Raw genomic sequence first — 57,024 nt, 5'->3', positions numbered from 1 at the left:
TGGAACCCGGCGAGGACGGGGTTGCGGATCGACCGGGTAGCGGTCGCCACGTTAGCGATGTCGGTCGACACGAGCACTCCTCTGGACGGCTGTCTGAAACTTCCGGAAAATCGCACTCCGGATCGCTGGAAGCTCTGCTTACGCTAGCCGGTCTTTTCGCAATAGGACAGAGGTCTTGACCGCTGGGACAACAGCTCGTAGCGTGCCGGCCATCGATCGACATTACCGGCGAAGCAATGAAAGTTTCGGAGATCCATAGCTCCCCGCCCCGCCCGTTCAGCCGGATGACGACGCGCCACCGCGAGCAGACCTGAAGTTTCCAGCAGGACGCAGGGGGGACCGTGGGCACTGAGAACGGCCGAAACGTCACCATTGCCATGATCGCGCGGTTGGCCGGAGTCTCCGTGCCCACCGTCTCCCGGGTCATCAACGGCCGTTCTGACGTCGCCCCCGACACCCGGGAGCGCGTCGAGGAGCTTCTCAACCGGCACGGTTACCGCCGCCGCTCACCGTCCCGGCGTACCGACGCCGCCCTCATCGACCTGGTCTTCAACGACCTGGACAGCCCGTGGGCCGTGGAGATCATCCGTGGGGTGGAGGACGTCGGCCAGACCAACGGCGTCGGCACCGTCGTGTCGGCCATCCACTGGCGCATCTCCTCGGCCAAGCAGTGGCTCGACAACATGCGTACACGCTCCACTGAGGGAATCATCTTCGTGACCTCGATGGTGAACCCACCGTTGCAGGCCGAGTTGCGCCGGCTCCACCTGCCGGTCGTCATCATCGACCCGGCCGGGGTCGACCCGCAGGAGTCACCCACCATCGGCGCCACCAACTGGGCGGGCAGCCTCAGCGCCAACCAGTACCTGATCAGCCTCGGCCACCGCCGCATCGGCTTCATCGCCGGCCCGCCGCACCTGATGTGCAGCCGGGCCCGGATGGACGGCTACCGGGCCGCCCTCGGCGCCGCCGGCATCCCCGTCGACGACGCCCTGATCCGCCCTGGCAACTTCTACCACGAGGCCGGCTTCACAGCCGGTACGCAGCTGCTGGCCCTGCCCGACCCGCCCACCGCCATCTGCGCCTCCAGCGATCAGATGGCCCTCGGCGTGTACGAGGCGGTCCGCAAACGGGGTCTGCGGGTGCCCGACGACGTCAGCGTGGTCGGCTTCGACGATCTACCGGAGGTGCGATGGTGCTCGCCACCGCTGACCACCGTCCGGCAACCCCTGGCCGAAATGGGCATGCTGGCCGCGCGGACCGTGCTGCGCCTCGCCGGTGGCGAGAGGACCGAGAGTCCTCGGGTCGAACTCGCCACGGAACTCATCGTCCGCGACAGCGCCGGTCCGCCCCGCTGAGCGGCGCGAACGCGTTCGGTGCTGACGTCAGGCGTCCCGCAGAGCGTCGTCGATGCCGGTCTCCCGCCGGCCGAGGTGTGCCGGGTCCCGACCGGAAAGCAGTTCCAGCGCGGCCTTCAGGCACGCGCCGTTCTCCCGGGACGAACTGAACCACCACGTCTGGGCGTACCGCTTCGCGCTGTCGTCGCCCACGCCGTTGGCGTCGATGCCGAGGCGCCGGCACAGCGCCACGGCACGCGGAAGGTGGAAGGTCTGGGTCACCACTGTGGCCTGCCGTACGCCGAAGATCCGCTCAGCGCGCGCACACGAGTCGTACGTGTCGAAGCCGGCGTAGTCCGGCACCACCTTGTGCGCTGGTACACCCCGCTGCACCAGCCAGTTCCGCATGGCGGCGGGCTCGTTGTAGTCGGCGTTCATGTTGTCGCCCGACACCAGGATCGCCCGCACCTTGCCGGCGTCGAACAGCCGCCGCGCGATCTCCAACCGGGCGGTGAGCACGGGTGAGGGCGTGCCGTCGGCGTCCACCTTGGTGCCCAGGACCAGGGCGACGGGGGCGTCCGGCACCTCGGCCTCGCCGTAGAGGTGGCCCTCGGCAATGTCGCGGATCCACGTCACGCTGGCCACAGTGCCGCCGGTCAGCACCACGACTCCCACCGCCACTGTGAGGACCGTACTGCGGACGAACCGCCGGTGCTCCCCGTACCACCGTCTGGCCGCGCCGAATCGTCCCCGCATGCCGCAAGGCTATTCCGGCCGCGCTCACGACTGTCGTCGGCGTACCCGCTGACCATCCCGACCAGCAAACAAAGGCAGTTGTCTATGGACAATCGCTCACTGTTAGCGTTAACGTGACGGACAGTCGTCGATCCTCGACCGACTTCGAGCCGCTGTGGCGGAGCTGTCGCCATTGGCCCGAGGCGGTTGAACGACGATCGTGGCGTGGGGCGGGTGGCACGTTGGCCGGCGCGAGACGGCCCGAGACCACCCCGGGCGACCCGCGCGCCACGCGGCCGAGGCTTGAACGGCCACCGGGATTCCAGGGCACCGCAGCAGCCGGACAGTCGTGCGACGACAGCCGGTCCGCTCACCTGCCCAGCGGGCGCCGATGGGCTGGAGCCCGCACCTGGGCCGCCCTGATGGCGACCGTCGGCCCCAGCCCGGGCCGCCGGGTCGCGTCCCGCTGTTCGGAGTCCGGGCCCGAGCAGCGGGACGCACACCCGCACGAGCAACCGACGGGGTACGCCGTCGTCGGTCACCGCGTCAGCTTCGGGTCCACCGCTGGCTGTTCGTGCCGTTGCAGCTCGACAGGACCGCGGGGGTGCCGTTGGCGGTTCCGGCGGCGTTGGGCGTCAGGCAGAGGCCGGACTGCACCCCGGTCACAGTGCCATCGGTGTTGACGTTCCACTGCTGGTTGGTGCCGCCATTGCAGTCCCAGATGATCACACGGGTACCCGGCGATGTCCCGGCGCCCTCGGCGTCCAGGCACTTGGTGCCGTACACCTGGAGTTGCTTCGCGGCGGTCGACGTCCACTGCTGGTTGGTGCCCCCGTTGCAGTCCCACAGCGCCAGCTGCGTGCCGTTGGTCTGCGACCGCGACGGGACGTCCAGGCAGCGGTTGGCGCCGGCGTTGCGCAGCGGCGCCGACGTGCCGCCGGGTGGTGGGGTGGTGGGGCTCGTGCTGTCGAAGCCGAGGAACCGGATGGCCTGCGCGGCGTCGAACGGGATGGAGTGGCCGTACCCCTGGAAGCTGATCGCTTCGACGGGCGCCGTGCCGCCGGTGCCTCCGTAGCGGGTACGGGTGGCGCTGGTCTGCGGGGAGTCGGTGAAGCTGGGGGTCTGCGACACGCCCTGCACGTTGGTCCACTGCTTGATCTGCTCGCCGAAGTTGACGTAGCTCAGCGTGGTGTCAGTGGTGCCGTGCCAGATCTGGAACCGGGGACGCTTGCCGGAGTAGCCGGGGTAGGCGTTGCGAACCAGGTCACCCCACTGCTGCGCGGTCCTGACGATCCGTCCGCCGGAGCACTCGCTGTTCCACTCCGCGCCGTTCGTGGTGGCGAAGCACCCGAACGGAACCCCGGAGGAGCTGAACCCGGCGTGGAACAGGTCCGGGTAGAGGCCGACCATGACGTTGGTCATCATGGCGCCGGAGGAGAACCCACCAACGCCGATCCGGTTGGCGTCGACCGGGTAGCGGTTCCGGACGTAGTCGACCATGGACTTGAGGCCGACCGGATCGCTGCCGCCGTCGCGCCGCAGGGCCTGCGGTGACGAGACGTCCCAACACTTGCTGCTGCGGGTCACCGACGGGTAGATCACGATGAAGCCGTAGCGGTCGGCGAGGGTGCTGAGCCCGAAGCCGCTGTGCACCGCCGGACCACTGCCGGTGCAGTAGTGCAGGGCGAGGAGCAGGGCCGGCTGGGCCGCGACCCGATCCGGCACGTACAGGTGCATCTGGAGGTTCGTCGGGTTGGTGCCGAAGTTGGTCACCTGGGTGAGCGTCGCGGCCGACGCCGGGGTGGCGACAGTGACCACGGCTGTCATCGTCGCCAGGGCCGTCGCCAGCGCGGCGGCCAGCAGTGCGATCCTTGATCTCATCGGCGTTTCCTCTTGTCGTGAGTCGGGGACCCGGCGGCAGTACGGCGGTCCGGTGCGGGCGGTCGACGGCGGCGCCTGGGCGGTCCGGGGCGCGCGACGTCCGCCGCGCGTCGCCGGCGGCTGCGGACAGATCCTGATGGGACGTTCACCTGCCCAGGGACGTCCTGACCACTGAGGTCGGACCAGCGAAGGGCCTCCCGGTGAGCCACGGACGCTGATCGCCCCGCATCGACTGTGAGCGATAACATGCCGTTCGTCAACCCGTAACGTATGACGTCTGTCGATCTCATGCTGCGGAGACACGCCTGACGCGTCTTGAGATTTTCGAACAGACAGTGCCATTGTGGTACGTCGATGAAGAGCCGCGCGCGGGGCTGACGTCCGTCCACTGGGCAGCCGGGATCCAGATGTGATCTCCGGGGGACGGTGACACGAGCGACGGACCGATCAGGGTCTGCCGTCCACGAGATCGCCCGTCACCGCGTCGCACCTCGACCGGTAGGGCGGCTCATCTGCGCGAAGGAACCCCGCCCATGCGTAAACCGAAGACCCGAACAGCACTCCTGTCGGGCCTGCTGCTCGTCGCGAGCGTGCTCGCGGGCGTCAACCCGTCGACCGCCAGCGCGGCGGCCGACCCGGTCACCGTGACAGTCAACACCCGCGCGGGACTGGCGACCGTGCCGGACACCGCTCTCGGCGTCAACCACGCCATCTGGGACTCGAACCTCGGCACCGCCGAGACGTCGGACCTGCTCAGAGATGCCGGCGTGCAGATGATGCGCTACCCCGGCGGCTCGTACGCCGACATCTACCACTGGAAGGACCACACGGCGCCCGGCGGTTACGTCGCGCCGGGGACCGACTTCGACACCTTCATGGCGGCGGTCCGGCGTGTGGGCGCGCAGCCGATGATCATCGCGAACTACGGCACCGGCACGCCGGCCGAGGCCGCCGACTGGGTGCGGTACGCCAACGTGACAAAGGGCTACGACGCGCGTTACTGGACCATTGGCAACGAGAACTACGGCAACGGCCACTACGGGTCCGCGTGGGAGGCCGACGACCACCCCGACAAGAGCGCGACACAGTACGCCAGGCTGGTCGTCGAGTACGCCGACGCGATGAAGGCTGTCGACCCGAGCATCAAGGTCGGAGCGGTGCTGACCATGCCGGGCAACTGGCCGGACGGAATCACCGCCGGCAGCGATCCGGGCCCGTGGAACCAGACAGTGCTCTCCATCGCCGGCCCGAAGATCGACTTCGTGGACGTGCACTGGTACCCGGGCGGCACCGCCGCCGAGTCGCTGGCCCGCGTCAACCACCTTCCCGACGCCACCTACCTGCTGCGGCAGCAGCTCGCCCGGTACGCCGGTCCGAACGCCGACCGCATCGGCATCAGCTTCACCGAGCTGAACGTCGACGCCGGCCGCAACACCCAACCGGCCGCGCTGTTCCTGGCCGACGTCTACAGCGGTCTGCTGGAGAACGGCGTCTTCACCGCCCACTGGTGGAACGTGCACAACGGCATGGGCACCGTGACGCAGGTGGCCGGACAGACCGACTACGGCGACTTCGGGATGCTCTCCAGCGGGGCCTGCACCGAGGACGGCTCGGTCTGCCAACCGCCACTGAACACACCGTTCGCGCCGTACCACGGGCTGAGCATGATGAAGCTCTTCGCGAAGACCGGCGACCAGTTCGTCCGCGCCGGCACCGACGAGCCCCTGGTCACCGCCCACGCCGTCCGCCGGGGCAACGGCGACCTCGCCGTGCTGCTGGTGAACAAGGACCCGGACAACGACCACCCGGTCGCCATCGACTACGCCGGGTTCACCCCGTCGGCCGTCGCGCCGACGGTGTCCACCCTCACCAACGGCGCCACCGGCATCGTCACCAGCCAGTCCGGCTCGGCGACCAGCCGGACGCTGCCGGCGTACTCGTTGACCACGCTCGTGCTGCGCCCGGCCGGCGCGACCGCCGGCCGGCCGGCCGCACCCGGCCAGCCGACCGCGAGCGGTGTCACCGACCGCACCGCCACGATCACCTGGCCGGCGTCCACCCCGGGCGCCAGCCCGATCGCCAAGTACGAGGTGCACCGGCAGAACGGCGCGGTCAGCGAGCAGCTCGGCGAGACGGCGTCCACCTCGTTCACTGTCGACAACCTCGTGCCGGGCAGCCGGTACACGGTCAACGTGCTGGCCCGCGACACCGCCGGACGGGTCTCCTGGGCCTCACCGCCGCTCACCTTCGCCACCGGTAGCCCCGCCGCCAGTACGTGCACCGTCCGTTTCAGCGCCAACAACGACTGGGGCAACGGTTACATCGGCGGCGTCGAGATCGTCAACAACGGGTCCAGCCCGATCAACGGCTGGACGCTCACCTGGACCTGGCCCACCGGTTGGCAGCAGGTGAGCAGTGGTTGGAGCGCCACCTGGGAGCAGGTCGGCACCGCGGTGCGGGTCACGCCCACCGCCGACAACCGGCAGATCGCCGCCGGCGGCAGCGTGAGCGCCGGCTTCGTCGGCGCGTACGGCGGGCCGAACGTGCTGCCCACGGCGTTCACCCTCAACGGCACCATCTGCGCCACCGGCTGACCGCTTGGCTAGGGGCGCCGATGGTCAGGGCGGCTCGGGTTGGCCCCTCACGCCATCCCCGACGTGTGTGATGCCTGTGGGGCATCAAGATGACTCACAGGCATCACGCTCGTCCGGGAAGGGCCGGTCCCCACAGCAGCCGCAGTCAGCGCCCCTGGCGCATGACGACCGTGGCCGAGCCGGTGTCGTCCGCCCACGGGTCGAGAACGAGGGTGTACGTGCCGCCCTTCGGCAGCGGACCCGTCTCGAACCGCCCCGTCCCGCCGATGACGCAGCCGCTTCCCACCGCGTCGCCGGCCGGGCTGTTCAGGAGCAGGATCCCGCACCGGTCGGGCAGGCTGGCGGCGGTCACCTCGACGGTGATGCGACGACCGGCGTCGACGGGGAACCGCAGCCGACTCACCGCGCCGGGCCGGCTGACGGTCACGGTGGCGGACCGACCGTCGGCGACGGTGTCGGCCTGCTCGTCACTGGCGTCGCGCAACCGCACGTCCGCCGCACCGGTGTCGGTGGAGGTCCCGTCGACCTCCAGCACGTACCGGCCGGTCGCCGGAAGGACGAACCCGTCGACATGCCCCTGGCCGCCGATCACGCAGCCGCTGGCCACCTGTTCACCGGCCGGGTCGCGCAGGCGCAGCAGGTTGCACCGGTCCGGCACTGTGGCGTCGGTGACCTGGAGGAAGACCTTCTGACCGGCGCGGCCGTCGAAGGACAGGCGGCTGACCGTGCCCGGTTGGGCGAGCGTCGCCCGGACCGGGGGCCCGTCCAGCGTGAGCGTCTTCTCCTCGTCGGTGACCGCAACGATCCGTACCGTCGCTCGGCCGAGGTCGGCATCCCACGGGTCTAGCACCACCTGATGGTCGCCGGTGGCGGTCAACGTGGTCGTGTCGATGAAGCCGATGCCGGAGATGACGCAGCCGGTCGCCAGCTGACGGCCCTGCGGGTCGAGCAGCAGCAACACCCCGCAGCGATCCGGCACGGTGGCGGCGGGCACCTCCACGAAGATCTTCTGACCGGCCCGGCCCGGCACCTTCATCGCCGCCGTGGCGCCGGCCCGGGTCACTGCCAGGTCGACGTCACCGACAGCGGGCGCGTCGCGCTGCGCGCGGGCGGCGTCCTCGGCGAACGCCACCTGCCCGGTGAGACCGACGTCGAGCACACAGTCGGCGAAGATCTGCGGATCGGTGACACCGGCCCGCCGGCAGACAAGCTCGGCGGTGGCCCGGTTGGGCAGGTCGCCGACGGTAACCTGCCGTTGCGGAAAGCGCCGGTCGGTGAACGTGCCGGTGTTCTGCCCCGGCTCGTAGTCGAACAGCGACCGTTGCGCCTCGACACGCCAACTGTCGGCGAACCCGGGGTACAACGCCTCGAACGTGGGCGGCTGCGCCACCCGCTTTCCGTCGCGCACCGTCAGGTCGTCGCCGGGGTCACCGTCGTGGTCGCCGAGCAGGCCCTCCAGCGTCCCGGCCCGGGCGGTGGGCGCGCTGACGCTCACGCTCAGCCCCCACACCCCGATCGGCTGCGCCGTCAGCCGAGTGCCGCCCGGCCACTCCACCGTCACAGTGCCGTCTCCCCACGAGGTGACGGAGCCACCGCGCGGCAGGTTCACCCCGTCGGGCGCCGACACCGGCGCGGCGCCGTTCACCCGGACCGCCGGGCCGTCCGGTGTGACGTAGACACCGACCCGGTCGCCGGCCACCCGAACCGCGACGGCCGAGTTCACGGCCACCACCGAGCTGGCCGGGAACATCGTCTGTCGTACCTGGACCTCGAAGTCGTCGGTCCTCGAACGGGTCAGCACGAACTCGCCGGCGGCCTGGAAGTCGTACCGCAGACCGTCGTAGGTGAGCAGGTGCGGGTCGCCGTTGCTGTTCGCGCACCGGTAACCCTTGCCGATCACCGAGATCGAACAGCCACCACCACCGGGTGGTCGGGGCTTGGGCCGGTCGCAGTCCTTGCCGTTCGACGGCAGCTTCTGACGGCTGTACGCCGTGCGCAGCGGCACCCCCACGGCCTTGCGGTACGCGTTCTCCGCCAACACCGCGTGCACCTCGGCGGGATCCACGGTGCTCGCCTGTTGACCGCCCTGCGTGCAGAACTGGCCCCGGTCGGTGTCGTTCACCTCGTCGAGGGCGTGGTTCATCTCGTGGATGAGGGTGGCGCACTGGTCCTCGGTGAAGCCGGGACCCTCGTCGTCCAGCTTCCGCCCGTCGTTCTCCGGCACCCAGTTGATCTGCACGTCACTACCCGGGACGTACGTCGTGGTGCTGCTCTCCGAGCCGAAGACGGGCCTACGGACCTTGATCGTCTTTCCGGAGCGTTCCAGTTCCTCCAGCACCTTGCCGTTGCCGGAGCTGCGAATCTGGCCGACACAACCGGCGTACTCCGTCTGGAGATCGCTGCTGACGCTGACCACGGCGGACGCCGCTGATGGGGCGACGAGCACCAGCACGCCCGCCAACACGAGACCGAGCCGCGTTCGGCGTCGCATCGCGATCACCCGCCCTTCACCTCGAAAGCGACAGAGCCCTGCTCGGCCGTCGCGGCGCAGGCATCCGACGGCACACCGCGCAGCGGCGCTCGCAGGTAGCCCAGCACCAGCCGGTACGCCCCCGGTTGGTCGACCGGCCACCAGGTGACGGTGGCCCCACCCCGCCCGTCCGGCGCGGAGGTGGTCAGCGCCGGGCCGACCGGGCTCTGCGGGTCGCTGCCCAGCGTCAGCTCCACCGACCCACGCGGCGGCACCCGTACCAGGTTCTCGACCAGGTACGCGGTGAAGTCCCGGTAGTAGGCGGCACCGCCGACAGCGGGTGCCACAGCCGTGCCGTCGCGGGTCAACGACATGACAGTCACCGCCCCGTCCGGCACCCGACTGAGGTGGCACTCGGCGTCACGGTTGTTGACCAGCTTCAGCCGAAGACTGATCTGCTCACCCACCCGGTACGACGGTTGGCCGGCGCTGACGGTCAGGCCGACCGTCGCCGTGCCGCCGCTCGGGGCCGCCGACGGGCGCGACCGTCTGCACCCGACCGTGGTGGCCATCAGCAGTAGGGCGAGACCACCGGCGAGCGCCGCCGTCCCTGCGCGGGGTGCACCCATGGGCCGTGCGCCTCCTCCGGGTGCCGCCGGTCGGCACAGATCCCGGCCAGCCTGCCCGCGCGGTGCCGGGAGCGCTGTCGTGATCCGGCCCGGTGGATGTCCGTTAGCCGACCCGCGGGGCCAGAAATCGATCATCGCGGGCGTTATGCTGCGGGATCGGACAGGCGGGGGAGAGGTGGGCGATCATGACGCAGTCGCAACCGGAGGTCGCCCTGCAACCGGACAGGCCGAACGCGGCGCGGATGTTCGACTACTACCTCGGCGGCAAGGACAACTTCGCCGCCGACCGGGCCGCCGCCGAGATGGTGTTGCAGGTGGCGCCGTGGATGCCCGAAGCTGCCCGGCAGGGCCGTGACCTGATCGCCCGGACGGTCCGGCACCTCGTGCAGGAGCGGGGCATCCGACAGATCATCGACCTCGGGTCCGGGCTGCCCACCCGCGACAACGTCCACGAGATCGCGCACCGCATCGACCCGGCCGTGCGGGTCGTCTATGTCGACAATGATCCGGTGGTCTGCGCGCACGGCCGCGCCCTGCTCGCCGACTCGCCGTCGGTGTCGGTGGTGCGGGCCGACCTGCGCGACCCCGCGCAGGTGCTCGGCCACACGGACATCAGCGACGCGATCGACGTCGGGCGCCCGGTCGCTGTGTTGATGATGTTCGTACTGCATCTGGTGCCCGACGAGCAGGATCCGCAGCGGATCGTCGCCACCTACCGCGACGCTCTCGCCCCCGGCAGCTACCTGGCGCTGTCGCACGCCAGCACCGACGTGCACCCCGACCTGATGGCCCGGATCTCCGCGATCTACGCCCGGGCGAACAGCCCCTTCGTGCCGCGTGGCCACGCCGACGTCTCCCGGTTCTTCGGTGACTTCGTCCTGGAGCCGCCCGGGCTGGTCAACATGTGGCCGTACGCCGAGCCGCCGGCCACCGACGACCCGCAGGTCGCCCGCACCGGCTACAGCGGCGTCGCCCGCAAGCCCTAGGCCGGCCCGCTGTCGCTCGGACAAAGGGGCGGGCACTGCCACATCCGGCGCCCGCCGTATCACCACCAGATCTTGGACAGTTTCCGTTACGACGTAACGGAAACTGTCCAAGATCTGCACAGGCCCCGGCGTGAAGGTTGTGGTGCGGGCTCCGTCAGCCGACCACTGACCGCAGCGGCACCTTCGCGTCGCGCAACGCGCGCACCAGATCGCTCGCGAACGGGTGTTCGTCCACCTGGAGCCCGTGCGGGTTCGGGATCACGACGTACGCCGAGCCGTTCTTCTCGGACGCCTGCGCGTCGCCTGTGAAACGTTCGACGATCGCCCGGGTGCGGGGCAGGTCGCCAGCCGCCACCTGGATGGTGATCGGCCGCCACCCGCCACCCAGGTCCGGCGGCACCGGCGCGGCGGCGGCGTTGGCGCGCGCCGCGTCGACGCCGGCTGGGCGCCGGGCGTCGGGCGCGGCGGTCGCCGGGTAGAGCAGCGCGTTGGCGACCAGGTGCAGGCCATTTTCGTTGTACGCGCGGAAGAGCGGATTGAACGCGAAGAGCACCGCTCGACCGGCGCCGGTCGGCTCGTCGACGACGGCTGCGGTGCCCTTCAGCGTCTCCGCCCCGACGGTGTAACCGTTGGCCCAGAAGGTGTCACCCGTCGGGTACGTGAGCACGTTCGTCCCGGTGGTGCTCGGGGTGAGGATCGGGTCGCTGTTGTTAAACTCGAAGTCCTCAGCCGGGCGACCCAGCGCCACCGGGCTGTCCCGGTCGACGTCGACGCGCAGGTGCGAGCCGATCACCAGGTAGTCCGCCGGCTTGGTCTTCTCAGTGGTCGAGGTGAGCCCGGCGGCCCGGGCCACCCGGGTGCCCTCGTTGCGCAGCCCGAGGTAGGTGTGGCCCTGGCCGATCCAGTCGCGCAGGTTGGCCTGCCCGGTGGCGGTCAGACCGCCGGTGGCGCTGCTGCCGTCCGGCACCAGCAGCACTGTCCGCCCGGTGAACGCCTCGGTGTTGTCGTTGATGTCGGCAGTGGTGACCGGCTTCAGGTCGAGGCCCCACCGCTTGCCGAGCACGTAGCGGGCCTCGCCGTGCGAGCCGGAGGTGGTGGAGATGCCGGTGCCCTGGAACAGCCCCACGTCGGGCAGGTCGAGGCGGGTGCCGGAGGGCCGACCGCCCGGGGTGAGGCTGACCCCGAGGGATTCGGCCAGCTCGTCCACGCTCCGGTTCACAGTGGCGGCCGGGATGGCGACCCGGCTGGTGGTGAGGTCACGGACCAGGGGTACGCCACGGCCGAGGAGGGTGAAGGTGAACTCCGCGGCGGCAGCCGAGTCGAGCGGGTACGTGTACGAGCCCCAGGGCCACGCGGCACCGGTGCGCCCGCCGGAGACCTTGCGGACCAGTTCGGCCCTCGGCCGGACGGTGTCTCCGGTGTAGATGGTGTTGATGCCCATCAGCAGTGGGTTGCTCCAGGACGACACGTCGTAGAAGTACGGGAACGGGACGTACGGGTCCTCGCCCATGATGGCCTGGATCCAGTGCTTCTGCGGCTGGTCCATCGGGATCCAGTACGCGCCAGCGGGCACTGTCACGTTGGTGGCGCTGCGCCCGCCGAAGACCCGCGCGGTGGGCACCCGGGTCGCCTTCTGCACCTCGTACACCTCGACGTCCATCCGGCGCAGCCGCTCGACGAGTTGGCGGACGTCGGCGAGCTGCCGGTCGGGCAGCAGGAAGTACGAGCGGATGGTGAGGTCCGGCACCGGGAACTGCACCTCGTTGGTGGGCTGCACCACCTCGTTCGGCTCCAGTGCGCCCGCCCTGCCCTGGGCGAGCGCCTCGGTCCAGATGTCGAAGTAGCCGTCCAGGACCTCGCGCTTGTTCGCGGCGGCCCAGCCGAGCGTCGACCACTGGGTGTGGAACTGCTGCTGGACCCGGTCGGCCACGGCCGACGCGCTGCCCTTCTCGTAGGTCATGCCGGCCGCGCCGAACCCGGTGGTCGGCACCGTGTCGCCGTAGCCCATGAAGAACATGTCGTACGTGTCGTAGTTGAAGTAGCACTCGGTGGTGACGGTCTCGTCGCAGGCCCCGTTGAAGCCGAAGCCGGCCTTGTTGGCCTCGCCGATACGGTTGATCCAGTCCACCGCCTCACCGGCGATCTCGTGGTGGATCGGGTCGGCGTTGGGTGGGAAGAAGTACTGCCGGCCGCCCATCTCGTGTGCGTCGATGAACACCTGCGGCGGGTAGCGGCGCAGCAGTTCGAGCTTGCCGTCGGTCTCCTGCTGGGTGCGGGCGAACCAGTCCCGGTTCAGGTCGAAGCCGAACTCGTTCTGCCGGCGGGTCGCGTCGCGGCCGTCCGGGTTCTGGGTGGGGACGATGATGGTGACCAGGTTGTCGTTGCGCTGGGCGACCGCGCAGGACAATCCCGCCGCCAACTCGTACAGCGTCTTGAGCGCCGCGTCGGCGCCGCTCTTCTCGCCGCCGTGCACGTTCGCGGTGACCCAGACGATGGCCGGGCTGTCCTTCGCCGTCCGGGCGGCCGCTCGCGCGCTGGTCCGGCGCGGGTCGCGCAGGTCCCGGATGTCGTCGGCGATCTCCCGCAGCGCGGCGGGCCGCACGTGGCGCTCGTTGGACACCACCGCGTACGGCAACGTCTGGCCGAGCACACTGGTGGTCATCACGCCGGTGACGACCCGGTTCGAGGCGCGATCGACGGCACCGAGGTAGGTCCGGACCTCGTCGTTGGTGACGACCCGCTCCTGCCCGACGCCGAGCGGGAAGCCGAGGACGTGCTCCGGAGTGGGCACAGTGCCCAACCGGGCGGTCGGGTCGTCGCTGCATCGGGAGGACGGGGCGGCGCTCGCGGCCGGTGTGCCGCCGAGCAGGGGAACCATGCCGAGCAGGAGCGCGATAGTGGCGGCACCTGCCAGCCGCCTGGCGGGGACCATCCGGAACGGACGTGTCGATGGGGCCATGAGTCGTGTTTCCCTTCTCGGGAACAACAGCGCAGTGGCCGGAGCCTATGAACCACCGATACGGCGGTCAAGGGTTCATCGATACTGCTGACTACTCGGCGTGCCGGTTCCGACGCGGACTGGCAGGATGGCGGCGTGGGCTTGTCGTCGTCTGGGAGGAGGAGACGTGCCAGAGATGATCACTCTCTCGGTACATCCGGATCTTCCGTCCGCCGATGCTCGGCGTTCGCTGGCGTCCTGGCTGCGCGCTGAGGATCGGCTGCGGGAGGGGGTTACCACGACGTCCCCCGACGGGATGTCGGCGGACCGCACTGACGTCCTGCGGGTGGCGGCCAGCGATGCCGGCACCGCAATGGTGCTGGTGCAGGCGATCGCCGGCTGGCTGACCCACCGCCGCGACGATGTGACTGTGAAACTCACCAGGCCCGACGGATGGTCGGCCGAGGTGGACGTCCACCGGGCTCGGGACATGGACCAGGTGACGGCGCTCATCGAGGCCGCGGTGCGCGCTGTGACACCCGCGTAGCGGTAAACCGGCCCGCCGACGGCCGAGAGATCGGCCGGCGGCGGGCCGGGTGGCGCACGTGCGCGGCTACCAGGTGGTCAGGCCGAGGCCGATCGTCTTGGTCAGCGTGGCGTTGTCGTCGTCGCCGTCGAGCGACCAGATCATGGCGCCGGCCAGACCGGCCCGTCGGATGTAGAGCGTCTTCTGCAACACGACCGCCGGATCGTCGTACGTCCACAACGTCGTACCGTCGAACAACCAGGCGTGTCCGGCGCGCAGGTCGCGGTGCACCGTGTAGCCGTTACCGGCCAGGGTCTTGAGCTTCTTGTAGTCCTCGTACCCGGCCTCGAAGGTGGCCGGCGCGGGCCCGGTGGCCGGCTGGAACAGGCCGTTGCCGCCGCCGGTGACGCCGGTCCAGCCGCGACCGTAGTAGGGGATGCCGAGCACGAGCTTGTTCCGTGGCGCGCCACGGGCGATCCACCCGTCGATGGCCACCTCGACGGAGAAGTCCGGGTTGTCCGGGGCGCCCGCCGGGACGCGTAGCGCCGACTGCTGGTTGGCCCGCGCATCCCAGCCGCCGTGGAAGTCGTACCCCTGCACCGTGGCGAAGTCCAGGTACTTGAAGATCTTGCGACCCTCGTAGCCGGCGTCCATGGTGGCCGGGCTGGCCGGCAGGAACGCGGTCAGCGGGTGATGCGCGCGTGTCGTGCGCCCGTACGCGTCGAGCTGCCGGCGGAATTCGGCGAGCAGTTTGGTGAAGTTCTCCCGGTCCTCCGGGCGGATGACGTTGCCGGGCTCACCCTCCCAGTTGGGCCACTCCCAGTCGAGGTCGATGCCGTCGAAGACGCCAGCCCCGGCGCCCGGGGTAGTGCCCGGCAGGTTCCCCTTGAGGTAGAGGTCGATGCAGGACGTGACGAACGTCTTGCGGGAGGCGTCGGTGCGGGCCGCGTTCGAGAAGTACGTCGACCAGCTCCAACCGCCCAGCGAGATCAGCACCTTCAGTTCGGGGTGCTTGGCCTTGAGCTTGGCGAGCTGGCCGAAGTTGCCGTTGAGCGCCTGGCCCGGTGCGTCCGCGACGCCGTCGACGCTCTCCTCGGCCGGGACGGGGCGCTGGTAGTCGGCCCAGGCGTCGCCCTCGCCCGGCCCACCGTCCACGTAGCACCGACCGTCCTCGCTGACGTTGCCAAAGGCGTAGTTGAGGTGGGTGAGGCGGCCCGCCGCCCCGGAGGTTTCGAGCTTCTTGACCGGGAAGGCCCGGCCGTAGATGCCCCACTGGGTGAAGTAGCCGACCCGGTGGTAACCGGTGCGGCGCTGCTGGTTGTCGCCCGCGCTGGCGGCGCTGGGCGGGGCGGCGGTGAACAGCAGGGCCGCCAGGGTGACCACGGCGGTGAGACGGCGGTGGCGGAATGGTCGCATCGGCACACTCCCACGAGGCATCAAGCAGAATTAGTAAAGACACTTATCTGATTGATGAAGTTAAGCCGATCACCGTCCGGGGTCAAGAGCGTCCAGCCGCATGGGGGATTGTTGCGGCGTTACCGGGTGGTAACGATGTTGTGCCATGGACTCCGCCGTGACTCTGATCGGACTACCCGTCGCCCTCGGCATCATCATGCTCGGTCTGGGTCTCGGACTGACAATTGCGGACTTCCGTCGGGTGGCCCACCATCCACGAGCCGCCGTCATCGCCCTGGTCTGCCAGGTGCTGGTGCTGCCGGCGCTCTGCTTCTGCCTCGTCCTCGCGTTCGACCTGGCACCCGAGCTGGCCGTCGGCATGATGCTGCTGGCCGCGTCACCGGGCGGCACCACTGCGAACCTCTACAGCCACCTGTTCGGCGGGCACGTGGCCCTGAACATCACCCTGACCGCCATCAACTCGGTGCTCGCCGTGGTCACCCTGCCGATCCTGGTCAACCTGTCGGCGGCGTACTTCCTGCCCGACGGGAAAAGCATCGGCCTGCAGTTCGACAAGGTGCTCCAGGTCTTCGCCATCGTGCTCGTCCCGGTCGCGATCGGAATGCTCATCCGGGCACGCATGCCGCAGGTGGCCGAGCGGTTGAACCGCCCGGTCCGGATCCTCTCCGTCGTCGTCCTCGTCGCGGTGATCGCCGGCGCGGTGCTCGGCGAGCGGGAGAACATCGCCGACTACTTCGTCTCGGTCGGCCTGGCGGTGCTCGCCTTCAACCTGCTCAGCCTCGCCATCGGGTACGGGGTGCCGCGCCTCGCCGGTGTCGACCGGAGCGCCGCGACGGCGGCTGGCTTCGAGATCGGCATCCACAACAGCACCCTGGCCATCACCATCGCGCTCAGCCCGGCGCTGCTCAACAGCACCCAGATGGCGATCCCGGGCGCCGTCTACGGCATCGTCATGTTCTTCACCGCGGCGGCCTTCGGCGTCCTGGTGACCCGCGTCGGCGCCCGGTCCGCCACCGCCCTGACGCCCTGACGGCTGACGACGCCCTGGCACCGTCGAGGGTGCCAGGGCGCGGCAACGGTCAGCCGACCTGGTTGTTGTCCTTCTGCGCGCCCCAACCGTGCCAGCGGTCGATCTCGATCAGAGCGCTGACCCGGGCACGTTCCCGGCGTGGGTACGCGTTGCCCGTGTAGTGCTTGGACAACCGGTCGATGTCCGCCAGGCCCTCGTCGGGGCGCAGCTCGGCGACGTGCCCGATGATGCTGACGTGGGTGTACCAGCCAGCCTCGTCGAGCACTGTCAGGGACACCCGGGGGTCGTTGCGGACATGCTCCAGCCGGCGGCGGCTCTCGTCCATGTTCACCAGGATCCGGCCGTCCTCCCACAGGTACCAGGTGGCGGCGGACACCGGCTGGCCACCGTTGCGCAGGGTGGTCATGACGGCGGGGTTCGGCTTCTGGAGCATGGCGACCGCGGCCTCGGGAAGCGGTGGCTTGGACATGAAGTCTCCTCGTCGCGACAACGTTTACCCCTGCACGTTACGCACCCGCCCGCCCGGATCATGGTGCTACAGGTACATCGCGCGTTCAGCCGAGCCAGCGGCCGTCCCGCATGAGGACGCGTCCCTTCAGCTCGTTCGCCTCCCGCCAGGCCTGGATACGCTGCGGTCGGATCAGAAAGTACTGGTAGGGCTCGTCGAGACCGCTCGGGTCGAAGCCCGTCTTCGTCGCGAACGCAGCACCCGTCTGCGGGCCGAGGTCGGCGATGTCCACCGGCTCGGCGGTGCCGTCGACGATGACGACGTCGCGCGTCGGCCCGAGGCTGAGGCGTACCCGGCCATCAGCCACCAGGTTGCGGCCGGTGATCGAGTCGCGCGGCGTTGAGACGAGGAACGCGGCACCGTCCCAGAGGAACGACAGTGGGATGAGGTGTACGCCCCCGGGGGAACCCGCCGTCGCGACCCAGAGGTCGATGTCGTTCTCCAGTCTGGCGCTAGTGTCCCGAAGCCTCTGCTCAAGCCCACGCGGCGGAACTTCCGTCATGCTTCCTCCAGTTACTTCGCGGTGGCCAGCGATGAGGCTTCCCAGACGAACCCGTCCGGGTCGGTGAAATGCCCGCCGTTGTCCAGACCGAAGGCGGCGGTGTGGAAGCGCTGGGTGGCCACGGGGTCGGCCACGTCGAGGGTGACGGATGCGATCGATGTCATGGCGATGACGCTATTTGCGGTCGGGTGACCGGTGCTTCTTGATTTCTGACCGGTCTCGTCAGCTCTCGCGAACGGCGCAGATCGAGGACCGGGCGGCTCAGCGAAGCTCTTGGATACGGACCAGGTTGCCGGCGGGATCGCGGAAGGCGCAGTCGCGGATGCCGTACGGCTGCTCGGTCGGCTCCTGGACGACCTCGGCGTCGCCGGCCTGCACCTTCTCAAAGGTGGTGTCGAGGTCCCGCGTGGCCAGCAGGATCCAGCCGTAGGTGCCCTTGGCCATCATCTCGGTGATGGTGCGGCGCTCGTCCTCGGTCGCCCCGGGGTCAGCGGCCGGCGGCGCCAGGAGGATGGACGTGCCGGGCTGGTCGGCGGGGCCGACCGTGATCCAACGCATCGCGCCCTGACCGACGTCGCTACGGACCTCGAAGCCGAGGGCGTCGCGGTAGAAGGCCAGGGAGGCGTCCGGGTCGGTGTGCGGCAGGGAGCAGGTGTGAATCGTGATATCCATGTCGATCATGCTAGGGGTAACGCCGTACCCGCGTGTGCGTCCCCGTTGGCCCCCGGCGAAGATGTGGTCATGAGCGAATCCGCACTGCCCAGGCGTGTCGTCGTCACCGGTGCCACCGGCAAGCTCGGCCGGGCCGTGGTCGGCCACCTGCGCGCCGTGGGCGTCGACGTGCTGGCGGTGGACCGTGCCGGTGGCCGCGACCCGCGCGACGTCAACGGCGAGTTCCTGCTGGTCGACCTGACCGACTACGGGCAGGTGGTGGAGGCGTTCACCGGGGGCGCCGACGAGCACGCGGGCGGCGTCGACGCGGTAGTGCACCTCGCGGCGGTCCCGGCCCCGGGGCTGATGTCGAACGCGACCACCTTCGCGAACAACTCCGCCGCCACGTACAACGTGTTCGCCGCGGCCCGGGCGGCCGGGATCAAGCGGGTCGTCTGGGCGTCGAGCGAGACGGTGCTCGGGCTGCCGTTCGACACCCCGCCGCCGTACGCGCCGGTCGACGAGGAGTACGCGCCCCGACCCGAGTCGACGTACTCGCTGAACAAGGCCCTGGAGGAGGAGATGGCCCGGCACTTCTGCCGGTGGGACCCGGAGCTGGTCATGGTGGGGCTGCGCTTCTCCAACGTGATGGACGTCGAGGACTACGCGCCGTTCCCCTCGTTCGACGCCGACCCGCAGTTGCGCCGGTGGAACCTGTGGGGCTACATCGACGCCCGCGACGGGGCCCAGGCGGTCGAGCGCGCCCTCGCCCACGACCAGCCCGGTGCCGACGTCTTCGTCATCGCCAACGCCGACACCGTCATGAGCAGGTCCAGCGCCAGCCTGATGGCCGAGGTCTACCCGGGTGTCGAGATCCGCAAGGAGCTGGGTGAGCACGAGACGCTGCTCAGCATCGACAAGGCCCGCCGGGTGCTGGGGTACGAGCCGCAGCACTCCTGGCGGGACCACGTCGACGTGCTGTAGGTCAGCGCGCCGCCTGGTAGGCGCGGCCGACGGTGGTGGCGGTGCTGCCGGTGCGGAACAGCCCGGTCTGGTCCTTGTCGGTGGCGGGCAGGCCGAACCACGCGTACCGGTGTAGCCAGGACAGCCCACCCAGCATCCGGGTCGCCGCGGTGAGGAAGGCGGCCTGCTGTGCCTGGGTGGGGAAGCGGACGCCGTTGGAGAAGTCGATCAGGGCGAACTCGGTGAGCCAGATCGGCAGTTGGTACCTGTCGTGCACGGCCTGCAGGTACGACCTGAGCTGGTTGACCGCGTTGGCGGTGGTGAAGTCGCCGCCGTACCAGTGCAGGGCGATGAAGTCGACGCGGTAGCCGCGCTGTTTCGCCCCGGCCATGAACCGGTCCAGCCATTCGCCCGGCCGGTCGCCGCCCCAGGCCACCGCCGGGCTGCCCAGCGGAAGACCGGTGGCCTGCAGCTGCGGCCACAGCTCCAACGCCTGCTCGACTGTCATCTCCGCCTGACCCTTCAGGTCCGGCTCGTTGAACCCGAGCAGGTGGCGGCCGTTCTTCCTGGCCTGTTGCAGGTTGGTGGCGGTGACGCTCTTCGCCCCCCAGATCATCGGGACGAACTCGGCGCCCTTCGGGCTGTTGATGCCCGAATGGGCCACGTCCCAGGTGTAGTACCAACTCGCCCCGGAGTTGGCCAGCGCCTGACTGACGCCGTCGAAGGTCCACACCCCGACGCCCTTGCGCTTCGAGGTCACCGCCGGGGCGACCGGACGCGCCGTCGTCGGCTTCGCGGTAGGCGTCGGCGTCGGGGTCGCTCCCGCCGGGCTCGTGGTGGGGGCGGGCGTGGTCGCGGCGGGTGTGCCCGGCAGTGGGCTCGCAGGCGGGGGCGCGTCGAGCGCCTGCGTCGCCGCCGGGGTGGGCGTCGGCCCGGTCGGCTGCACCACGACGACCACACCGGTCACCAGTACGGCGACCGCGGCGGCCACGACGAGCGGCCACAGCAGTCGCCGCGCACCGATCGGGAGGCGGCCGAGCATCCCGCGTCGGGGTTCCGCGTGGACGCCTCGGTTGCCCCTTGCGGCGTCCGCTTCACCCTGGCCGGTTGCGCGCATCGTCTCGACTCCCTCACCTGGTCGTACCTACCTGATGCAGGCGATGACGGAAGATCGCCATCTGCCTCCCCTCAGGAGACTGGCCGACCGGACCGGGATAACGATTTCCGGAGCTGATGTTGGCCGTCGGTCACCACCTGGTTCTCCGACGGCGCCAACCGGCGCTGCTGGTTGTCACCAGCCGGCCTGTGCGGTCAGGGTCTGTCGCAGGTACGTCTTCGGCCTGGACCCCACCGTCGAGCCGACCACCTCGCCCTGACGGAACACCAGCAGCGTCGGCAGGGACATCACGCGGTAGCTACGGGTCGCTCTCGGGTTCTCGTCGGAGTTGAGCTTCGCCACGACCATCCGGTCACCGAACTCCTGGGCCAGTTCGGCAAGGCTCTTCTCGATGGCCTTGCAGGGCGGGCACCAGTCCGCCCAGAAATCGACGACCACGGGCCGGTCGCTGGCCAGCACCAGCTCCGTGAACGTGTCGTCGGTGACAGTGACCAGCGAGCCTACTTCTGCCTTCGGAGGCATGTTTTCTCCCGATGTGCGATCGCGTGGGTGAGTTGACTGTGCAGTTGCTCCCGCACCGCGCCGAGCCGGTCGATGACGACGTCGACCTCGGCGATCTTGCGCCGCAGCACCACCACCGAGTCCGGGCAGACGTCGCCGGAGGTGTTGCCGGCCCGCAGGCAGGCGACGAACGGGCGGACATCGTCGAGGCCGAAACCGACGTCGAGCAGAGCCCGGATCTCCCGCACGACGCGTAGCTCCGTCTCGTCATAGACGCGGTAGCCGTTGGCGGAGCGCTGCGCCCGTACCAATCCGTGCGCCTCGTAGTAGCGCAGCGTGCGAGGGCTCGTGCCGGCCCGTTCAGCCAGCTCGCCAATGAGCATCCGACCTCCTCCATCGGCCCGTCGCGACAACGCTAAACCTTGTCGTCAGCGTCAAGGCAAGGACCGGGCGAGGCGCGGCAGCTGGCAGAAGTCAGCGGCGCAGGGTCGTCGACGGCGACTCGCCGAACCGGCTCCGATACTCGGTCGCGAACCGGCCGAGGTGCACGAAGCCGTGTCGCAGGGCGACCGTCGTCACGGACACCCCCGGCGCGGCCGAGCGAAGCGTGCGGTGCGCCGCGTCGAGCCGGCAGGCCCGCAGGTACGCGGTAGGGGTGGTCTGCAACTCGCGGCGGAAACAGTCCTGCAGCGTTCGTACGCTCACCCGTAGCGCCTCGGCGACGTCACCGACGGTCAGCGCCTCGCCGTGGTGTTCGGAGATCAGGGCGCAGGCCCGCCGGACGAGACGCCCGGGGTGGGCGTGCCGGCCCGGCTCGGTCAGGAGGTGGGAGTGGCTGTGCCGATGGGCCAGCAACAGCTTGCCGATCAGTGCCTGTTCGAAACGGGCGGCCACCTGCGGGTGGTCGAAGAGGGACGCGTCCGCCGGTTGGGACAGCTCGTCGGCGAGGAACGCCACCCCGCGCGCCCACGCCTGCGCGGTCGGCGTGGTCATGAGCATGCCGACGTCGAGGCGGACCGGGTCGTCCACCGGGTGGCCCAGCAGGCGGGCGAGTTCCCGGTCGACGGCGCGCCGGTCGGCGTAGAAGATCCGGTGGGGTGATCCCTCGGACCACCGCATGTCCGAGGAGTCGTACGGGGACAGCACCGAGGCGACGTCCGGGGTCGAGGTCACCGTCTGACCGGCGTGCCGGACCATCGTGCTGCCGGCGCTGGGGATCTGAACGAGGTAGAAGGTCTCCAGCGCGGGCGGTTGGATGCGCACCGCCTGCCCGTAGTCCAGGTCGATGACGCCCACCCCGCCCGCCCGACGAGCCGCCATCCGCAGTCGCACGGCGTGCACGCCCGCCTGCGGGGTGAGCCGGTGTGGACAGAAGACCCGACCCACCTCGGCGCGAGCCCGGTCGACGTCGTCCGTCCGGACCGTCACCGCATCCATCCGACACCTCCCGGGCGTCCCGTCGCGCTGACCGTAAGGCGGGACCGGCCCGGACCAGACCCGAAAGCCGCCGACCCGACAGGAAATGGGTCCGGCCGCGTACTGCGGACAGCGCCCGCGTCGCACGGATAGCGACCTTCCCGGTCTGCTCGCTAGCGTGCGACCACCGCGGGCGGTCAGCGCCGGCACGGTTCGTACGTCCTTCGGAGGAGATCATGAGGATTGCCGTCGTCGGTGCCGGATTCGCCGGTGTGAGCGCAGCGAAGGTGCTGCGGCAGAGCGGATTCGACGTCACAGTGTTCGAACGCGCGCCAGACGTCGGTGGGGTGTGGAGTCGTACCCGCCGATACCCCGGCCTGCACACCCAGAACGACAAGGGCACCTACCACCTCTCCGACCTGCCGATGCCCGCCGACTACCCGCAGTGGCCGTCGGGAGAGCAGGTCCAGCGGTACCTGGAGAGCTACGTGGAGAAGTTCGACCTGGCCGGCGCGCTGCGCCTGTCCACGGAGGTCGCCTCGGCCGAGCTTGTCAACGACGAGACCGGGTGGCTGGTCACCTCGCGGCCGGCGGGCGCCCAGGCCCCGCTGACAGTGGAACGGTACGACCACCTGATCGTGGCCAACGGCATCTTCTCCGACCCGTTCGTCCCGTCCTTCGACGGGCACGCGAGCTTCACCGAAGCCGGTGGGCGCGTCCTGGCGACGGGGGAGTTCCACGACCTCGAGGCGGCCCGAGGTAAGAACGTCCTCGTGGTCGGGTACGGCAAGTCGTCCTGCGACGTGGCGGTCCCGGTGAGCGAGGTGGCCGCCCAGACCCACGTGGTGGCGCGCGAGCTGCTCTGGAAGATGCCCCGCAAGCTCGGCGGTGCGCTCAACTACAAGTACCTGCTGCTCACCCGGATGGGTGAGGCGCTCTTCCGCTACCTGCACCTGCGGGGCTTCGAGCGGTTCCTGCACGGCCCGGGGAACGGTCTGCGCCGACGCATGGTCGACAGCGTCGGCGCTGTCGCGACCCGGCAGTTCAAGCTGCGCGAGCTGGGTCTCGTGCCCAAGGGCAGCTTCGAGGACATCGCCCGCAGCACTGTCAGCCTCGGCACCGAGGGCTTCTTCGAGCGGGTCACCGACGGCCGCATCGCCGTGCACCGGGAACAGGTGATCACCGAGTTGCTTGTCGACGGTGGCCGACCCGCCGCCCGCCTGGCCGACGGCACTGTGCTCCCCGCCGACCTGGTGATCTGTGGCACCGGCTTCCGCCAGCACGTGCCGTTCTTCGACGACGCGTTGCACGCCCGGCTCCAGGACGACGCCGGTAACTTCATGCTCTACCGGCAGATCCTGCCGATCGGCGTGCCGCGGCTGACGTTCGCCGGCTACAACTCGTCGTTCTTCAGCCCGCTCAGCGCGGAGATGGCGGCGGTCTGGACGGCCGCGTACCTGCGGGGTGGGATCACACTGCCGACCGAGGTCCGGATGCGCGACGAGGTGCGCGCCCGGCTGTTCTGGATGGCGACGCGCACCAACGGGCGGCACGCACGCGGCACGAACATCATCCCGTTCTCGATGCACAACGTCGACGAGGTGCTCGACGAGTTGGGGCTCAACGTCGGCCCGCTGACCCGGGCCCGGCAGTGGCTGTTCCCCGTCGACCCGGGCTCGTACCGCAGGGTGACGGCACAGATGATCAGGCGTACCGCCGACCCGGTATCCGCCATCAGCGACGGAGACCCGATGAAGATGGATAAAATACGCAGATAGGGATCAAGCGGGGGGCGGTCGGCGAGGGAGGCTCGGGGACGATGGCAGCGGAACAGGGTCGCCACAGTGGTGCGCCCGTGCCGGCGGCCCCGGCCGGCTGAGCTGTCCCGCCGTCCGTGCTGAGGCGCACCGAGTTCTTTCGTGGACTCGGGGACAGTAGGAGCCCCCGCTCGGCGACCGTCCTGGAACTGCTCTTCGACATCGTCTACGTCTTCGCGCTGGCCCGCCTCGCCGGGCGGGTCGCTGACGACCTGACCATCGTCCGGCACACGCTGCTGTCCGAGGCGGGCCAGACCGTCCTGTTCTTCACGGCGATGTGGATGATCTGGTCGCTCAACGCCCTGCTGGCGAGCACCTACGACCCCCGGCGCCCCGATCTGCAGGTCGTCCTGCTGGCGACGATGTTCGGCACGCTGGTGCTGGCTGTCACCCTGCCGCAGGCGTTCGGCCAACGCGGCGTCGTCTTCGCCTGCACCTACGTCGTCATCCAGGTCGGTCGACCGCTCTTCCTGGTGTTCGCCCTGCGGGGCCACCCGGTGCACGCGTTCTCGCTCCGGGTGCTGACCTGGCACCTGGTCACCAGCGTGCTCTGGATCAGCGGCGGCATCAGCGGTGGTCTCGGTCGAGGCGTCTTCTGGACCATCGCCCTCGCCATCGAGATGATCGGCGCCGCCACCACCTACCCCCTGCCCTGCGTGGGCGGGAGACAGCTCAACAGCCTGGGGGTCACCGTCTCGGAGGCGCATCTCGCCGAGCGGTACAACCAGTTCTTCATGATCGCTCTCGCCGAGGTGGTGCTCGAAGCCGGTGCCGCGGTCAGCTTCCCGGGCTTCACCACCGAGGGAACCATCGCCCTCGTCGCCTCGTTCGTGACTGTCGTCTCGTTCTGGCGGATCTACTTCTACCACGTCAGATCCGGCCATGCCTCCACCCCGAGCGGGGAGGGGATCCGGCTGTCGCGGTGGGCGAGCTACAGCCTGCTGCTGATCGTCGGCGGCATCATCTGCACCGCCGTCGGCTTCGGCCAGGTCATCGAGGATCCACACCCGCCGATCGACTGGGCTCTGGTAGCCATCATCTTCGGCGGTCCGGTGCTGTTCCTGGTCGGGCGGAGCACCCTGGAGCGGGAGAGCCGAACCGCGCCACGGTGTCGGGCGCTGTACTACGGCGTGGTGGCGCTGGTCGTGACGGCCCCGGCGATGGTGCTGCTCCCGCCGGTCGCCGTGGCGGCCGTCGCGGCGGTGCTCCTGGCCGGCATCACCCTGTACGACCAGCGAGCCCACAAGCGCGGGGCGGAGACCAACCCGACGCTGTGACGGAGCATTGCGGGCCGACGACTCCTGCGCGTATGGTCATTCGGCACGCCGTCGAGCTGGAAGGAGGTCAGAACAATGTCCGATGTTCTGCGCCCCCTCCGCGCTCCGGCGTCCGCGCGGATCTGACCCGGGGCGCGCGCTTCCCGGAGGACCAACCCATGACTGATCTGGTCATCCGTCCGCTCATCGCGGGCGAGGAAAACCTGTTCGACTCCATGCCTGATCCGCTGCCCCAACTGCGCCAGGTCGCGTACGCCGACGGGATCGCCGGCGGCGGCTACCGTCCCGAGAACACCTGGGTCGCGCTGCGCGCCGGCCGATTGGTGGGCCGCGCCGCCTGGCTCCTTCCGCCGGGCGCCGTCGGTGCCCCCTGGTTGGACCGGTTCGATCTGGACGCCGAACCGGAGGTGGGCGCCGAGCTGCTACGCGCCGCCCACGAGGCGCTCGGTGGTCCCGGTCTGTACTACGCCGCGCTGCCGGCACACTGGCGGCGTCGGCCCGAGGTGCTGGCCGTGGTGCAGGCGCCCATGGAGGCCGCCCGGCTCGCCGGGCTGGTCGAGCGGGGGGAGCGGCTCCGCTGTTCCTGGACGGGCACCCCCCTGCCGGCATCCTCCGGGCGGTACGACTTCCGCGCGCCCGTCGACGTGGCGGAGATCAAGGCCCTGGTCGCCAGGGTCGCCGAGCCGGACGTGCTGACCGGCGTCGAGATCGCACGGGTGGTCGGCGGCGTGGATCTCGCCACCGACCCGCTGGCCTGGTTGGGCGAGAACACCGAGGGGTGGCGCATCGCCCTGGCGGCCGGCGACCCGGTCGGGCTGGTCGGCACGGCCGGAGACGCCTGCTACCCCCTGCTCGCCTATCTCGGCCTCCTCGACGAGGCGGCCCGACCCGAGCTGCTGGCCGAGGCGGTCCGGGTGCTGGCCGCCGGCGGTGCCCGCGAGGTCATCGCCGACGTGGAATCGCACCGGGTGACGGTGCTGGCGGAGTTGGAGCGGACCGGCTTTCGACAATTGCGGTCCCGGGTCGTCTTCGCGCCGCCGAACAGCCAGGAATAGCTGACCGGGTGCGCCCGGTCACCCGGGCGCACCCCCTCAGCCAGCGCCGGGCGCGGCCCCTGTCAGCATCTGACCATGCCGGAGATCATCGCGCTCCTCGTCGGCGGGTTGGCGCTCGTCGGGGCAGCGGTCGCCGGGCTCTATCTCTGGCCGGTGGGCCGCCGCGGGCTACCTGTCGCGCCTCCCCGACCGCTCGACTTCGACACGGCCACCCGTGCCGCCGCGGCCGTCATCGCCGCCGAGACGGCCGATCCGGAGGTGCGGCCTGAGTCGCGCAGCCGGCTGCTGAGCCACGGCTCCCGTACCGGCCGGGCCGTGCTGCTGTTGCACGGGTACACCCTCGCGCCCGAGCAGTACGCGGGGTTGGCCGAGGAGTTCTTCGACAGTGGATACAACGTCTGGATCCCCCGGGCGCCCCAGCACGGGACCGTCGACCGGCGGGCCCACCACCGGGTCGAGGCCGGTGAGCTGACGACGTACGCCGCGCAGGGGTGGGCCGTCGCGGCTGCCCTCGGAGACGAGGTAGGCGTCGTGGGGATCTCCGGGGGCGCCGTGCTGGCCGCCTGGCTGGCCCAGGTGCCGGGCAACGTCGTACGGCATCTGCTGTTGCTGTCGCCGTTCTTCGGTCCGAACCCGCGACAGGCGCCGGCCTACGCCGTGAAGCCGCTCATCGTGCTGTACGGGCGTCGCGTTCTCCGGGACCGCGTCACGTCGCGCGGATACTCGCTCGCCGCCGTCACCCAGTACCTGACGATCGCCCGTACCCTGCCGAATCCGCCCCGGCGGACCGGACTGCGGACCGCGGCGGTCGCGATCAGCCCGCTCGACGGCGTGGTGGACCTCAGGGCAGCGGTCGACGTGCCACGCCGGATCGCCGACGCGAACGCGATACCGCTGCGGGTGTGCACCCTGCCGGAGACGTTGGGCGTCGAACACAACACCCTCAACCTCGCCGCCCTCGGCGCGGACGGCGACGAGTGGCGCAGGCGATACGTCGCGCTCTACGAGGGTGAGGCCGCGCCGACCTCCGGACTCGCCGGGACGACCAGCAGCGGCGATTGACAGTCGACGACGCCGTGGTGGCAGGTGAGCCCCTGCCACCACGGCGTCGGTTGGTCAGACCCGGACGGTCTGTCGGCGCTGCCGCCAGGCGAGGCTCGCGGCTTGCAGGACGAAGAAGACACCGCCAGCCGCTGTGTAGACGATCAGCATGCTGAGGTTCGGCTCCGCTCCGAGGGCGGCGGGCAGGTAGGTCGCGCCAGCGATGACCGAGAGCGCGCCAGCGATCAGCATCGGCCACTGGCGGCCGAGTTCGGGGCTGTTGCGGCGGATGGCGACGGTGAACTGGGCCACGCCGGAGACGATCGCCCAGACGCCGAAGGTGAAGAGCACGGCGCCGATCCCGCTGCTTGCCGCCAGCCCCAGGGCGAGTGCCGCCAGGGCGCTGAGCGTGGTGTTGAAGATCTGCAGATTGCGGGCCGGGGTGCCAGGGTCCTCGCGGGCGTCGAGCAGCGAGGCCACCACGTCGATGAGCGGATACGCGATCAGGAGGACCACGGTGATGGCGGTGAGCGAGTCGCTGACGGTCGAGAATCCGGCGGCCCAGGCGATCGCCACGAGGCCACGGACGAGGTAGATGCGAAAGAGGGGAGACATCCGAGTGTCAGCTTTCTGCCGGTCGTGTCGGTTACCCCGATGACTCTCCCGGCCGTGCCGCCGGATCGCCCCAGGGAGACACCCTGGCCGAGGCACTGGCCTCCGACCGACCTGGCCTTCAGCGCGCTGGCCCAGCGACCCCAGGGCGCTGGCCAGGGGTAGTCCCTGGGGCGACCGGTGGGTCCTGGGCGCGACGGTGAACACCGGACGACAAACGGCGTCCGGTGCCACAAAGGAGTGAAGATCGTGGATTTCAAGCTTGAGGTCATCGTCCTGCCGGTCTCGGACGTGGACCGGGCCCGGGACTTCTATCACAAGGTCGGTTTCCGGCAGGACGTCGACTACGTCGCCCCGGACGGCTTTCGCGTCGTACACCTCACCCCGCCCGGCTCGGCGTCCTCGATCATCATTGGTGACGGGGTGTCCGGCGCAGCACCGGGATCGGTGCAGGGCATACACCTGGTGGTGGACGACGTGGTCGCCGCCCGCGCGGAACTGGTCGCCCGTGGAATCGAGGTGAGCGAGGTCTTCCACGACGCCGGGGGCGTGTTCCACCACGCCGGCACGCGCGACCGGGTGACCGGCCCGCAGCCGGAGCGACGCTCGTACGGGTCGTTCGCGTCGTTCAACGACCCGGACGGCAACGGCTTCGTCCTCCAGGAGGTCACCGTGCGGCAACCGGGACGGATCACCCACGTCGTCTACGGCTCGGTGCCCGAGGTGGAGCACGCCCTGCGCGACGCCGCCGCGGCGCACGGCCGGCACGAGGCGGAACTCGGTCACGAGGACGCGGACTGGCCGATCTGGTACGCCGACTACATGGCCCGGACCGCCGGCCTCGGCGCCTGACTTCCGCGCGGTCCCTCGCGCAGGCGACGCGCGGGGGACCGCCCTCTGAGCTGGCCGGACCCGGAATCGGTGATCTCACTCGGTGTACCCTCCGCCGGGGAGGATGACGTGCCGAGTAACACCGAGATTTCCGCGCTGCGGGGGCGTCGGCGCGAGCGGGACACGCTCGACCGGCTCCTGCGTGACGTCCGCGCCGGGCACAGCCGGGTGCTGGTGCTTCGTGGTGAGGCGGGTGCCGGCAAGAGCGCGCTCCTGGACTACCTCAGCGAGCACCCGTCGGCCGGTCGGGTGACCCGGGCCGCCGGGGTGGAGCCGGAGTCCGAGATCGCGTACTCGGCGCTTCAGCAACTCTGCGCACCGCTGCTCGGACACCTCGACGGGTTGCCGGAGCCACAACGGCTCGCCCTCGCCACCGCCTTTGGGCTGAGCCCCGGCGAGCCACCGGAAGGGCTGCTCATCGGGCTCGCCGTCCTCGGGTTGCTCGCCGAGGCCGCAGCGGAACGGCCACTGGTCTGCATCGTGGACGACGTGCAGTGGATGGACCGAATGTCGGAGGTCATCCTCACCTTCGTCGCCCGCCGGCTGGACGAGGAGTCGATCGCGCTGGTCTTCGCCTCCCGCAGCCCGGGGGACGAACAGATCCTCGGCAGCCTGCCGGAGCTGCGGGTCGACGGCTTGCCGGCCGCGGAGGCGCGGGCGCTGCTGGATTCGGTGCTACCCGGCCCGGTGGACGACCGGGTTCGCGACCGGATCGTCGCCGAGACGCGCGGCAACCCGCTCGCCCTGCTCGAGCTGCCACGCGGCCTGACACCGGCGGAGCTAGCGTTCGGGTTCGGCGGACAGGCCGCAACGCCCCTGGTGAGCCGGATGGAGGAGGGCTTCCGGCGGCGCATCACGGCGCTTCCGGCGGACACTCGTCGACTCCTGCTCGCTGCGGCGGTCGAGCCGCTCGGCGACGTGACGCTGCTGTGGCGCGCCCTGAAGCGGTTGGGGGTCGGACCGGACGCCGCCGCGCCGGCCGAGGCCGCCGGCCTGGTCGAGTTGGGGACGAGGGTGCGGTTTCGGCACCCGCTGGTGCGTTCGGCCGTGTGGCGGTCGGCCGAGGCCGCCGAACTGCGTGAGGTGCATCGTGCGCTCGCCGAGGCGACCGACCTGGACCACGACCCCGACCGCCGCGCCTGGCATCGGGCGCACGCCGCCGTTGGACCCGACGAGGAGGTCGCTGCGGAACTGGAGCGTTCGGCCGGTCGCGCCCTCGCCCGGGGCGGCCGGTCCGCCGCCGCGTCCTTCCTCGAACGCGCCGCCGAGCTGACCTCGGACCCGAAGGCGCGCGCCGCACGCGCCTTGGGCGCCGCGCGGGCCCGGTTGGACGCCGGGGAACTGAAACAGGTCCCGGGCCTGCTGGCGGCCGCCGAGCTGGGTCCACTCGAACCGTTGCAGCAGGCCGGGGTGGAACGTCTGCGGGCTCAGGTCGCGTTCGCGCTCAACCCCGGCAACGCGGCGGGTCCACCACTGCTCGCGGCCGCCCGCCGGCTTGAGGGCCTGGATTCCCCGACGGCACGCTTGACGTACCTCTCGGCGGTGGGTGCCGCCGTGCACGCCGGTCGGCTCGGTGGCGGCAACCTGCGTCGGGCAGCCGCAGCGGCCCGCGGCGTGCCGGCCGGTGACGAGCCGGCAGACCTGTTCCTGACCGGCCTCACGGCATGGACCCTCGACGGGTACGCGCCCGCCGTCCCGCATCTCCGCCGGGCTCTCGAAACCATGACGGCGGACGAGAACCTACATCTGCTCTGGCTGGCCGGACCGGTCGCGCACGAGGTGTGGGACGACGCTGCCTGGCTCCGGCTCACCGAGCGGGCGGTCGGCTTCGCCCGCGCCACCGGTGCGCTGTCGCTGCTGCCCACAGCGTTGTCGTTCCGCTCCGGTGCTCTGGTGTTCGCGGGTCGGTTCGCCGACGCGGCCGGTCTGCTCGACGAGGCCGATGCCCTCGGCCAGGCCACCGGGATGGCCGTGCATCCGTCCGCCTCGCTCACCCTGGCCGCCCACCGTGGCCGGGAGCTGCCCGCGATGGAGCTGATCGACGCCACCGTCAAGGACGCCGACGCACGTGGCGAGGGCCGCCTGCTCGGCCTGGCCGGCTACGCCAGGGCGGTGCTGGCCAACGGGCTCGGCCACTATCCCGGCGCGCTGGAAGCCGCACGGCAGGCGGCTGAGTACGAGGATCTCGCCGTGTACAACTGGACGCTCGGCGAGCTGGTCGAGGCCGCCGTACGCGCCGGGGACGCCGAGGTGGCCGCCGAGGCGAGCGAGCGCCTCGCGGAGCGTACCGGCGCAGCCGGCACGGGCTGGGCGTTCGGCGTGCAGGCCCTCGCCGACGCCCTGACGGGAAGGTCGGGGAGAGCCGAGGACCGGTACCGCGAGGCGGTCGAGCGGTTCACGGATGGCCAGCTCGGTCTGCAACTGGCCCGGGCCCGGCTGCTCTACGGCGAGTGGTTGCGTCGGGAGAACCGTCGCGCCGACGCCCGGACCCAGCTGCGTGCCGCGCACGAGGCGTTCGCCACGATGGGCGCGGAGGGCTTCGCCGAGCGCGCGAGCCGGGAACTTCTCGCCACCGGCGAGACGGTCCGCAAGCGAACCCTCGGCGTACCCGTCGAGCTCACTCCACAGGAGGCGCAGATCGCGCGTCTCGCGGTCGCGGGGCGGACCAACCCGGAGATCGGCGCCGCGCTGTTCCTCAGCCCGCGTACGGTCGAGTGGCACCTGCGCAAGGTCTTCAGCAAGCTCGGCATCGGGTCGCGCAGGGAGCTGGCGGCGTCCCTGCGCGACCGCTGACCGCAGCAGGTAGCGGACCCCCCTCGTTCAGTGACTGAGCACGACCTTGCCCGACAGGCGGCCGGCGGCGTGGCGACGGTGTACCTCGACGATCTCGGCCATCGGGAGACGCTCGCTGACGCCTGGCGAGATCCCGTCGGCGTCCACCCGGCGGGCAATCTCGTTGAGGTGGGCGGGATCCCAGCGGACGGTCATGACCATCGCGTGCACCGCGCGGCGGGGGTCCGTTGCCGCGGACGAGGTGATGGAGACCAGACGACCCCCCGGCGCAATGAGGGCGACGAGCCGATTCAGGCCGGACCCGTCGATGGGAGCCGTGTTGAACACAGCGTCGACCGGCCCGGTCAGCCGGTCGACCGTGTAGTCCAGGATCTGGTCGGGGCCGGCCGACTGGGCTGCCGTGATGCTGGCGGGACCCGCCACTCCCAGAACGGTCGCGCCGGCCAGCTTGGCGAACTGCACGGCCAACCGCCCGACGCCACCGCCCGCGCCGTTGACCAGGATGCGCTGGCCGGGCCGGACCCGCAGGTGGTCGTGAATGCCCTGCCAGGCGGTGAGCCCGGCGATCGGCAGGGCGGCGGCGTCGGCGAGCGGGATGCTCGTTGGCGCGGGGACCACCAGCGCCGCCGGAGCGAGGGTGAACTCACCGGTGGCGCCGTCCGCCGGTCGCGGCAGAGCCGCGATGACCCGGTCGCCGACCGCGTGGCCGGTGACACCCGGGCCGAGTTCGACGATCGTGCCAGCGACGTCGGTGCCGGGGATGTGCGGCATCCGGACGGGATGGGAATGGTGCAGGACACCTGCTCTGATGACGGCGTCCGCCGGGTTGAACGACGTGCCCGCGACCTTGATCAAGACCTCGCCGGAACCGGGGACCGGCACGGGTGCCTCCTCGTAGCGGAGCACCTCCGGTCCGCCGTACTCGTGCATTCGGATCGCGTGCATGTCTTCCTCCAGCGGGATTTGCGGCAAAAGGGGGTGCCCGCGGCCGTGACCCGGTGCTGCGGGTTCGTGGCCGGGGGCACGCGGGCGGGTCAGCCGGTGACGAGCTTCTGGGCGTACTCCGGGTTGGTGTAGTCACGCCAGGCGGCGATCTTGCCGTCGCGGATCTCGTAGATCGCCATGTTCATGACCGGCGCCACCGGCCGGCCCGGCAGCCCGAGGCCGTGGACCTGCTCGGCGATCACGACATCGCCGTCGACCGCCTGGTGCACGGTCGCGAACTGGACCTCCGCGAACGTCCCGAAGACGCCGCGCCACACCTCCACGACCGCGTCCCGGCCGCGCACCTGCTGGTCGCCGTACGCGTGGAACACGACCTCGGGGTGCAGGTAGGGCACGAGGCGGTCCGCGTCCTTGGTGTTGAACGCCTCGACGAACTCACGAACCAGGGTGTCGTTGCGCTGTGTCATGTCCGGTCCCTTCACTTGGTCGGCCCGGCGGCGGCGTTGAACACCGGCGGGGCGTAGCCGGCCGGTTTGTCGCCGATGCCGAGGCCGGGGCTCACCACCCAGGACTGGTACTGCGGGGTGAACATGCCGTACGGCAGCCCGAGGTCCGGGGCGCTGGCCTCGTCGAGCCGGCGACGGGCGTCGGCCGGGATCTCGAAGTCGAGCGCCTCGAAGTTGCTGCTGACCTGCTCGGCGCTGCTCGCCCCGATGATCACCGAGGCGACGGCGGGCTGGGTGGCGACCCAGTTGATCGCGACCTGGGCCATGCTGCGACCCAGGTCGGTGGCCACGCTCTCGAGGGCTTCGATGACCTTCCAGTCGTTGGGGCTGATCTCCCGACCCGCGGCGCTGGGGTTGGTCAACCGGCCGGTCCCGCTCAGGCCCTCGCTGGTCCGTCGGTACTTGCCACTGAGCAGGCCACCGCCGATCGGGCTCCACGCGGTGAGGCCCATGCCCAGGTTCTGGGCCATCGACACGAACTCGGCCTCGATGCCCCGGCCGACAAGCGAGTACGGGAGCTGCATGTTGATCATTGGGGCCAGGCCGTGCGCCTCGGCGTAGCTCTGCGCGCGGGCCGCGTACCAGGCCGGTACGTCGGAGAGCCCGGCGTACCGGATCTTGCCGGAGCGCACCAGGTCGTCGAGGGTGTGCACGACCTCCTCGACCGGGGTGATCCGGTCCCAGGTGTGCAGCAGGTACAGGTCGATGTAGTCGGTGCCGAGCCGGCGCAGCGACGCCTCCACGGCCCGCATGATGTGCTTGCGGCCGTTGCCGCTGGCGTTCGGGTCGGCCGGGTCGACGGTGTTGGTGAACTTGCTGGTGAGTACGAGCCGTTCGCGGACGCCGGCCCGGTCGATCAGGCGGCCGAGGATCTTCTCGCTCTCCCCGGCGGTGTAGAAGTCCGCCGTGTCGATGAAGTTCCCGCCCGCCTCCAGATACTGGCGGAAGATCGGCTCTGACTCCTCCTCGGTCTTGCCGTACGCGGCGTGGAACCCGTCGACGCCGAAGTTCATGGTGCCCAGCGCCAGCCGGCTCACCCGCAGACCGGACCGCCCGAGCAGGTAGTAGTGGTTCACGGTGGTGCCCTCCCGATCGTGGTGTCGGCCCGTTGCGGACCGCGTGTTCCAGACCTTTGCTCGGCAAAAATGGACCTGCAAGTCCAAAATCCGACGTAGGGTTGGACCCCCCAGGTCCAGAACAGGAGTTCTCATGACACGGGCGTTGACCCGCAAGGGCGAGGCGACCCGGGCGCGGATCGTCGCCGGTGCGGCCGCCGAGATCCGTGAGCGCGGCGTCGACGAGGTCCGCCTCGAGGACGTGATGGCCCACACCGGCACCAGCAAGGGCCAGCTCTTCCACTACTTCCCCGACGGGAAGGAGGGATTGCTGCTCGCGGTGGCCCAGCACGAGGCCGACCAGGTCCTGCTCGACCAGGAGCCGATGCTCAGCAACCTGACGTCCTGGCCGGCTTGGTTGGCGTGGCGCGAGCGGCTGATCGAGCGCTACCGCGCGCAGGGGGTGAAATGCCCGCTCAACGGTCTCCTCGGCCAGACCGGGCGGCGGGCGCCGGGCGCGCAGGCAATCGTGACCGGGCTCATGTGGCGCTGGCAGAACGCGATCGTCGACGGCATCCGGCACATGCAGTCGACCGGGGACATCGCCTCGGAGGTGGACGCCGACCGCTCCGCCGCGGCGCTGCTCGCCGGCATCCAGGGCGGCGTCCTCCTGCTGCTCTCCACCGGAAAGACCGACCACCTCGAAGCCGTCCTCGACCTCACCATCGACTCGCTGCGGGCCGGTGCCCGAACGGCCTGACCGTGTCAGGATCTGCTCGTCTGGCCGTACCGGTCACAGTCGGAGAGAGGCGGTCGGTCATGTCAGCAGGAACGGCGGCGGCACTGGTGGGCGGCGGAGTCGTGATCTTCGCCGGCCTGCTGCTGGTGATCATCGGTGTGCTGGGGCGTCGCGCTCGGGCCGGGCGACTGGCAGGCCGATACACGTCCCGCCGGGGCAACTCGTCGGACAACAGCTCGTCGAGCATGGGCGGGAGCTGAACCGAAGCCAGCGACGCCGAGTTATTCTTGCGCCCGAGTTGTCGGAGATCGGAGCAGGCGTGGCAGGTGACGACGACATCTCCGGGTGAGCACCCGGACCGGCCGCCGACGGGCGCGTGATCGCGCCTTTGTCGCCGCGGCCTCCGTCGTCATGTCCTGCTCCGCCGGGGTGCCGGTGTGCGCCCCGGATCGTCCTTCTCCGAGGTCCCCCATGTCTGTTCGACCTGCTCTCATCGCCCATGACCTCGTGCGGGTCCGCGGCGACCGCCGGGTGCTCGACGGCCTCTCCCTGACCGCCGCACCCGGCCACCGGATCGGCCTGATCGGTGAGAACGGCACCGGCAAGACGACGCTGCTTCGGGTCCTGGCCGGCGTCGACGTACCCGACTCCGGCACCGTGACCCGCCCGCCGGACGTCGGCTTCCTGCACCAGGAGCTGCCCTTCCATCCCTCCACCACCATCGCCGCGGTCCTCGACGACGCGCTGTGCGAGGCCCGTGCCGACCTCGCCGAACTGGACCGGATCGGCGTCGCGCTCACCGACTCGCCGGAGGGCACCGAGCAGCACCACGGGCTGCTGGCTGCCTACGGCGAGGTTCTGGAACGGGCACAGGACCGCGACGCCTGGGACGCCGACCGGCGTGCCCGGACGGTCCTCGACGGCCTCGGCCTCGGCGGTCTGCCCCACGACCGGACGTTGGGCGCGCTCTCCGGCGGGCAACGCGGCCGGCTCGCCCTGGCGGCGGTGCTGATCCGCCGGCCGAGTGCGCTGCTGCTCGACGAGCCCACCAACCACCTCGACGACGCGGCGGCGGCGTTCTGCGAGGACCAGCTCCGCGCCATGCCGGGGGTGGTCGTGGTGGCCAGTCACGACCGGGCGTTCCTGGACGCGGTCTGCACCGATCTCATCGACCTGGACCCGGCGGTCGACGGGCCGGTCCGTTTCGGCGGTGGCTACACCGCGTACCTGACGGCGAAGCGCGCCGAGGCGCAACGGTGGCGTCGGCGCTACGACGACGAGCAGGCGCTCCTCGCCGACCTGCGCGAGGCCGCCGCCGTGACCGGGCACCAGGTCGCCCACGGCCGCGGCCCGCGCGACAGCGAGAAGATGGGGTACGGCCACACCGCCGGCCGCGTTCAGAACCAGATCTCCCGTCGCGTCCGCGACGCCGTCCGTCGACTGGAGACGATCGAGCGCGACCCCGTTCCGGTGCCGCCGGATCCGTTGCGCTTCCACGCGTCGGCGCTCGCCGTCGGGGACAGTGACGGGGCCATCCTCACTGTGGACCGGCTGGAGGTTCCCGGCCGACTGCGGGTGGCGCACCTGGAGATCAGGTCCCGCGACCGGCTGTTGGTGACCGGCCCCAACGGCACGGGCAAGTCGACCCTGCTCGCCGTGCTCGCCGGCCACCTGACCGGTGCCGGAGCGCTCTGGCGGCGACCGGAGCTGCGGGTCGGCCTGCTCGCCCAGGACACCGTCTTCGCTGATGCGCGGCGCACGGCCAGGCAGGTCTTCGACGCGGCCGTCGGCGTGGAGCGGGCTGCTGTCGTACCGCTGTCGTCTCTCGGGCTGCTCGCCCCGGCGGACCTCGACCGCCCGGTGGCCGACCTGTCGGTGGGACAGCGCCGACGGCTCGCCCTGGCGGTGCTCGTCGCCGATCCGCCGGAGCTGCTCCTGCTCGACGAGCCCACCAACCACCTGTCGCCGACGCTGAGCGACGAACTGGAGGACGCCCTGGGCACCGGCCCGGGTGCCATCGTGGTGGCCAGCCACGACCGCAGACTCCGCTCCCGCTGGCCATCCCGACACCTCCCCCTACCCCCACCCCTCTGCTCTGACGGTTGATCATGAAGTTATTGCCCTCCGCGGCGGCGTGTCGCGGCAATAACTTCATGATCAACGGGGTGGGGGTGGGGTGGTTGGAAACGTTTTCGTAACGGGGGGTTGACCTCTCTGGCGCTTGCGGAGCAGACTCCCCGGAAACGTTTACAGCTATCGGGTGGAGGTGCCGGACGTGGGTCGTAAACGTTTACAGGAACCGGCGGACGGTCGGCCCACGGTGCACACCGTCGCCGCCCGCGCCGGCGTCTCCATCGCGTCCGCCTCGCGGGTGCTCAACGGCGTCGGCGGCAGCCCCGAGACGATCCGCAAGGTTCGCGAGGCGGCGGCCGAGGTCGGCTACGTGCCCAACGCGATCGCCCGGTCGTTGCAGTCCCAGCGCACCGGTCTCGTCGCGCTCGCCGTGGAGGACATCGGCAACCCGGTCTACGTGGAGATGATGCGGGCCATCGAGGCAGTTGTCGCGTCCTCCGGGCGGCAACTGCTGGTGCACGCCACCGGTGGGCGGATCGACAACGAGACCGCCCTGCTGCGTCGGCTGGCCAACCGTTACGTGGACGGCATGATCGTCTCGCCGATCCGGGTCACCGACGACCACCTCACCGCGCTGGTGGACAGTCCGGTGCCCGTGGTGGTCGTCGGCCAGCTCGGCGAGGACGCCCCGATCGACAACGTGCGTACCGACTCACGGCACGGTGTGGCGCTGGCCGTGGACCATCTCGTCGCCACCGGCCGACGGCGGATCGGCTTCGTCAACGGCCCGCTCGACACCGTCCCGGGCGCCGCCCGCGACGCCGGATTCCGGGCCGCCCTGGCCGGACACGGCATCCCGCTCGACGCCGCGCTCATCGAGGTCGGCGACTTCCAGTACGCCGCCGGCCGCGCCGCCACCGAGCGGCTGCTCGCCCGCGCCGACCCGGACGCCCTGGTCTGCGCCAATGACCTCATCGCGGTTGGCGCGCTGCACGCCCTGCTGGTCGCCGGTCGTCGGGTGCCGCAGGACGTGGCACTGGTCGGCATGGACGACACCGAACTGGCCCGGATGATGTTTCCCCAGCTCTCCAGCGTCTCGCTCGGCTCGGCCGAGCGTGGTCGCCGAGCCGCCGAACTGCTCCTGCAACGCATTGCCGACGCCACACTGCCGCCGCGACGCGAGCAGGTGCCGCCGAACCTCGTCGTCCGCGCGTCCAGCGCTGCGACGGTGCCGTCCCCTCGACCCGCCGCCGGCCCACCGACCACCCACCCGTCCAGCGAAGGGGTGACCGCATGACCACCCTGGCCGAGCGGCCGGACGTCGAGCGGGCCGAGCCGGCCCGCCGGCGCAACCGGTTCCGCTCCGACCGCACCACCATCTATCTTCTGTTGCTGCCGTCGCTGCTGCCGATCGTGGTGCTGTCGGTGTTCCCGCTGCTGCGCGGCATCTACCTCGGCTTCACCGACGCCCGCGCCGGGCGCAACGTCGAGGTCAGCTTCACCGGCCTGGCCAACTACCGGGAACTCCTCGGCGACGAGCTGTTCTGGAACTCGTTCAAGATCGGCCTGCTCTGGGCGGTCGGGGTGACGGTGTTGCAGTTCCTGCTCGCCCTCGGGCTGGCGCTGCTGCTCAACCAGCAACTGCGGTTCCGAGGTGTGGCGCGGGTGCTGGCCGTCGTGCCGTGGGCGATGCCGCCCGTCGTGGTCGGCATCCTGTGGAAGCTCGTCTACCACCCCGACGCCGGCCTGATCAACGAGTTCTTCCACCGCATCGGCGCTGACGGACTGCGGACGAACTGGCTGGGCGACTTCAGCACCGCCCTGCCCGCGGTGATCATCGTCGGGGTCTGGGCGGGCATGCCGCAGACCACAGTCGTCCTGCTCGCCGGCCTGCAGGGCGTGGGTCGCGAGCTGCACGAGGCGGCGGCGGTGGACGGGGCGAGCACCTGGCACCGGTTCCGGCACGTCACGCTGCCCGCGCTGGCGCCGGTGATCGTGGCGATCACCTCGCTGGACTTCATCTGGAACTTCAACTCGTTCGGCCTGGTCTACGTGCTCACCGCCGGTGGACCGGGCGGCAAGACGATGCTGCCGATGCTCTTCGCGTACGAGGAGGCGTTCCGCTACGGCAACTACGGCTACGCGGCGGCGCTCGGCAACGTCATGGTCGTGATCATCATCGCGCTGCTCGCTGTCTATCTCCGTCGCCGGCTCAGGGAGGCGAACTGACATGTTCGGAAAACCGAGCCGCACGAGCCGGACGCTTCAGTACCTGGCGCTCGCCGGCTACCTGATCTTCCTCGGGTTCCCGCTGGTCTGGCTGCTCTCCACGGCGTTCAAACCGCCGCGCGAGCTGGTACGCCTGCACCCGACGTTGATCCCGGACAACCCGACACTGCAGAACTTCGTGCAGGCGTTCACCGAACAGGAACTGGGTCGGGCGGCGCTCAACAGCCTCCAGGTCTCCCTCGCCTCGGCGGTGCTGACAGTGCTGGTCGCCATGCCGGCGTCGTACGCCCTCGCCCGGTTCCGCTCCAAGCTCGGCACCGCCGCGCTGGGCTGGGTGCTGCTGTCCCAGCTCTTCCCGTTCGTGCTGCTGATCATCCCGATCTTCCTGGTGCTGCGGCAGGTCGGCCTGGCCAACACGCACGCCGGGCTGGTGCTGATCTACGTGGTCTGGGCGCTGCCGTTCGCGCTGTGGATGTTGCAGGGCTTCGTCCGCAACATCCCGAGGGAGCTGGAGGAGGCTGCCTCGGTCGACGGCGCCACCCGGGTGCAGGTCCTGCGGCGGGTGGTCTTTCCGTTGCTCGCCCCGGGTCTGGTCGCTACCGCGCTGTTCTCCTTCATCTCGGCCTGGAACGAGTTCTTCTTCGCACTGGTGCTGATCAAGACCCCGGAGTTGGCCACCCTGCCGGTGGCGCTGGCCCGGTTCGTCGGCATCGAGGGCACCGCCCGGCTGGGACCCCTGGCCGCCGGCTCACTGCTGGCCACGCTGCCCAGCCTGATCTTCTTCGCGTTCATGCAGCGCCGGCTCTCGTCCGGGTCGCTCGCGGGCGCGGTCAAGGGCTGACCCGTCCCCCCAACCACCACCACCAAGGAGGTAACCCCCATGTTCCGTACCCGATTCCGTCGACTCGCGGCGGGCGCCGCGGTCGCGGTCATCGGCCTCGGCGCGCTCACCGCGTGCGGTGCCGGCGGCGACGACGAGGCCACCTCGGGCCCGGCCAAGCTGCGCTTCCTCAGCCTCGCCTGGCAGAAGGAGTCGTTGCAGGTAAACAAGGATCTGGTCGCCAAGTGGAACGCCGAGCACCCGGACATCCAGGTCGAGTACGTCCAGGGTGACTGGAACTCGGTGCACGACCAGCTGCTCACCTCGTTCGAGGGCGGCGACGCGCCGGACATCGTGCACTACGAGGCGTCCTCGATTGGCGAGTTCAGCAAGCAGGGCTACCTGGCCGACCTCTCCGACCTGGTCTCCGACGACCTGAAGGGCCAGATCGACAAGGGCATCTGGGACACCACCACCGTCGACGGCAAGGTCACCGGTGTGCCGTTCCTGCTGGAGTCGCAGGTCGTCATCGCCAACAAGAAGTTGCTCGACGCCGCCGGTGTCGCGGTGCCGCCGGCCGACGGCGGCTGGACCTGGGACGAGTTCCAGGCCAACGCGCAGAAGCTCACCAAGCCCGGCCAGTACGGCGCGGCCTGGGCGCTGAAGTCGCCGACCAACCGGGTGCTGAACCTGGCGCTCAACTACGACGGCAAATTCTTCTACGGCGACGGTGGCCGCACCGAGGTCAAGGTCGGCGACGCGGAGAAGGAGATCCCGAAGCGGATCCACGACATGCTCTACACCGCCAAGTCCGCCTCCCCGGAGGCGCTCGGCATGAGCGGCGCGGACACCCTGCCCGGCTTCTTCGGCGGCAAGTACGCGATGCTGCCCGGCTCGGTGTCGCTGCGCCAGCAGATGGTCGAGCAGGCGCCGGCCGGCTTCGAGTGGGTCACACTGCCCCCGATCAAGGGGCTCTCCAGCAAGCAGGCCGCCAACCCGCAGACGCTGTCCATCTCCGAGGACAGCAAGCACAAGAAGCAGGCCGCGCAGTTCCTGGAGTACTTCCTGAACCCGACCAACATGGCGGCCCTGGCCAAGGGCGACTGGTTGGTGCCGACCGGCAAGCAGGCCAACGAGGAACTGGTCAAGCTCACCGCCGGCAAGCAGGGCTGGGACGTCGCCGCGGACAGCGCCACGGACCTGACCGTCGCCCCGTTCCAGCAGGCCGACGGCTACCCGGAGTGGAAGACCAAGTACGCCACGCCGGCCCTCCAGCAGTACTTCGCCAACAAGATCACCCTCGATCAGCTCGGCACGCAGCTGGTCGACGGTGGCAAGCAGGTTCTGAGGTAACGACATGTCACTCTTGCTCGACACATCGGTCGGTTGCCTGGTCGGCGCCGCGGTCGGAGACGCCCTGGGTGGCGCCACCGAGACGGCGCTGCCCGAGCAGATCCGCACCCGCTTCGGCGGCTGGGTCGAGGGCATCGTGCCCCCGTACCACGCCGACTGGGCCACCGCGCGGCCCCTCGCGCCGTACCACAAGGGCGACGGGCACATCACCGACGACACGTTGATGACCCACGCCCTGGTCCGCGCGTACGCGGCCAAACGGGACCACCTCGACGCGTACGACGTGGTGGAGCTGCTGGTTCCCGACCTGATCGAGCGGGTGGTGTACATCCCCGACCTGGAGCGCGACGGGGTGACCTTCCACCGGCTCGCGGCCGCCGAGCGGTGGCTGGTCACCCGACTGCACCACGCGCACGCGGATCCGCGCGAGGCCGGGGTCGGCAACATCGTCAACTGTGGCGCGGCCATGTACATGGCCCCGGTCGGCATCGTCAACGCGGGCGACCCGGCCGGGGCGTACGCCGAGGCGGTGGAGATCGCCGGCGCGCACCAGCACAGCTACGGTCGGGAGGCCGCCGCCGTGTTCGCGGCAGCGGTCGCGGCGGCCGCGACGCCCGGCGCGGGTGTCGAGGACGTCGTCGTGGCGGCGCTGGACCTGGCCCGCGACGGCACCCGCGCGGCCATCGACGCGGTGGTCAAGGAGGCCCGCGGCCACCACGACTGGAAGCAGGCCATCCCGGCGCTGCGGGCCGCCGTCGCCCCCTACGACACGGTGGGGGAGGAGTACCGCAGCCCCGGCCTCGGCGCGCGGCGGCCCAGCCGGCTGCACGCCATCGAGGAGCTGCCGGTGGCTCTCGGCATGCTCGTGGTGGCCGGCGGCGACTTCCGGGCCGCGGTGCTCGGCTCGGTCAACTACGGCCGGGACGCCGACTCCACAGCCACCATGGCCGCCGCCATCGCCGGGGCGCTCGGTGGCGCCGACGCGGTGCCGGCGGAGTGGTCCGACGTTGTCGCCACCGCCTCCAGGACCGACCTTGTGGAGCCGGCCCGGGTCCTCGCGACGGTGGCCGGCGAGGTGTTCGAGCGCGACCAGGCCCGGTTCGCCCGCCGGGCGGAGCGGTTCGCCGGGCTGGCCGCCGGTGACACCCGGGGGGTTGGGGGCGAGACCCGGTGAGGATCACCTGGGTTCAGCCGGAGGACCTGCTGCCGCACGAGCTGGCGGCCAGCCGTGACGAGGGACGCGACGTCGCCGCGATCGCCCAGCGGTGGACGGCGGCCGGCGGGGACCTGACCCCACCGGTCAGCGGGGCGTCGGTGACCCCGGCATCGCCGCAGCTGCGGACCCTCGCCACGGAGCTGCTGGACGCCGCCGACGCGTTGCCCGCCCTCGACAGCGCCGACGAGGCCGACGACCTGGCCACGCTGCGCGCCGGATGGCCGACCAACTGGTCGCTGCCGACCGAGGCCGCGTACGACCGGCTGCACGGCGGGTGGCTCGGCCGGGCGGTCGGCTGCCTGCTCGGCAAGCCGGTGGAGAAGATTCCCCGCGAGGGCATCCGGGAGATCCTCACCGCGACCGACCGGTGGCCGCTGCGCGACTGGTTCACAGCGAAGGGACTCCCGGCCGACGTGGCCGCCCGCTGGCCGTGGAACCGGCGCAGCGCGCCGACCAGCCTCGCCGAGAACATCGACGGGATGCCCGAGGACGACGACCTGAACTACGCGTTGCTGGCCCTGCGCGTGCTGGAGACGCACGGTCGGGGCTTCACCAGCGCCGACGTGGCGCAGGCGTGGCTGGACTGGCTGCCTGGCGGGCGGGTCTTCACCGCCGAGCGGGTGGCCTACCGCAACCTGCTGCTCGGGTACCCGCCGCCGCAGAGCGCCCGCCGGCACAACCCGTTCCGGGAGTGGATCGGCGCGCAGATCCGCACCGACGTGTACGGCTGGGTCAACCCCGGCCGACCGGACCGCGCCGCCGAGTTGGCGGTGCGGGACGCGACGGTCAGCCATGTCCGGGGTGGGGTGCACGGCGCGCTCTGGGCGGCGGCGCTGGCCGCCGCCGCCCCGGTGGCCGACACGGTGGACGAGGTGCTGGACGCCGCCGAGGCGGTGCTGCCGCCGGGAAGCCGGTTCGCCGCCACGGTCCGGGAGGCGCGTGAGCTCGGCGCGGGGACCGACGACTGGGAACGCGTTGTCGACGAGCTGTACGCACGACACGGCCACCTGCACTGGGTGCACGTCCGCAACAACGCCGCGCTGGTGGCCGCCGCCCTCGCGTACGGGCGGGGGGACCTGGAACGGTCGATCACCGCCGTGGTCAGCGGCGGCTGGGACACCGACTCGACCGGCGCGACTGTCGGCGCGGTGACCGGAGCGCTCACCGGTGCGTCCGGGCTGCCGCAGCGTTGGGTGGCCCCGCTACGCAATCGGCTGGCCAGCAGTATCGCCGGCTTCGACGGGATCGGCTTCGACGAGCTGGCCGAGCGGACCCTCGCCCTGGCACAGCCGGCGATAGAAGGGGGCGTGGCATGAGCGCGCGGGTGGCGGTGGTGGGCAGCAGCAACCTGGACCTGGTGGTCACCGCGTCGCGGCTGCCCCACCCCGGTGAGACGGTGCTCGGCGAGAACTTTCGGACCGTACCCGGCGGCAAGGGCGCCAACCAGGCCGTCGCCGCCGCCCGGGCCGGAGCGGCCTGCGACTTCGTGGGCGCGGTCGGCGACGACGAGTTCGGTACCCGGATGCGGGCGAGTCTCGTCGACGCCGGGGTGGACGTCAGTGGTCTGCGGACCGCCGCGGGCCCCTCCGGCGTCGCGTTGATCGCCGTCGACCGGGACGCGGAGAACTTCATCCTGGTAGCGCCCGGCGCCAACGGCACGCTGACCGAGCTGAACGCGGACGACCGGGCGACGATCGCGGCGGCAGACGTGCTGCTGCTGCAACTGGAGGTGCCGCTGACCGCCGTACTCCAGGCGGCGCACTGGGCCCGGGCCGACGGCACCACAGTGGTACTGAACGCAGCACCCGCCGCCGCGCTGCCCACCGCACTGCTCGACCTCGTCGACGTGCTGGTGGTCAACGAGCATGAGGCGGCGGTCGTCGCCGAGGTCGCCTCCGACGACCCACCGGTGCTGCTCGACGCCCTGCTGAAGCTTGTGCCCCGGGTGGTGCTCACCCTCGGCGCGCGCGGTGCCGCGTACGCCGATCGACACGGCCTGCGTCTCGCGGTCCCGGCGCCGCAGATCGACGCGGTGGACACCACCGCCGCCGGTGACGCGTTCACCGGCGCGCTCGCCGTGGGCTGGGCCGAACGCGGCGGCGCCAGCAGCGAGGACACCGTCACAGCCAGCCTGCGCTGGGCCTGCGCCGCCGGCGCGGCCTGCGCCCAGCGGCCCGGGGCGTCGACCGCCCTGCCCGCCCGGCCGGCCATCGACGCCCTCTACGACGCGACCTACCGAGGTGCACAGTGAGCTTCAACCCGTACGTCCCACGCCCGATCGACAGGCCGACCGAGGTGCCGTTGGGCGGGCACGCCGACCTGAGCACCCTGGACGAGGCGAAGATCTTCGCCGCCCCCGCCGACCCGGCCGACTGGCCGGCCTGGCGGGAGCAGATCGCCCGGTGGCGGGTCGACGCCCGGGACCGGATCGGTTACGTCGGCGAGCACTACGACGAGATCGCCGGTGACTGCTTCAGCGTCTGCCTGGCCTGGCTCTGGGACGAGACGCTCTACGACCACGAACGCGGCGTCTTCACCGTCGACGAGTTCCTCGACGCGGCCGGGCGGGACTTCGGCGGCTTCGACGGGGTGGTGCTCTGGCACGCGTACCCGGTGATCGGCCTCGACGACCGCAACCAGTTCGACTGGTACCGGGACGTGCCGGAGCTGCCCGATGTGGTGCGCGCGTTCCAGCAGCGTGGGGTGCGGGTCTTTGTCGACTACAACCCGTGGGACACCGGCACCCGGCGCGAGCCGGGCAGCGACGCCGACGAGGTCGCCACGCTGGCCGGCAAGCTCGGCGTCGACGGGGTCTTCCTGGACACCCTCAAGGAGGGCGCCGGGGAGCTCCGCGCCGCGCTGGACGCGGTGCGCCCCGGCATGGTACTGGAGGGCGAGAGCCGGGTGCCGCTGGCCCGCATCGCCGACCACGCGATGTCCTGGGCGCAGTGGTTCGCCGACTCCGAGGTGCCCGGCGTGCTGCGGGCGAAGTGGTTCGAGCGACGGCACGTGCTGCACCACACCCGGCGCTGGCACCGCGACCACCTCGACGAGCTGCACTCCGCCTGGCTCAACGGCGTCGGCGTGCTGGTCTGGGAGAGCGTCTTCGGCGTCTGGGTCGGCTGGAACGAGCGGGACCGCGCGGTGCTGCGGGCGATGCGCCGGGTGCAGGCCAGCCACGCGGCGTGGTTGCGCGCCGAGGACTGGGTGCCGCTCGCCGACCATCCCGGCGACGGCCAGGTGTACGCGTCCCGCTGGACGCACGACGACGAGCCGCTGTGGACCGTGGTGAACCGGGGCGCGGACCACGACGGCCCGTGGCTGGTCACCGACCCGGACGTCGACCGGCACTTCGTCGACCTGGTCACCGGTGCCGAGTTGACAGTCACCGAGACCGCCGACGGTCGACTGGCGGTGGGCGGCCCGCTCCCGGCTGGCGCGATCGCGGCCGTGGCGCGCGGAGTCGCCTCCGCTCACCGGCACGAGCCGCCGACCGGCGACAAGTCCTTCCCGGCCCGGGCCGCGGTGCGCGTCCGTACGCCGTGGGCACCCCGACCGCAGGTGCCGCCGGGCCTGGTCGCCGTCGGGAGCGGCCGGTACGACCTGGTCGTCCGGCACCGGGTACGGGAGACCGGGCTGTACGGCGAGGCGCCCTACGTCGACGAGTGGAAGCCCCTGCCGCCCCGGCTGCACCACCCCGGCACGCTGCGGCGCAGTGTGCGCCTCGGCCGGTTCGCCATCGCCGTGCACGAGGTCACCCACGGCGAGTACGCCGAGTTTTTGCGCGCCACCGGCTACGGTCCGGTGCGTCCGGAGCGGTTCACCGCCGGCTCCGGCCCGGCCGACGCCCCGGTGACCGGGGTCGAGCTGGCCGACGCGCGGGCGTACGCGGCGTGGGCCGGGCTGCGCCTGCCCACCGAGGACGAGTGGCAGGTCGCCGCCGAGGCGGGGCTGCTCGTGCGGCGGGAACCACTGGTGTGGAACCTGACCGAGAGCGAGCACTCCGACGGTCGTACCCGCTTCGCCATTCTGAAGGGCGGCGCCCAGTACCGGGCGGAGGGCTCCGACTGGTATTTCGACGGCGGCCCGCAACCGGCGGACGTGTCGGTGAAGCTGTTGCTCACCGGCGCCGGTCTGGCCCGTTCCGAGCAGGTCGGCTTCCGCTGTGCGGCCGACCTGTCGGAGGCGACGGAGGCGACCCGGTGACCGCGCCACTGGACGGCGTCACCGTCGTTGACCTGGCCACCCTCTTCGCCGGGCCGCTCGCTGCGGCGTTCCTCGGTGACTTCGGCGCCGACGTGATCAAGGTGGAGCATCCGGCCAAGCCGGACCCGTCGCGGGGGCACGGCCCGGCCCGCGACGGCGTCGGGCTCTGGTGGAAGGTGCTCGGCCGCAACAAGCGCACAGTCACCCTCAACCTGTCCGACCCGGACGGCGCGGCGTTGCTGCGCCGGCTGCTCGCCGACGCCGACGTGCTGGTGGAGAACTTCCGGCCCGGAACCCTGGAGCGGTGGGGGCTCGGCCCGGCCGAGCTGCACGCCGTCAACCCCCGGCTGGTGATCACCCGGATCAGTGGGTTCGGGCAGGTCGGCCCGTACGCCCGCCGGCCCGGATTCGGCACCCTCGCCGAGGCGATGAGCGGGTTCGCGGCGGCCACCGGGGAACCGGACGGGCCACCCACACTGCCCCCGTTCGGGCTGGCCGACTCGGTGAGCGCGCTCGCCGCCGCGTACGCCGTGATGCTCGCCCTGCGGGCCCGCGACGTCACCGGCACCGGGCAGGTCGTCGACCTCGCCATCATCGAGCCGATCATGGCGATGCTCGGGCCGCAGATCACCTGGTACGACCAACTCGGCTACGTCCAGCCCCGGCTGGGCAACCGGTCCAACAACAACGCCCCGCGCAACACCTACCGCTGTGCCGACGGGCGCTGGGTGGCGGTCTCCACCAGCGCGCAGAGCATCGCCGAGCGGGTGCTGCGGCTGGTCGGCCGCGGTGAGCTGGTCGACGAGCCGTGGTTCGCCACCGGCAGCGGCCGGGCCGCCCACGCCGACGAGTTGGACGCGGCGGTGAGCGCCTGGGTGGCGCAACGGGACCGCGACGAGGTGGTGGCCGCGTTCGAGGAGGCACAGGCCGCCGTCGCGCCCGTCTACGACGTGCGCGACATCCTCAGCGACCCGCAGTACGCCGCGCTGGGCACCGTGCGCACAGTTCCCGACGAGGAGTTGGGCGAGGTACGGATGCAGAACGTGCCGTTCCGCCTCGCCGAGACGCCCGGCGAGATCCGGCACGCCGGCCGACGACACGGCCAGGACACCGACGCGGTCTTCGGCGCGCTCGGCCTGACCGCCGAGGAGTTGGCCGCGCTGCGCGAACGGGGAGTGCTCTGATGCTGTTGAGCTGGCTCTACGTGCCCGGCGACCGCCCCGACCGGTTCGCCAAGGCGGTCGCCTCCGGTGCCGACGCGGTCATCCTCGACCTGGAGGACGCGGTGGTCGCCGGACGCAAGGCGTACGCCCGGGACGCGGTCGCCGAGTTCCTCGCCGAGACGCACCCGGTGCCCGTGCAGGTCCGGGTCAACGAGCTGACCGGCCCGGACCTCGACGCCGACCTGGCGGCGGTTGCCGGCCGACCCGGGTTGGCCGGGCTCCGGCTGCCGAAGGTCGAGTCGGCGGCGACGCTGGCGGCCCTCGCCGAGCGGGTCGACGTGCCAGTGCACCCGCTGATCGAGTCGGCGGTCGGGCTGGAGGCCGCGTACCCGATCGCCGCTGCCCACCCGGCGGTGGCCTCGATCGGGCTCGGCGAGGCCGACCTGCGCTCCGATCTGGGGGTGAGCGACGACGACGGGTTGCTCTGGGCGCGCGGCCGGGTGGTGGTCGCGGCCCGCGCGGCCGGTCTGGCCCCGCCGGCCATGTCGGTGTACGCCGACGTCGTCGACCTCGCCGGTCTGGCCGCCTCCTGCGCGGCGGGCCGACGGCTCGGCTTCCTCGGCCGTGCGGCGATCCACCCGCGCCAGCTCCCGGTGATCGTCGACGCGTTCCGGCCGGCCGACCGGGAGGTTGCCCGCGCCGCCGAGCTGCTGGCCGCCGTGGCGGACGCGCACCAGCGGGATTCGGGGACCGTGGTGCTGCCCGACGGCCGGTTCGCCGACCGGGCGATGGTGGCCGCCGCCCGGCGCGTCGTGGACCTCGCCGCCCGCTACGCCGCCTGAGCCTCGCCGGCCGATCTTCCAGGTCGCCGGTGTGGTGGATGGCCGGGCGGGGCAGCAGCGCCCGGCGGATCGAATCCCGCCACTAACCGGTTGCTGTCCCGTCCGGCCGAGCTCGCCGCGCTGCTCGACGAGATCGTCACCGCTCGCTGAGCGCGCACGGCTAGCCGGGGTCGAGACGATCGAGTCGTGCGAGGTCGGTGGTGCCGGACCGGACCACGGCCGCCGCGAGCGCCACTGTCCCCGGCTGGACTCCGCTCTGCTGCTCAGCGGTGGCGACCCGGACCGACTGCGCGAGATGCGCCCGTAGGTGCCCGGCGAGCAGGCGGTGAAACGACTGCCCGCTGGCCGCCCGCAGCGCTGTCATCTCCGGCGCCGTGACCATGCCCGGCATGTCGTGCCCCTCGTGCGGATTCGTCGTCGGGGCGGCAGCCTCGGCCAGCAGCCGGCGGGCCCGCTCCAGGTCGGCGCGCCGGGTGGTGGCCACCTGGGTGGCCGTCCGCCGCCAGGCCGGGTCGGTGGTCCGCGCCGGCACCAGATCGAGAACGGGCAGCAGGCGTTCGGTCATCGCCACAGTCAGTTGCAGCCAGGCGATGTCGGTGGGGTTGAACGCCGTACCAGTGGGCGTCGGCGCGGTCGTCGCGGGTGGCGCGGTCACGGGTGGTGTGGCGGTGCTGGCCGCGTCCCGTTGCCCGGCGCCACAGCCGGCGACGAGCAGCACGCCGATGAGCACCGTGAACGCCGTGGGCTGGCGCACCCGACCTCCCTTCCCAACCAGGGCGGCGGGCCCGGGTGACCGGACCCGCCGCATGGTGTGGAGCTGTCGCTCAGATCGGTCGGCCGTCGTGACCGCACTTGATGACGGGACGGATGCAGTCCTGGACCCGGCGGGCCAGCTCGGCCACCGGCCACGCGTTGAAGAAGTCGCCGTGCATCGTGTAGCCCGGCCCGGAGGCCAGCCGGAACCGTGACGGGTCACCGGTGACCGGGTACCGCAGCACCTGCCGCAACTTGGGCACGTGCACCGGGTGGGTGCTCGGGCAGGCCTGGTTCACCGGGTACGCCAGGTGGCTCTTGTGGTCCGGTGAGTCGAGATCACGGCCGTTCCAGCACTGCGGGAAGTCCAGGTACGACTCCAGCATCGTGCCGGACGGGCAGTTGACGAAGTCCTTCGACGGCGGCACGTGCCCGGCGTGCAGGCAGGACCAGCGGGCGATGCTGTCGTTCGGCCCGGTGGCCTTCGCGTTGCCGGCGACGAGCCGCAGCCCCTGCGGGAACGGCTGGGTGTTCGCGACGACGTCGGCGCGTACGCCCTCACCCAGGTAGTAGAACGTGGCGATCGCCGGCTCCACCGCGACGTTGTCCCGGTACAGGGTCGGCACCCAGTAGGACGAGACGTCCACCCGCGGGTCGCAGGTGGTGGGGGAGTTGACCAGGTCCGGGAGGGTGGTCTTGGCGTTCGTCACAGTGCTGCCGAAGAAGCTGTGCATGTGCGACGCCCCGGGCAGCCCGGGGAAGACGATCGGGTCGTCCGGCAGCCGGTGGCTGTACGTGCAGTCGGCGGGGAACTCGGCGACCCGGATGGCGTTGGCGCCGAAGTCAGCGCCGGCTCGGCCGGAGGCGGCGTCGGCCCGGTCGGTGGCGGAGACCAGGTACGTGCCGAGTAGCACCAGCAGGGCGCCGATCGCCGTGGCGAGGCGCAGTCGGCGGGGGATGCCGGAGAGGGGTGCGGCCCTGTCCATCGTGACTCCTGTCGGGGACGGGTCAGGGACAGCTCCGGCGCCGCCGCCGAAGGCATCGGAGTTGTGCCTGGCCAGACTGGGTGGTGGCCGGTTGGGGCCGGTGCGAGAGAGCGCTCTCACTGCTCCCCAGCCTCATGCTGAAGTCGACAATTGTCAATACGTGCCGCAGTTGGTGGAAAAGTCGCCGAAGGGCCGGGCCCCGTGGTGGGGGTCCGGCCCTTCGTCGTGTGCGTGTGTGTGGGTGGGTGTCAGCTGGTGGCGTAGCCGCGGGTGGCGATCCAGTCGGCGAGGTGTTCGACGCTGATCTGGTAGGCGGCTTGGTTGGGGTCGGCGGAGTCGGCGATGGTGACGGTGGTGCCGTTGTCGTGGTAGCCGACGACGCTGATGTAGTGCCCGCCCTCGTAGGAGTGGCTCACGCCGTCGGTGTCGGTGCTGGTGCCGGCGATGTTGGCGACCACGGCCCTACCGTCGTCAACAGTCTTGACGATGTCGGCGCGCAGCGTGTCGGTCTGCTTGGCGTCAGCGTCGGGGGTGCTGATCTCCACCGACCGGTAGGCGTTGGTCTTGCCGGTTTCCTTGTTCAGGACGGGGGTGATGTCGTTGATGGAGTTGGTGCCGGCCTCGGTGGTGCCCATTTCCTTGGCCATGTCATCAACGTTGATGTTCTTACCCTGCACACTCAGGGCGTTACGGGTGGCGGCGGGCCCGCAGTAGTAGAAGTTCGGCTGGGCTTCGTAGCGCACGCCCAACTCCCGCTCACCGTGGCCGGCCTTGCGGTCGGTCTGGGTTTGGGTGGCCGGCTTGGTGGTGGGTGCGGCGAAGGCGGTGGTGACGGGGCCGGCGATGGTGCCTGCGGTGAAGGCGAGGCCGGCGGCGGTCAGAGTGGTCTTACGGATCAGATCGGTACGCATGATGGCGTGCTCCTCTGCGTCGGGGGTGTGCCCGCACCACCTCGGGGGGTGTGGTGGTGCGGGGAAAGTTCTTGCCCGGCGACCCGCAACGAGGGGGTCGGCGTCGGGACAGGGTGTAACCGTTCGCGGTGGCAGGTCATTCCTGCCCGGGGGGTCGGCCGTTGTGGTGCTCGGCCGTGCGGGGGATGTAACCGGGGCGGCCTGGCGGGTGTTCCCGGCGACTGTCATGCCCGGCCGCTGTGGTGCTCGGCCGTGCGGGGGGTGTAACTGGGCCGGCCTGCGGGGTGTTCCCGGCAGGGAGTTCCTGGCTGCGGTTGCCGGCGGGGTCGCGGACCACGACCCGGGCTGTTGCGGTGGTCTGCCAGGTATAACGACCCGGCCCGGCCCACGATTCCGCCGCCGGGGTGGCCCCGACCACCCGACATTCACCCCGAACCCGACAAACCATCCACCCCACCACCCCTGTCGAACCCGACACGGTGGTCAGCGCAGGGATGATCCACTCGGGTTCCTGGAAGTCGCGGTGTCCCGCTGCCCGGGATGCCCCGACATCACGAAACCCGAGTGGATCATGCCCGCGTGCACGTTGTCCCCGGACCGGGACTGACCAGCAGGTCGGCGCGTCGTGAGGTCGACCCTGATCGGGTTGCCGTGTGGGGCGGTAGGGCTGGTTGAGGTTGAGCGGCGCGTCGGGCCTGGTTGAGGTTGGCCGAGTGGTCCGGTCGCGTCTGGTCGGGGTTTCCGCGTCCTGTGGCCGGGCCTTGTCGAGGTTGCGGGTGGTGCGGTGGGCCCTGGTTGAGGTTGCCGCGTCGTTTGGTGCGGCCTGGCCCAGCTCAGCGGAGTGCGAACCCGGCGCAAGATCGTGCTTGATCCAGGAAACAGGGCCTTCCTCGTGCCACGAGACCACTAGATCAAGGATCGAGCACGACCTTGCGGACTTGGGGCAGGGCACCGGCAAGCTCGCTCGATCCCCGGCCTGAACGCCGTCGCGCAAGGAGAGCGGCTGTTCGTCAACGCCGGGCCAGCGTCGATCAAGGAGTTGTGGTGGGTGACAAGATGCTCAGTCGTGGCCAAACCGGGCACCACAACTCCATGATCGCCTCGACCGGGCAGGGCAGCACGCGCGGGGGGCAGCCACGCGCGGGGGCAGCACCGGCGAGGCGGCACTCGCGGGGCGGCGCGGGCGGGGGTGGTCCCGACGTGCGGGTGGGCAGGGCGCCGGCAAGCTCGCACGGCGCGGCCGGAGCGGTTCCGACGTGCGGGTGGGGCAGCCCGAACGCGTCGGACTGCCCCACCCGGGAGCGCACTGACGAGATCAGAACCCGAGTACGGTCCGTCCGCCGACCACCGGCAGTCGCAGTTCGCTGTCGTTCGGTGCGACCCGCAGCTCGGTGCCGCCCAACGGCAGGAGTGTGTACTCCTGGTCGCTGGAGAAGACGACAACGCCGATCCGGTGTCCCGCCGGGAAGATGTAGTCCTTCGGCTCCATGGTCCACCGGTAGTCGTACATTTTGCCCTGCTTGATCGGCTCGGTGCGCGCGGCGCTCTTGCGGTTCTGCGGATCCATCCACCCTCGCGTCACCACGGTCGGGGCGGCGGTCGACCCGGCAGGGCCGTAGTCGACAAGGTACGCGGTGAGGTTCGCGTCCGGCTTGTTGTCGACAGCCATCCGCAGCCGCATCTCCGGACGCCCGGAGATGCGTACGCTCTGCGTCAGCTCGGGGGAGCGGTAGGCGAGTCGGTTGGCGCTCGCGGTGTCCGGATTGGACACCAGGGTGTCCGGGTGGATGGTCCGGCCCTCGTCGACGAAGCTCTGCTCGATCTTGGCCTTCGGCGGCTTGCCGGTGGTGAGCGCGCCGGGTGCCGTGGTGTCGGTGGCCGCGAAGCGCAGGCCGACCTCCCGTGCCGCCGGGTCGGGCCAGTTGGCGTACGTGGTGTAGGCGCGGTCCTCGCGCTGGAGCACCGCGGTCGGCTCGTCCATGATGCCGTTGCGGACGTTCCACAGCCAGAAGTCGAACCAGCGGTTCTCGGTCTGCTTGTACGTCCACGTCTGACCGCTGGGCAGGGTCACCGACGCGCTGCTGCCGGGGCCACCGTGGCCGCCCTGGTGCAGCCAGATCTTGCGGGGGACGTCGCGCTTGGCGAGTTGGTCCCACCAGCCGGCGAAGTGCTCGGTCTTCACGTTCCAGTCGTTGAGGCCGTGCACGACGAAGACGCTGGCCTTGACGTCGCGGGCGTCGAGGTAGTCGCGGTCCTGCCAGAACTTCGAGTAGTCGCCGGTGACCCGGTCCTGCTTCGCGGTGATCTCGGCGAGCTCGTCGGCGCACTGCCCCTCGGCGCGTGCCTGCCCGGCGGTGTACTGGGCCAGGATGTCGAGGTCCTCGCCCTGGAAGGTGCCGGGCGCGACGACGAGGCCGTTGGCCCGGTAGTAGTCGTACCAGCTGCTGATCGCGGAGACCGGCACGATGGTCTTGAGCCCCTTGACGCCCGTGGTGGCCACCTGGTTGGGCAGCGTCCCGTTGTAGGAGACACCGGTCATGCCGACCGCGCCGGTGGTCCAGCCGGCGGTGACCGGGGCGCCGTTCACGTCGTACGCCTTCGCCCGGCCGTTGAGCCAGTCGATGACCGCCTTGGTGCCGAGCGTCTCGGCCTGGTCTCCGCTGGTCGGGCAGCCGTCCGAGTCGCCGGTGCCGACGCTCTGGCCGAGCACCACCGCGTACCCGCGGGGCACGTAGTAGTCGTCCAGCGAGCCGGGCAGGTTGGCTTTCGCCTGGGCCCGTTGTGCGCCGGCGTCGAGGGCGCGACGCCCGTTGCGGTCGGTCAGGCCGTTCTGTGGCAGGTCGTCGACCAGCACGCTCGGGTACGGCACGTCACCCCAGGTGCCCTTGCGGTACGGGCTGTGCTCGAAGATGACGGGCACCTTGAAGCCCTGCGTGGCGGTCTCCCGGGGGCGGGAGATGTCGATCGCCACCCGGTCGGGTCGACCGTCGTGGTCGGTGTCCACCGGGGTCTGGACGAACACCCGCTCCTCGATCGCGTCGGCGAGCGAGAACACCGGTTGGGTCATGCCGTCGCTGACCACGATGCCGGTGGGCGTGGTGGGCGTGGGCGGAGCCGCAGCCGCGGGTGGGGTTGCGCTGAGGACCAGGGCGCCGGACACGCCGACGCTCAGGAGTGCCAGATGACGGGGTCGACGCATGCGCGTCTCCCTTCGGTTGGGCTGGTTGCCGGGTAGGCACTGGCCAATCTCGAAGATCCATTCGTCGCCATGCTAGGTCCGCCGGGGCGTCCCGTCGATCCCATCGGTTGTCCACTGTGGTCGGTCAGGGAGTCGGTGGCGTCACCGCGATGATCAGGTGGGAGCGCTGGTCGCTGGCGTTGCGGTAGAGGTGCGCCAGGCGCGAGTCGAAGGTGACCGATTCACCGGCGGTGAGGGTGTACGACTCACCGCCGATCTCGGCGACGACCTCACCGGTGATGACGATCGCGCATTCGGTCGACGGGTGCGCCCACGGTTCGGCTGAGCTGGCGTCGCCGGGTGCGAGGTGGGCCTGGAGCACTTCCAGGTCGCCGCGGCCGGGGGTGAGTCGTTCGTAGGTGATCTGGCCGGGTGGCGCGGCCAGCCTGGTCCGGGCGCCGACGCGGCTGACGTGCACGGGTGGCGCTTCCGGTTCGGAGAACAGCTCCGCGATCGAGGTGTCGAAGACCTGGGCGAGCTTCCGCAGTGTGGAGAGGCTGGGGTCGGTGGCGCCGTTCTCGATCTGGCTGAGCAGGGCGGGGGACACGTCGGCGGCTGTGGCGAGCTGACGCAGCGTGAGGGAGTGCTGCTGACGCAGGTCGCGGAGGCGGTCACCGAGCATGGGTCCTCGTTCCAAATTCAGTGTGGCTGAATCTTGATTGACCAAACTATACGGCCCTGTTTAGGATCACTAAACATTAGGCGGCAATGTTCATTTCAAGCGAACAAGCCGCACCGAGGCGCGAACCGGACGTCTCCGCCCGGTCTACATCCAACCCCGAGACGACGCCCCCGAGAAGCCCGCGACGCCCGTCCTCCCATCGGCCCGGCCGACGCGTGGTGTCGCCCGCCGGGCGTCGCACGCCCCGCGGATCCCGCACGACGGGCCGCGCGATACGAAGGTAGGAACAGCATGTCGGTGTCTCCCCGCCGGCTCCTCGCCGGAGCGTCCGCTCTGGCGACGCTGGCCGTCCTCTCCGTCAGCGCCTGTAGCGCCGGCGGCAGTGGTGGAAACGCGAACGGTACGGCCAAGACCCTCACCGTGAACACCTCGTTCGTGCTCAAGACCCTCGACCCCGGCCGGGTCTACGAGGCAACCGGTCTGACCGCCGTGCACGCCCTCTACGACACCCTGCTCACCTTCAAGGGTTCGGACGTGAGTAAGCCGGTCCCCGCGCTGGCCGAGTCGTACCAGGCGTCGCCGGACGCCAAGACGTTCACCTTCAAGCTCCGGCAGGGCGTGACGTTCGCCGACGGCAGCCCGCTCACCGCCGACGACGTCGTCTTCTCGCTCAACCGGCTGAAGAACATCAAGGGCAGCCCTGCTGTCACCGTCAGCGGCCTGACCGTGACCAAGACCGACGACAGCACCGTCGTGGTCGCCTCGGCCACCCCGGACCCGAACATCCCGGTGGTGCTGTCGATGCCGTCGACAGCGGTGCTCAACTCCACTGTCGCCAAGGAGCACGGCGCTCGCGACGGCGCCGACGCCGCCCAGGGCGACACCGCGCAGCAGTACCTGGACACCAACTCCGTCGGCAGCGGCCCGTACGTGCTGAAGTCCTACGACCCCTCGTCGCAGGTGGTGTTGGAGGCCAACCCGAAGTACTGGGGCACGAAGCCGCAGTTCTCCCGGGTGGTGCTGCGCAACATGGACGTGCAGACCCAGAAGCTGACCATGCAGCGTGCCGAGGCAGCCGAGATCTCCCTGGACATCTCCGGCAAGCTCCTCGACGGACTGCCCGGCAGCCTGCAGACCTCCGGCGTGCAGGACACCGTCTACTTCCTGTTCCTCAACGCCGACCCGGGCGTCTCGGCGGTCACCTCGAACCCGAAGTTCAACCAGGCCCTGCGCGCCGCCATCGACTACCAGGGAATCGCCGCCCTGTACGGCAAGGGCGCAGCCCCCGGCGCCGGGCTGGTCGCACCCGCCTTCCCGGGCGCGCTGCCGGCCGGCGAGGAGTCCAAGCGGGACGTGGCCAGGGCCAAGGCGCTGCTCACCGAGGCCGGCCTGACCAACCCGACGGTGAAGTTCACCTACCCGGCCATCACCTACAAGGGCGTGGACCTCGGCACGGTGGCCACCAAGGTGCAGGGCGACGCCGCCGAGGCCGGCATCAAGCTGGAGCTCAACCCGCAGCCGCTGACCACGTTCCTCGACGAGATGCGCGGCGGGAAGTCGCCTCTCGGATTCACCCCGCAGAGCCTGAACTACCCGGTCGCCGACTCACTGATCAACAACATGGCACCGGGCCAGGCGACAGCGTTGCGCTCCGGCTGGACGGTCGAGCGGGCCGACCCGG

The 57,024-nt window shown here is 70.9% G+C and carries 50 protein-coding genes (2 of these 50 cut by a window edge); 26 read left to right on the top strand and 24 right to left on the bottom strand.

Translation table 11 applies throughout. The features are described from left to right. Positions 1-71: the start of a glycoside hydrolase family 43 protein gene (locus AB0K35_RS01765; protein WP_363882987.1), read on the bottom strand. 1,555 nt of this gene lie to the left of the window's left edge; the window shows 71 of its 1,626 coding nt (coding positions 1-71); its start codon is at positions 69-71; its stop codon lies beyond the left edge, outside the window. Between the two features lie 270 nt (positions 72-341). Here AB0K35_RS01765 and AB0K35_RS01760 point away from each other — a divergent pair, with 270 nt between their 5' ends. Then, the gene (locus tag AB0K35_RS01760) at positions 342-1,358 is read left to right on the top strand and encodes a LacI family DNA-binding transcriptional regulator (protein WP_238667668.1); all 1,017 of its coding nucleotides are present in this window, start codon (positions 342-344) and stop codon (positions 1,356-1,358) included. A gap of 27 nt (positions 1,359-1,385) precedes the next feature. Here AB0K35_RS01760 and AB0K35_RS01755 read toward each other — a convergent pair whose 3' ends face one another. Next, on the bottom strand, positions 1,386-2,093 hold the full coding sequence (locus tag AB0K35_RS01755; protein WP_238667667.1) for an ElyC/SanA/YdcF family protein: 708 nt from the start codon (positions 2,091-2,093) through the stop codon (positions 1,386-1,388). Between the two features lie 525 nt (positions 2,094-2,618). Further along, positions 2,619-3,953 (bottom strand): PHB depolymerase family esterase, encoded by a 1,335-nt coding sequence (locus AB0K35_RS01750; protein ID WP_238667666.1) that lies wholly within the window; start codon positions 3,951-3,953, stop codon positions 2,619-2,621. Positions 3,954-4,486: 533 nt separating this feature from the next. On the opposite strand from AB0K35_RS01750, the gene AB0K35_RS01745 reads away from it, so the two are divergent. Beyond that, positions 4,487-6,547, top strand: a complete 2,061-nt coding sequence (locus AB0K35_RS01745; protein ID WP_363882982.1) for a cellulose binding domain-containing protein — start codon at positions 4,487-4,489, stop codon at positions 6,545-6,547. A 145-nt stretch (positions 6,548-6,692) separates the two neighbouring features. On the opposite strand, the gene AB0K35_RS01740 is transcribed toward AB0K35_RS01745, so the two are convergent. Further along, entirely contained in the window at positions 6,693-9,038 is a 2,346-nt protein-coding gene (locus AB0K35_RS01740) for a VWD domain-containing protein (RefSeq protein WP_363882978.1), read from the bottom strand. 5 nt (positions 9,039-9,043) lie between these two features. Further along, complete coding sequence (locus AB0K35_RS01735; RefSeq protein ID WP_363882976.1) at positions 9,044-9,646, bottom strand: hypothetical protein; 603 nt, start codon at positions 9,644-9,646, stop codon at positions 9,044-9,046. A 185-nt stretch (positions 9,647-9,831) separates the two neighbouring features. Here AB0K35_RS01735 and AB0K35_RS01730 point away from each other — a divergent pair, with 185 nt between their 5' ends. Further along, positions 9,832-10,632: an SAM-dependent methyltransferase gene (locus AB0K35_RS01730; RefSeq protein WP_363882973.1), complete on the top strand. Its 801-nt coding sequence runs from the start codon at positions 9,832-9,834 to the stop codon at positions 10,630-10,632. 154 nt (positions 10,633-10,786) lie between these two features. On the opposite strand, the gene AB0K35_RS01725 is transcribed toward AB0K35_RS01730, so the two are convergent. Next, on the bottom strand, positions 10,787-13,591 hold the full coding sequence (locus AB0K35_RS01725) for a M14 family zinc carboxypeptidase (protein ID WP_363882970.1): 2,805 nt from the start codon (positions 13,589-13,591) through the stop codon (positions 10,787-10,789). A gap of 175 nt (positions 13,592-13,766) precedes the next feature. Here AB0K35_RS01725 and AB0K35_RS01720 point away from each other — a divergent pair, with 175 nt between their 5' ends. Continuing rightward, positions 13,767-14,117 carry a hypothetical protein gene (locus tag AB0K35_RS01720; RefSeq protein WP_238667660.1) on the top strand — a complete coding sequence of 117 codons (351 nt, stop codon included), beginning with the start codon at positions 13,767-13,769 and terminating at the stop codon, positions 14,115-14,117. 66 nt (positions 14,118-14,183) lie between these two features. Here AB0K35_RS01720 and AB0K35_RS01715 read toward each other — a convergent pair whose 3' ends face one another. Further along, entirely contained in the window at positions 14,184-15,512 is a 1,329-nt protein-coding gene (locus AB0K35_RS01715; RefSeq protein WP_238667659.1) for a glycoside hydrolase family 18 protein, read from the bottom strand. Positions 15,513-15,657: 145 nt separating this feature from the next. Between AB0K35_RS01715 and AB0K35_RS01710 the strand changes: the two genes are divergently transcribed. Continuing rightward, positions 15,658-16,542, top strand: coding sequence for a bile acid:sodium symporter family protein (locus AB0K35_RS01710; RefSeq protein WP_238667658.1), 885 nt, complete (start codon positions 15,658-15,660; stop codon positions 16,540-16,542). A gap of 49 nt (positions 16,543-16,591) precedes the next feature. On the opposite strand, the gene AB0K35_RS01705 is transcribed toward AB0K35_RS01710, so the two are convergent. The 4 genes from AB0K35_RS01705 to AB0K35_RS01690 form a co-directional block, all read right to left on the bottom strand. Next, positions 16,592-17,011: a PPOX class F420-dependent oxidoreductase gene (locus AB0K35_RS01705; RefSeq protein WP_196926210.1), complete on the bottom strand. Its 420-nt coding sequence runs from the start codon at positions 17,009-17,011 to the stop codon at positions 16,592-16,594. Between the two features lie 85 nt (positions 17,012-17,096). Beyond that, entirely contained in the window at positions 17,097-17,552 is a 456-nt protein-coding gene (locus tag AB0K35_RS01700) for a pyridoxamine 5'-phosphate oxidase family protein (protein ID WP_238667657.1), read from the bottom strand. 11 nt (positions 17,553-17,563) lie between these two features. Then, positions 17,564-17,716, bottom strand: coding sequence for a hypothetical protein (locus AB0K35_RS01695; protein ID WP_363882966.1), 153 nt, complete (start codon positions 17,714-17,716; stop codon positions 17,564-17,566). Between the two features lie 97 nt (positions 17,717-17,813). After that, positions 17,814-18,224 (bottom strand): VOC family protein, encoded by a 411-nt coding sequence (locus AB0K35_RS01690; protein ID WP_238667655.1) that lies wholly within the window; start codon positions 18,222-18,224, stop codon positions 17,814-17,816. Positions 18,225-18,293: 69 nt separating this feature from the next. On the opposite strand from AB0K35_RS01690, the gene AB0K35_RS01685 reads away from it, so the two are divergent. Continuing rightward, positions 18,294-19,187 carry an NAD(P)-dependent oxidoreductase gene (locus AB0K35_RS01685; RefSeq protein WP_238667654.1) on the top strand — a complete coding sequence of 298 codons (894 nt, stop codon included), beginning with the start codon at positions 18,294-18,296 and terminating at the stop codon, positions 19,185-19,187. A gap of 1 nt (position 19,188) precedes the next feature. On the opposite strand, the gene AB0K35_RS01680 is transcribed toward AB0K35_RS01685, so the two are convergent. The 4 genes from AB0K35_RS01680 to AB0K35_RS01665 all read right to left on the bottom strand — a co-directional run bounded on the left by AB0K35_RS01680 (position 19,189) and on the right by AB0K35_RS01665 (position 22,212). Next, entirely contained in the window at positions 19,189-20,283 is a 1,095-nt protein-coding gene (locus tag AB0K35_RS01680) for a glycoside hydrolase family protein (RefSeq protein WP_363882962.1), read from the bottom strand. Positions 20,284-20,457: 174 nt separating this feature from the next. Beyond that, a complete protein-coding gene (gene trxA / locus AB0K35_RS01675; RefSeq protein WP_238667652.1) occupies positions 20,458-20,805 on the bottom strand; it encodes a thioredoxin in 348 nt (115 codons plus the stop codon). Next, positions 20,784-21,167: a MerR family transcriptional regulator gene (locus AB0K35_RS01670; protein ID WP_357268867.1), complete on the bottom strand. Its 384-nt coding sequence runs from the start codon at positions 21,165-21,167 to the stop codon at positions 20,784-20,786. Before AB0K35_RS01670 ends, trxA begins: the two co-directional genes overlap by 22 nt. Before the next feature lie 91 nt (positions 21,168-21,258). Then, on the bottom strand, positions 21,259-22,212 hold the full coding sequence (locus AB0K35_RS01665; RefSeq protein WP_363882957.1) for an AraC family transcriptional regulator: 954 nt from the start codon (positions 22,210-22,212) through the stop codon (positions 21,259-21,261). A gap of 224 nt (positions 22,213-22,436) precedes the next feature. Here AB0K35_RS01665 and AB0K35_RS01660 point away from each other — a divergent pair, with 224 nt between their 5' ends. The 4 genes from AB0K35_RS01660 to AB0K35_RS01645 all read left to right on the top strand — a co-directional run bounded on the left by AB0K35_RS01660 (position 22,437) and on the right by AB0K35_RS01645 (position 27,411). Then, on the top strand, positions 22,437-23,978 hold the full coding sequence (locus AB0K35_RS01660; RefSeq protein WP_238667649.1) for an NAD(P)/FAD-dependent oxidoreductase: 1,542 nt from the start codon (positions 22,437-22,439) through the stop codon (positions 23,976-23,978). A gap of 116 nt (positions 23,979-24,094) precedes the next feature. Continuing rightward, a complete protein-coding gene (locus AB0K35_RS01655; RefSeq protein ID WP_363882954.1) occupies positions 24,095-25,294 on the top strand; it encodes a low temperature requirement protein A in 1,200 nt (399 codons plus the stop codon). A 158-nt stretch (positions 25,295-25,452) separates the two neighbouring features. Then, entirely contained in the window at positions 25,453-26,349 is an 897-nt protein-coding gene (locus AB0K35_RS01650) for an acetyltransferase (RefSeq protein WP_363882951.1), read from the top strand. 75 nt (positions 26,350-26,424) lie between these two features. Beyond that, the gene (locus AB0K35_RS01645) at positions 26,425-27,411 is read left to right on the top strand and encodes an alpha/beta fold hydrolase (protein ID WP_238667646.1); all 987 of its coding nucleotides are present in this window, start codon (positions 26,425-26,427) and stop codon (positions 27,409-27,411) included. Positions 27,412-27,465: 54 nt separating this feature from the next. Here the strand turns inward: AB0K35_RS01645 and AB0K35_RS01640 are convergent, their stop codons facing one another. Further along, complete coding sequence (locus AB0K35_RS01640) at positions 27,466-28,005, bottom strand: DUF308 domain-containing protein (protein WP_363882947.1); 540 nt, start codon at positions 28,003-28,005, stop codon at positions 27,466-27,468. Positions 28,006-28,251: 246 nt separating this feature from the next. On the opposite strand from AB0K35_RS01640, the gene AB0K35_RS01635 reads away from it, so the two are divergent. Both AB0K35_RS01635 and AB0K35_RS01630 read left to right on the top strand, forming a co-directional pair. Further along, positions 28,252-28,854: a VOC family protein gene (locus tag AB0K35_RS01635; RefSeq protein ID WP_238667644.1), complete on the top strand. Its 603-nt coding sequence runs from the start codon at positions 28,252-28,254 to the stop codon at positions 28,852-28,854. Between the two features lie 108 nt (positions 28,855-28,962). After that, positions 28,963-31,686: an AAA family ATPase gene (locus AB0K35_RS01630; protein WP_363882943.1), complete on the top strand. Its 2,724-nt coding sequence runs from the start codon at positions 28,963-28,965 to the stop codon at positions 31,684-31,686. A gap of 27 nt (positions 31,687-31,713) precedes the next feature. Here AB0K35_RS01630 and AB0K35_RS01625 read toward each other — a convergent pair whose 3' ends face one another. The 3 genes from AB0K35_RS01625 to AB0K35_RS01615 form a co-directional block, all read right to left on the bottom strand. Next, on the bottom strand, positions 31,714-32,631 hold the full coding sequence (locus tag AB0K35_RS01625; RefSeq protein WP_238667642.1) for an NADP-dependent oxidoreductase: 918 nt from the start codon (positions 32,629-32,631) through the stop codon (positions 31,714-31,716). Between the two features lie 89 nt (positions 32,632-32,720). Continuing rightward, positions 32,721-33,098, bottom strand: coding sequence for a nuclear transport factor 2 family protein (locus tag AB0K35_RS01620; RefSeq protein ID WP_363882940.1), 378 nt, complete (start codon positions 33,096-33,098; stop codon positions 32,721-32,723). Between the two features lie 11 nt (positions 33,099-33,109). Then, on the bottom strand, positions 33,110-34,213 hold the full coding sequence (locus tag AB0K35_RS01615; RefSeq protein ID WP_238667640.1) for an aldo/keto reductase: 1,104 nt from the start codon (positions 34,211-34,213) through the stop codon (positions 33,110-33,112). A gap of 133 nt (positions 34,214-34,346) precedes the next feature. Between AB0K35_RS01615 and AB0K35_RS01610 the strand changes: the two genes are divergently transcribed. The 13 genes from AB0K35_RS01610 (at position 34,347) to AB0K35_RS01550 (ending at position 48,833) form a co-directional block, all read left to right on the top strand. Beyond that, a complete protein-coding gene (locus AB0K35_RS01610) occupies positions 34,347-34,952 on the top strand; it encodes a TetR/AcrR family transcriptional regulator (RefSeq protein WP_238667639.1) in 606 nt (201 codons plus the stop codon). Positions 34,953-35,011: 59 nt separating this feature from the next. Continuing rightward, positions 35,012-35,191 (top strand): hypothetical protein, encoded by a 180-nt coding sequence (locus tag AB0K35_RS01605; protein WP_238667638.1) that lies wholly within the window; start codon positions 35,012-35,014, stop codon positions 35,189-35,191. Between the two features lie 211 nt (positions 35,192-35,402). After that, on the top strand, positions 35,403-37,037 hold the full coding sequence (locus tag AB0K35_RS01600; protein ID WP_363882935.1) for an ABC-F family ATP-binding cassette domain-containing protein: 1,635 nt from the start codon (positions 35,403-35,405) through the stop codon (positions 37,035-37,037). A 169-nt stretch (positions 37,038-37,206) separates the two neighbouring features. Then, complete coding sequence (locus AB0K35_RS01595; protein ID WP_363882932.1) at positions 37,207-38,301, top strand: LacI family DNA-binding transcriptional regulator; 1,095 nt, start codon at positions 37,207-37,209, stop codon at positions 38,299-38,301. Then, on the top strand, positions 38,298-39,233 hold the full coding sequence (locus AB0K35_RS01590; protein ID WP_357268835.1) for a sugar ABC transporter permease: 936 nt from the start codon (positions 38,298-38,300) through the stop codon (positions 39,231-39,233). The genes AB0K35_RS01595 and AB0K35_RS01590 overlap by 4 nt, the downstream gene beginning before the upstream one ends. 1 nt (position 39,234) lies before the next feature. Next, on the top strand, positions 39,235-40,074 hold the full coding sequence (locus AB0K35_RS01585; RefSeq protein ID WP_238667634.1) for a carbohydrate ABC transporter permease: 840 nt from the start codon (positions 39,235-39,237) through the stop codon (positions 40,072-40,074). A gap of 39 nt (positions 40,075-40,113) precedes the next feature. Then, positions 40,114-41,406 carry a sugar ABC transporter substrate-binding protein gene (locus tag AB0K35_RS01580; protein ID WP_363882928.1) on the top strand — a complete coding sequence of 431 codons (1,293 nt, stop codon included), beginning with the start codon at positions 40,114-40,116 and terminating at the stop codon, positions 41,404-41,406. 4 nt (positions 41,407-41,410) lie between these two features. Then, on the top strand, positions 41,411-42,580 hold the full coding sequence (locus AB0K35_RS01575) for an ADP-ribosylglycohydrolase family protein (RefSeq protein WP_238667632.1): 1,170 nt from the start codon (positions 41,411-41,413) through the stop codon (positions 42,578-42,580). Beyond that, complete coding sequence (locus AB0K35_RS01570) at positions 42,577-43,938, top strand: ADP-ribosylglycohydrolase family protein (RefSeq protein ID WP_363882924.1); 1,362 nt, start codon at positions 42,577-42,579, stop codon at positions 43,936-43,938. Before AB0K35_RS01575 ends, AB0K35_RS01570 begins: the two co-directional genes overlap by 4 nt. After that, entirely contained in the window at positions 43,935-44,873 is a 939-nt protein-coding gene (locus AB0K35_RS01565) for a ribokinase (protein WP_363882921.1), read from the top strand. The genes AB0K35_RS01570 and AB0K35_RS01565 overlap by 4 nt, the downstream gene beginning before the upstream one ends. Next, positions 44,870-46,828, top strand: coding sequence for an SUMF1/EgtB/PvdO family nonheme iron enzyme (locus AB0K35_RS01560; protein WP_363882918.1), 1,959 nt, complete (start codon positions 44,870-44,872; stop codon positions 46,826-46,828). The genes AB0K35_RS01565 and AB0K35_RS01560 overlap by 4 nt, the downstream gene beginning before the upstream one ends. Beyond that, the gene (locus AB0K35_RS01555; RefSeq protein ID WP_363882915.1) at positions 46,825-48,012 is read left to right on the top strand and encodes a CoA transferase; all 1,188 of its coding nucleotides are present in this window, start codon (positions 46,825-46,827) and stop codon (positions 48,010-48,012) included. The genes AB0K35_RS01560 and AB0K35_RS01555 overlap by 4 nt, the downstream gene beginning before the upstream one ends. After that, positions 48,012-48,833 (top strand): CoA ester lyase, encoded by an 822-nt coding sequence (locus AB0K35_RS01550; RefSeq protein ID WP_363882912.1) that lies wholly within the window; start codon positions 48,012-48,014, stop codon positions 48,831-48,833. The genes AB0K35_RS01555 and AB0K35_RS01550 overlap by 1 nt, the downstream gene beginning before the upstream one ends. Positions 48,834-48,993: 160 nt before the next feature. Here AB0K35_RS01550 and AB0K35_RS01545 read toward each other — a convergent pair whose 3' ends face one another. The 5 genes from AB0K35_RS01545 to AB0K35_RS01525 all read right to left on the bottom strand — a co-directional run bounded on the left by AB0K35_RS01545 (position 48,994) and on the right by AB0K35_RS01525 (position 55,343). After that, positions 48,994-49,587, bottom strand: a complete 594-nt coding sequence (locus AB0K35_RS01545) for a DUF305 domain-containing protein (protein WP_238667626.1) — start codon at positions 49,585-49,587, stop codon at positions 48,994-48,996. Between the two features lie 70 nt (positions 49,588-49,657). Next, positions 49,658-50,572, bottom strand: a complete 915-nt coding sequence (locus AB0K35_RS01540) for a DUF1996 domain-containing protein (protein ID WP_357359942.1) — start codon at positions 50,570-50,572, stop codon at positions 49,658-49,660. A gap of 248 nt (positions 50,573-50,820) precedes the next feature. Next, the gene (locus tag AB0K35_RS01535) at positions 50,821-51,483 is read right to left on the bottom strand and encodes a C39 family peptidase (protein ID WP_363882908.1); all 663 of its coding nucleotides are present in this window, start codon (positions 51,481-51,483) and stop codon (positions 50,821-50,823) included. A gap of 1,315 nt (positions 51,484-52,798) precedes the next feature. After that, on the bottom strand, positions 52,799-54,682 hold the full coding sequence (locus tag AB0K35_RS01530) for a Xaa-Pro dipeptidyl-peptidase (RefSeq protein WP_363882906.1): 1,884 nt from the start codon (positions 54,680-54,682) through the stop codon (positions 52,799-52,801). Between the two features lie 124 nt (positions 54,683-54,806). Further along, positions 54,807-55,343, bottom strand: a complete 537-nt coding sequence (locus AB0K35_RS01525; protein WP_238669543.1) for a helix-turn-helix domain-containing protein — start codon at positions 55,341-55,343, stop codon at positions 54,807-54,809. A gap of 291 nt (positions 55,344-55,634) precedes the next feature. Here AB0K35_RS01525 and AB0K35_RS01520 point away from each other — a divergent pair, with 291 nt between their 5' ends. Continuing rightward, a protein-coding gene (locus tag AB0K35_RS01520) for an ABC transporter substrate-binding protein (RefSeq protein ID WP_238669542.1) crosses the window boundary here: on the top strand, positions 55,635-57,024 show its 5' portion. Its footprint extends 215 nt past the window's final position; 1,390 of the gene's 1,605 nt are visible here — the first part of the coding sequence; it begins with the start codon at positions 55,635-55,637; the stop codon falls past the right edge of the window.

The organism is Micromonospora sp. NPDC053740, assembly GCF_040677775.1.
Lineage (GTDB): Bacteria > Actinomycetota > Actinomycetes > Mycobacteriales > Micromonosporaceae > Micromonospora > Micromonospora alfalfae.
This window is presented reverse-complemented; position numbering and strand designations above follow the sequence as displayed.

Excerpts from the sequence above, each read along its gene's own strand:
- AB0K35_RS01755 (WP_238667667.1), bottom strand. The coding sequence starts at position 2,093 with ATGCGGGGACGATTCGGCGCGGCCAGACGGTGGTACGGGGAGCACCGG.
- AB0K35_RS01750 (WP_238667666.1), bottom strand. The coding sequence starts at position 3,953 with ATGAGATCAAGGATCGCACTGCTGGCCGCCGCGCTGGCGACGGCCCTG.
- AB0K35_RS01745 (WP_363882982.1), top strand. The coding sequence starts at position 4,487 with ATGCGTAAACCGAAGACCCGAACAGCACTCCTGTCGGGCCTGCTGCTC.
- AB0K35_RS01740 (WP_363882978.1), bottom strand. The coding sequence starts at position 9,038 with ATGCGACGCCGAACGCGGCTCGGTCTCGTGTTGGCGGGCGTGCTGGTG.
- AB0K35_RS01735 (WP_363882976.1), bottom strand. The coding sequence starts at position 9,646 with ATGGGTGCACCCCGCGCAGGGACGGCGGCGCTCGCCGGTGGTCTCGCC.
- AB0K35_RS01730 (WP_363882973.1), top strand. The coding sequence starts at position 9,832 with ATGACGCAGTCGCAACCGGAGGTCGCCCTGCAACCGGACAGGCCGAAC.
- AB0K35_RS01725 (WP_363882970.1), bottom strand. The coding sequence starts at position 13,591 with ATGGCCCCATCGACACGTCCGTTCCGGATGGTCCCCGCCAGGCGGCTG.
- AB0K35_RS01720 (WP_238667660.1), top strand. The coding sequence starts at position 13,767 with ATGATCACTCTCTCGGTACATCCGGATCTTCCGTCCGCCGATGCTCGG.
- AB0K35_RS01715 (WP_238667659.1), bottom strand. The coding sequence starts at position 15,512 with ATGCGACCATTCCGCCACCGCCGTCTCACCGCCGTGGTCACCCTGGCG.
- AB0K35_RS01710 (WP_238667658.1), top strand. The coding sequence starts at position 15,658 with ATGGACTCCGCCGTGACTCTGATCGGACTACCCGTCGCCCTCGGCATC.
- AB0K35_RS01705 (WP_196926210.1), bottom strand. The coding sequence starts at position 17,011 with ATGTCCAAGCCACCGCTTCCCGAGGCCGCGGTCGCCATGCTCCAGAAG.
- AB0K35_RS01700 (WP_238667657.1), bottom strand. The coding sequence starts at position 17,552 with ATGACGGAAGTTCCGCCGCGTGGGCTTGAGCAGAGGCTTCGGGACACT.
- AB0K35_RS01695 (WP_363882966.1), bottom strand. The coding sequence starts at position 17,716 with ATGACATCGATCGCATCCGTCACCCTCGACGTGGCCGACCCCGTGGCC.
- AB0K35_RS01690 (WP_238667655.1), bottom strand. The coding sequence starts at position 18,224 with ATGGATATCACGATTCACACCTGCTCCCTGCCGCACACCGACCCGGAC.
- AB0K35_RS01685 (WP_238667654.1), top strand. The coding sequence starts at position 18,294 with ATGAGCGAATCCGCACTGCCCAGGCGTGTCGTCGTCACCGGTGCCACC.
- AB0K35_RS01680 (WP_363882962.1), bottom strand. The coding sequence starts at position 20,283 with ATGCGCGCAACCGGCCAGGGTGAAGCGGACGCCGCAAGGGGCAACCGA.
- trxA (WP_238667652.1), bottom strand. The coding sequence starts at position 20,805 with ATGCCTCCGAAGGCAGAAGTAGGCTCGCTGGTCACTGTCACCGACGAC.
- AB0K35_RS01670 (WP_357268867.1), bottom strand. The coding sequence starts at position 21,167 with ATGCTCATTGGCGAGCTGGCTGAACGGGCCGGCACGAGCCCTCGCACG.
- AB0K35_RS01660 (WP_238667649.1), top strand. The coding sequence starts at position 22,437 with ATGAGGATTGCCGTCGTCGGTGCCGGATTCGCCGGTGTGAGCGCAGCG.
- AB0K35_RS01650 (WP_363882951.1), top strand. The coding sequence starts at position 25,453 with ATGACTGATCTGGTCATCCGTCCGCTCATCGCGGGCGAGGAAAACCTG.
- AB0K35_RS01645 (WP_238667646.1), top strand. The coding sequence starts at position 26,425 with ATGCCGGAGATCATCGCGCTCCTCGTCGGCGGGTTGGCGCTCGTCGGG.
- AB0K35_RS01640 (WP_363882947.1), bottom strand. The coding sequence starts at position 28,005 with ATGTCTCCCCTCTTTCGCATCTACCTCGTCCGTGGCCTCGTGGCGATC.
- AB0K35_RS01625 (WP_238667642.1), bottom strand. The coding sequence starts at position 32,631 with ATGCACGCGATCCGAATGCACGAGTACGGCGGACCGGAGGTGCTCCGC.
- AB0K35_RS01620 (WP_363882940.1), bottom strand. The coding sequence starts at position 33,098 with ATGACACAGCGCAACGACACCCTGGTTCGTGAGTTCGTCGAGGCGTTC.
- AB0K35_RS01610 (WP_238667639.1), top strand. The coding sequence starts at position 34,347 with ATGACACGGGCGTTGACCCGCAAGGGCGAGGCGACCCGGGCGCGGATC.
- AB0K35_RS01605 (WP_238667638.1), top strand. The coding sequence starts at position 35,012 with ATGTCAGCAGGAACGGCGGCGGCACTGGTGGGCGGCGGAGTCGTGATC.
- AB0K35_RS01600 (WP_363882935.1), top strand. The coding sequence starts at position 35,403 with ATGTCTGTTCGACCTGCTCTCATCGCCCATGACCTCGTGCGGGTCCGC.
- AB0K35_RS01590 (WP_357268835.1), top strand. The coding sequence starts at position 38,298 with ATGACCACCCTGGCCGAGCGGCCGGACGTCGAGCGGGCCGAGCCGGCC.
- AB0K35_RS01585 (WP_238667634.1), top strand. The coding sequence starts at position 39,235 with ATGTTCGGAAAACCGAGCCGCACGAGCCGGACGCTTCAGTACCTGGCG.
- AB0K35_RS01580 (WP_363882928.1), top strand. The coding sequence starts at position 40,114 with ATGTTCCGTACCCGATTCCGTCGACTCGCGGCGGGCGCCGCGGTCGCG.
- AB0K35_RS01575 (WP_238667632.1), top strand. The coding sequence starts at position 41,411 with ATGTCACTCTTGCTCGACACATCGGTCGGTTGCCTGGTCGGCGCCGCG.
- AB0K35_RS01565 (WP_363882921.1), top strand. The coding sequence starts at position 43,935 with ATGAGCGCGCGGGTGGCGGTGGTGGGCAGCAGCAACCTGGACCTGGTG.
- AB0K35_RS01550 (WP_363882912.1), top strand. The coding sequence starts at position 48,012 with ATGCTGTTGAGCTGGCTCTACGTGCCCGGCGACCGCCCCGACCGGTTC.
- AB0K35_RS01540 (WP_357359942.1), bottom strand. The coding sequence starts at position 50,572 with ATGGACAGGGCCGCACCCCTCTCCGGCATCCCCCGCCGACTGCGCCTC.
- AB0K35_RS01535 (WP_363882908.1), bottom strand. The coding sequence starts at position 51,483 with ATGCGTACCGATCTGATCCGTAAGACCACTCTGACCGCCGCCGGCCTC.
- AB0K35_RS01530 (WP_363882906.1), bottom strand. The coding sequence starts at position 54,682 with ATGCGTCGACCCCGTCATCTGGCACTCCTGAGCGTCGGCGTGTCCGGC.
- AB0K35_RS01525 (WP_238669543.1), bottom strand. The coding sequence starts at position 55,343 with ATGCTCGGTGACCGCCTCCGCGACCTGCGTCAGCAGCACTCCCTCACG.